Raw genomic sequence first — 57671 nt, 5'->3', positions numbered from 1 at the left:
CATGAAGGCGGCTGCGTTATTTGCAGGAACTGCGGGTATAGCAAGTGCGGGTAGGGACTTCTGATATTATATAATTGGTTAAAATATTATACATTAAATTAGTATTTTTTTGAGATCCAGGAATACCTGAATTAGAGGGTGTTTCTGGATTTTTTATATTGGTAAAGTGAAAGAAGAGTTAAATTAGTTTATATATCTAGCAACAATATTTACAATGCATACATTCAATGTAAATGTAGAAATATTTATAATTAGTGGTAAAAATGTTGAAAAAAGATAGTAGGTTTTCTAAAATGCGGGTTCCGAAGGTACATATCCAAAAAATCCATGCCAAGACTCTCATGTAGCATGGATTTTTGTGTCTGTTCAAATATAACCTCCATGTCAATCTAAAAGTAATCAGCAGTGTCACCTTTCAGTAGATGAAATTACTCCAGGGTATTTATCTTTACTTAGGATAAGTACATAGTAGAATCATCAATCATATAATATTTATGAGCATATATATTTAGCAGTATGCTCTGTCCATAATTTTCAGCGAGGTGAATTTAAAAAATGGATGAATTAATCGTAAACGGTGGTTTTGAAACAGGTTCATTTCCTCCCTGGCTTGTAGACAATGCAAGTATAACGTCTGTCTATAAATTCTCTGGTAACTTTGCAGCACAGCTCTTAAGCGGCATTTCTGTCATATATCAGATTATCGAAGGAGATTTCAGCCAAAGTAGTGAATTCTCCGCATTTTTAGGAAAAATCGGACCTCTCCCGAACCCACTCACGACAATCACAATAGCATATTTTGGTCCATCCTTTAATTTTCTTGGACTAGGGTTGGTAATAAGCATTCCACCAGGTACACTTCCAGATGCATCCTTAGGGAATTGGCAGGAGTTTACAGGTATAGTTGCACCAGCTCCCCCGGGAACAACAATGGCTATAGTGTCAATCAGCAAGCAAGCAGATCCTGGTACCGCTGATGTAGTAGCAGACGATGTCTCATTAACTACTGAAGGCCCAATTGGCCCTACTGCACCAACTGGCCCAACGGGGCCAACAGGAGCCACCGGCCCAACCGGCCCAACTGGACCGACTGGACCGACAGGAGCAACTGGACCGACTGGACCGACAGGAGCAACTGGACCGACAGGAGCAACTGGACCGACTGGACCGACAGGAGCAACTGGACCGACAGGAGCAACTGGACCAACGGGAGTAACTGGACCAACGGGAGCCACCGGCCCAACCGGACCGACAGGAGCAACGGGGCCAACAGGAGCCACCGGCCCAACCGGACCGACCGGAGCAACTGGACCGACCGGCCCAACCGGAGCAACTGGACCAACCGGACCGACAGGAGCCATCGGCCCAACCGGTCCGACAGGAGCCACCGGCCCAACCGGTCCGACAGGAGCCACCGGCCCAACCGGACCAACCGGAGCGACTGGACCAACGGGAGCCACCGGCCCAACCGGCCCAACTGGACCGACAGGAGCAACTGGACCAACGGGAGCAACCGGACCAAAGGGAGCCACCGGCCCAACCGGACCGACAGGAGCAACTGGACCGACAGGAGCCACCGGCCCAACCGGACCGACAGGAGCAACTGGACCGACCGGCCCAACCGGTCCAACTGGACCAATGGGAGCCACAGGCCCGGCAGGCCCCACAGGTGCAGGAGTTACGGGACCGACGGGTCCAACTGGCCCAACGGGAGCCACCGGCCCGGCAGGCCCGACAGGTGCAGGAGTTACGGGCCCGACAGGCCCAACTGGACCAACGGGAGCCACAGGCCCGGCAGGCCCGACAGGTGCAGGAGTTACGGGACCGACGGGTCCAACTGGCCCAACGGGAGCCACAGGCCCGGCAGGCCCGACAGGTGCAGGAGTTACGGGACCGACAGGCCCAACTGGACCAACGGGAGCCACAGGCCCGGCAGGCCCGACAGGTGCAGGAGTTACGGGACCGACAGGCCCAACTGGACCAACGGGAGCCACAGGCCCGGCAGGCCCGACAGGTGCAGGAGTTACGGGACCGACGGGTCCAACTGGCCCAACGGGAGCCACCGGCCCGGCAGGCCCCACAGGAGCGGGAGTTACCGGTCCAACCGGACCGACGGGACCAATAGGGCCAACCGGACCGACAGGTACAGTAGAGCCTAACCCGTTTGAGGTTTATGTTCAAGCAGGTGCAGTGGGTGGAAACGGCACACATGCGAATCCTTTTGGAACTATACAGCAAGGTTTGACAGCCGTATCTCCTACAGGAACTGTCCACATACTGGGAGGAACTTATACGATTACTTCTACAGTGACAGTTAATAAAGCAGGTGTGACATTAAAGGGATACCCAAATACGCTGATAGTGCTGCAAGCAGCAGTAATAGCTTTTCTCGTTACAGGAAGCGGTGTTACAATCGATGGATTAACTATTACCAGTAATGCTGCATATGCTGTTGAATTCATTCAACTTGCCGGAGCAAATCATAAGCTTGTTGATAATGTAATTTATGGACCGCCTCAAGCAGGACCATCTACCGATTGGGTAGTAAACCGTGGTTTTCTAACGCAATCGAATGTAACAAATCTGATCGTGGAAGAAAACATTTTATACTCTCTCAGGCAGCCTGCGTATTTAAATCCAAATTCCACAGGTCATATCATTAATAATATTGTTTACAACACCCGTGGATTTGTTGTTGACAGGGCGATCTTCGTTATTTCAGGTAATTCGTGGGGGAATCCGGAAAATGCAGTTGATATTGCATTGCTTGTCGGCACACCTACGGGGGCTCCTTACGACCCATTGACCGAATTAATAAACAGCAATAGTGTTGCTACAATCAGCGATCAAAGGTAACAGGTAAAAAATGCACAAGGAAGTGTCGCAAAATTGATATGCTCCCCGTCAAGTAGACAATTATATAAATAAAAATCTTTTCTGCCGGCAGGTGTAACCCGCTGGCAGTTTTTATGCGTGTGTAAATACATATCATTAATTAACAGTATAGTATGCAAAAAAGGAGCGTTACAGAATCAATCTGTAGACTCGCTATTCTTTTCACCCCACTCATACAAAGTAATTAAAACTGCGCGTAAAGACCTACCTTTTTCAAAAAGGCTGTATTCAACTTTTGGCGGAATTTGATTGTATTGTGTCCTGACAATCACTTTGTGATCCTCCAATTCTTTGAGCCGCATAGACAGCATTTTATGTGTAACCCCATTTAGACATTTTTTAAGTTCGCCATACCTCATGACCTTATTAATCGACAGCCAATATAAAATCAACAGCTTCCACTGTCCTCCGATAACCGATAGTGTATATTCAATAGGATTCAAATCATAAATATTCTTACAACTTTTTACTCTATCCAATGCCTCTTCTTCAACCATTTATTACTCTCCTTTTTGATAGTATGATACAAATAAGAGCATGCTTAATATAATATCTTATTTGTATTATACTATCTATACAATGAATTTATAAAGTATGTTGGAGGCATACAATAGAAAGACTATTTCAATCAACTGCTATCAGTTATAAAGAAGTAAAAAACAGGGTGCTTTTCCATTAGTGGTATGTATATGATACCGTGAGGATGGCTATGCATCCGCTGAGAGTAATGGGCATTAAAAGCAGATTGCTAAGGTCGGTGTAGTTTTATCATTCAAGAAGCTATCTATATTAGTGATGCTGGTCCGTTTGGAAAAACACAAATTGGCATTTGGGACCATGGACAAATAAGCGGGCTAAAGCAGATTATGAATTGTAACATTTCCGAGGAGCACTAGTTAATTATAATTGGTAGAATGACGCAACAGCAGGACGAGATACCTGACATTGCTTACACTGTAAAATGAGTGCATGTGTCAGAGATAACGAAAAATGCCACTGACGGCAGGAATATTTATAGGCAGTGCAATAATCAGCACCAACGAATTGTTTAAAAAGAATTAATTTTGGAGGAATCAAAGATGGATTATTTAAAAGCGATTGAAAAAAGAGTATCGACTCGCAATTATTTGGGTATTGGCATTGACAAAGAAAAGTTATCCGTACTTACAGACGAGATAGATGATGGCAACAAAAAATTTGGTCTTTCAATATCTTTTCTTGAAGACGGCAGTAATGCCTTCAATACATTTGGCAAAAGCTATGGTATGTTCAAGGGAGTACGTTCACTTATCGTCATGAAGGGGCCACAAAACGACATTCACTTAAAAGAGAAGTTAGGTTATGTGGGAGAAAAAGTTATTTTGAAGGCTACATCATTAGGATTAGGCACATGCTGGGTGGGCGGTTCATTTGAACGTCAAAACCCGATTTTTGCGGTTTCAGAAGGCGAAGAATTTGTTTGTGTAATCACTATAGGTATTGTAGCTGAGAAAAAATCTTTAATTGGAAACGTAATAAACAAAATAAAACGCCCAAAGGCTATAGAAGCATTCTATACTTCTGATAATGCCGTCCCTGATTGGTTTATTGCCGGGATAAACGCTGTGCAAAAAGCACCTTCTGCCAGGAATAGCCAAAAAGTACAGTTTTCATATAATGATTGCATTGTCAGAGCCAGTGTTCCTGATAGCTACCGCTTTGATTTAGTAGATTTGGGAATTGCTAAATTGCACTTTGAGCTTGCTGCTGGAGGTAGCTTTAGTTTAGGCAACAATAGCAAGTTTCAAAGATAATGCTGAGGAGTAATTGAGCTTTAGCGAGGCATAAAGTCCACATTCAGATATTGTATTAGTGAAAATGTTAAAAAATTGCAGAAAACAAGCAAATGTGCAGTTGAGCTACTTCACTTTCTTTATACAAAATGACAATAGGCACTGCATATTTTATAAACATAAATACAGGCATGTTAATTGTGGAATTATATAGGAGCAGGTATTGGGAAATGTTGTGCCGATTGATGTATTGGGCCTAAAGGGCTAAACGGAGACTTCCGCGTTGTTCTGCTTCCATTATTATTAAGTATTTGCTAAAATATAAAAGTATAGCGTCAAATCAAAAGCTATAAATTCTGTTTTATACGAGGTATTAATGAGAACTATACGTGTGCTTGCACCTATTATAAACGTACTGCCGGAAAGTATTATCCGATATATTGGCAGTAAGGCATCAGATTTTCTTCTTTATAAATATGCAAAGCTTGAGGTTACAGGAAATGAAATCCTGTCTGAGCGGATAGGCAAACCAACAATATTCATTTCAAATCACTTAAGCAATGTGGATGGCATTGTTCTCAACAAGATACTCAAGAAAAATAATGTCACCTTCATGGCCGGGGTAAAGCTGAATGCAAATCCTTTTACAGCGATTTTCCTTAAGATGGTAAAACACATTTCCATAAGTCCCAATTCGGCTGACAGAAATGCAATCAAAGAGGCTCTGGCGATACTGGGTAAGGGAGAATCAATTTTGATATTCCCAGAGGGGACCAGAAGCAGATCCGGTTCCATGATAAGGGGGAAAAAAGGGTTTCTGCTGTTGGCAAGGCTCTCCAAGGCGGATATTGTTCCAATAGGGCTTGAGGGAACAGAACTCCTGCTGCCGGTAAACCAGAATGACATGGGCAGGGAAAGTCCGCAACATGCAACGGTGAGTGTAAAAATAGGGCAGCCATTTCAACTGGCTAAAAAAGATAATACCCGTGAGAATTGGGATGAAGAATGTGTATTTACCGCAATGAGGAAAATTGCACAAATGCTGAAAGCCGAATACCAGGGCATATATAAAGTTGAGTGAATGGAATGGACGGGATTCATTTAATTATATCAATCACTTTTATGTTTAATATATTGTACATTTACAGAGCCCCTCAGTGCTGAACCTTTTCTTTTCGGGTTCAGCGTTGGGGGTTTTAATTTGAAACTTCTTATCAAAATAAGTCAAAATACTACAAAATATATTTAAAAGTGGTAAAATAATGTTGATATGGAATACTGTGAAAATAAATTTGTTTTCCAGGGTATATTTACTGGGATTACAAGGAAGAGGTAAATTATAGTGGATAACGGCGATTCAAAAATGGTTTTTAAATCAAAACTTGAAAAGGAAGATTATTTAAAGGCATGCAAAGTGATACTTAAGATGAAGAGGAAGGAAAGAAAGCTGTTGGTTTTTGTATTGGCCTATATATTGCTTTTTTTTGCAATTCTCATTGTAACATACCTGGGGTCAAGCGGGGGCAAGGTTGCTTCAGTTTCCCACCAGAGTTATGTATCAAATCCTGCACCTTGGTATATTGCTAATCTGCCGACTATTTCATTTGCAATTATTTTTGCAGTATTGGTAATCATATTTAAATATGCCAGGAATGCAAACAAACGTCATTATGAAAGCAATAAACTGATTCAGAATGAAATGGAATTTACTCTAGACAATTCAGGGATTGAATACAGGTCAGAGAGGGTCTATTCAAAGATAAATTGGGACGAAATTTTTAAAGTATACATATCAAAAGACTTTTTCTTTATCTTCATATCTGATAGAACAATGTGGGTTATACCAAAAAAATATATTGGGATAGATGAGTTGTCAAAAGTGGTTCATTATTTCACCACGTATGTTAATAAGAAGAAGGTCAGATTTGCAAACTACTGATTTTTAATAAAAAACTTATCAGGTGCAATATGCAGCCTGATGACAAGTAGTTTATTGGATTGCCGGCATTTAATCACTGTAGGTTAAAACAAATCTTCACCAAAAGGAGGAAAAGGATGATATCACTAGGAAACGCAATTATTCTTCTGGTTCTTGCACTTGTGCTGTTTTTGGCTGTTATTGCAATAATACGGGGATATAAAGGTATGAAGCAGAGCAAATGCTTTGATACCCAGGTGAAAAAAATAAAATTTGGCTATTGGCTGCTTTCAGCCGTACATATGTGGGTGGGCATTCTGATAACTCTGTGTTATTTGATTGCAGGAGTTTTAATTTTAATTAATATATAGGGGGTGGTCTGAGATGGCTTTTATATTTCTTCTGCCGTTTCTTGCAGCCATAATCGGCATAATTATTGCGTTCATGTGTTTTATAGGTATATGTCTGATAGTAATGGGAGGTACGGGTGCAGCCATGAATAAAATATACTTCAAGCAGATGAAAATAAGTAATGGTGCATCAAAACCTTTATTTAACATAGTCTCAATAATCTTAGGAATAATTTTTATATTATTCCCTTTAGGCTATGTTTTATATGGAATTATTTCTTCATTATAGAAATATATACATAAGCATACTCAGAGTAGAGTGCTTGCAAAACTTAATATTTTATTAAGATACAGGATATTTGCTTTATGGTAAAATATTATTAATATGGGAATTGAAGTAAGGTAATGTTGGCGGCTGATGCGGTTGTCCTGTATTACTTTGAGTAACCATATAAAAATTTGCAAACTGGAGGGTTTTAAATGTTAAACAAGGACAGACTTAAAGGCTTTTTTTCAGGATTAATATTTTCAGCAGTTTTAGGGGTATCTGCATTGGGAGTGACTGTGCTGGCAGCGCCTGTAGCAAAAAATATATCAGTTGTGTATGATAACATTAAAATTTATGTGGACGGGTCCCTTATAGAACTCAAGGACGGAAATGGTGAAACAATCCAGCCTTTTATTTCAAAGGGCGTCACATATATGCCTGTTGCGGCATTTAGCAGAGCATTGGGCAAAGACGTCAGTTGGGATGGGAATACAAAGAGTGTCTATATTAAACAGCCCGAAGTTGAGGCTAAAGAAGTTACGGTATCCAATGTCGATGAACTGTTTGCAGCACTTGGCACTAACAGTCATATCAAGCTGAAACCCGGCATATATAATATTTCTGATCTGAAGCAGGGATATAGTGATAGTAAGAATATCTTCTGGGAAGAAGTGTACGATGGAAATAAATTGGTTTTAAAAGAAATAAGCAATCTGACTATTGAGGGGCTGGGAGACAAGCCTGTAGAAATAGTAGTTGAACCAAGATATGCAGATGTGCTCACGTTTCTTGATTGCGAAAATGTAAATATAAAAAATGTCAAGGCCGGGCACACCATTGAGAAGGGTGCTTGCATCGGAGGTGTGTTCAATTTTGATTCTTCAAAAGACATAGCTGTTTCAAACAGTATTTTATATGGCTGCGGAACATATGGGATTATTGCGAATAATACTGAAAACTTAAAGCTTTCAGATTCAATTATTGAGGAGTGTACTGAAGGGGTCATGGCAATAAGCAAGTGCAAAAATTTTGAATTCAGCAACAGCATATTCAGAAAGTGTGAAAGCTATGGATTATTTGGAATCTATTCTTCCACAGCTATTGTTTTTGATAAATGTGAGATAGCTGAAAATACCGCATATACGAAAAACACCGATATGTTGTCGGTGAATTTATCCAGTGAGATAAAGTTTACTAATTGTAAATTTAAAGACAATAAGCTATTTAATTTAAACATTGAGTTTTTACCGGATATTGATTTTACGGGCACTACTTTCGAGTAGTACGGCCTGAATGGTATAAAGGCATGTCTTATCTCACATTATTCAAATAATCAACCCACAAGGAAGGGCTGGATTTCTGCCAGCCCTTCCTTGTGGGTACATCAAAAGAGGGACTATGCAAATATATTGTTTTGTGTGGCTTCCTCTGTCTTAAAACTGTAATTTGGTGTAAAAAGACATATTATTTCTTAATATATATCTTTTTAAGGACAGTTATATTCCCAGTATGGACTGGTATATTGAAGGGGTGATTCCAGAGTAAAGTTCCCTTTCCATATGCTGAAATTATTTAGCTGAAATTATTTAAATGACTTTTCGGGAAAAGCCTACGGAGGTGCTAATGAAGAGGAGCATATATACCTTGATTCTTATCATTTTTGTCCTGTCAGCTTGTTCAACAGAAAAAAATACAGGAAAGCTCCGTGAGGTACAAGGAAATACAATCGAAAGTAACAGCACCATACAACCCGGAAAAGATATTTCTATAAACAGTGCAGAACCAATGGAGAACAGTGGTGCAGCAATGAATGGGGCCCAAAGCCAGGCACAAAATAAACAGCAATACTCTTTAAAGCAATTGTCAAATTTGATCGGCAGGGATAAACAAAGTATCCTGGAGGAGTTGGGTGCAGATTATCAAAAAGTACAAATGGGTGTAACAGGGAAGGATTCGGGCTATTTCTTTGAAAATACAGGTTTGGCACTATATTTTAATGGTAATGGCAGACTTCAATATATTGAAATGGGTACTGGCTCAAAACATCTTGATTTCAGGACGGGGAATAATTTTGACTCCATAAGGAGGAACTTGTCCTGTGATGAGGTTGAAAGCTATGAAATAAGAGACGATGGTTATCTGCATGAAAACTATTATGATAGACCAAATCTTTATATGTTAACTTTTAAGAGTGGAGATTCTGTGGTTAAGTTCTTTTCTGAACAGATAACCGGAGAAAATTATAAAATACTGTTATACAGGCCGGCTGCCTTTGTTGATATAGCTGCAATTGTAAAATTACTGGGGTATGATTTCAGTAAAGTAGTGAATTTATATGGACAGGACTATTTAATAAGCGGTGAGTATGATGAGGCTTTCCCCTGGTGGAAACATTATGAGGCCTTGGGCTTATACTTCGGGAATTACAGTGACAGCGAAGATAACAGTAAATACATAGAAATTGACAAAAATGTTTTACTGAATAAAATAAAACCTGGAATGACATTTAATGAAATAATGAAGGTTATGGGCAAAACCAGGATTTTTGAAGAAGAACGGTATATGATGGAATATAGAAGATATGTAATCAAGTACGTATTTGACACATATTTCATAGAGGCATCCTCAGATGATAAAGAAGGAACAAATTCTCAGATTCAAATCGGTATGGAAAATCCAGAGCTTGAAGCCAGAATCTTCGACAATCTGGACTGGGAATTTTCAGGTAATGGGATATGGTTAATATATGACAATAAAAAGTATTTGGTTCGGGAGAGCGATATGACTATTTTTCCTGTATATTTGGAAAGTGAATATACCTGGCTCAATATTCCCAAAGATGCAATAGGAGCTTGCCGTCAATCCATAACCGGGCCGGGTGAGCTGGAAGCTTTTTATGTCAAAAAGGCAGATAATGAGCTGGTATTATATGAAAAGATATATGAAGAGGGTAAGGCAGACAATGAAATTCCTTTTAAAGAATATTTAAGAATTAAAATAGATTAAAGGCTAAATTGTTTCTATTTCAGAACGGCTTGAAATCGAATTTAGGGGTTAATATGTATATGAAAATGTATGCAAAGAAATTGCCAGTGCTTTTTATTATTGCAATGCTTTTATCAGCCTGCGTAAATGGCGGCCAAACTACAAGGGAGCAGGCGAGCATTAATGCAGCAGCATCAAGTACAGGTAATGCAGCAAGTACGGTTAGTAATTCCGTTGCTCAAAAGAGTGAAGAGGCCGGTGCGGGAGATTCCACCGCATTAAATACTGCAGGTGCTGAAAATAGTGAGAAAACAAAAACCGCTGAACTAAAAACTGCGTCAGAGGATGAACTTGCAGAGATTGAAGCTATTTACAGGAGCCTATACATAGGTGAGTTATTTGAGTCGGGATACATATACCTTGAGCCCTTTAGTACCAAGAGGGATGTATTCAATGAGAAAATCAACCTTGACAAATATCCCTTGTCTATCAAATTCTATTCTTTCTTAAGCGGATCTGATAGCTGTTTTGCTGCACAGTTTGATTCCATATTCAGCTATTATGTACCTGCCAGGGAAGAAAGCAGCAGTTACTTTTTGCAAGCCTTTTCAGAACCTGAGCAGCACGGGTTGCGCTATAAACTGCAGGCCAATACAGACGAAAGCCTGGTAGGCATTACACTGTCGGGATATGAAATTTCAAATAATACCATTTCAAATCAGGGGAGAAAGAGGCCATATTCCCCTGAAGAGCATAAAAAAGCATTGAGTCTTATAGAAAAGGATAAGGAAATACCCGGACCAGACCGGACATTGGATTTTATCAGTCTTGAAAATACAATTGCCGGAGCTGAACAAATATGTCTATTGGGTATTAAGGACACTCCATATGAAGTATTGTTTTCAAAGTATTTTGCCCATACCTCCGAGTATACCGCGAATGTATATGTGGCCGATTTCATAAAAGGCGGAGAAGTGGCAAAAACATATGAAAAATATAACTGGGACGGGCCCTATTGATGGAACAATACTCCCGCAGTGATAATAAACCACCTTTTTTGACAGAATTAAGCAGGGTTTGACTTTTTACCAGAATTAAGGTATATTTCATTATAATAGGCAATCTGATTTATGGGTTCGTCTAAATTTATTTATAATACTAGGAGAACTATATTATGAACAAATCAAGAAAATCACTGATAATGATTATCGCAGCAGTAGCGGTATTGTCAATGGGAATTGGTGCTGCAGGTACTGCCACAATAATCAAGGCAGAGCTCAACAAAACTGTTGCAATATCTGTAAACGGCAAGGCATTTCAGCCCACCAACAGCGCAGGCGCCAGACTGTATCCACTTACATATAACGGTGTCAACTATGTGCCTGTAAATGATTTTGCAAAAGTCCTGGGGGCAAGTGTGACCAGCAAAGGAACAGCCGTAACCGTAACAAGCGCTAAAACTGCTCCGGCAGGTTCAACCTCCACCACTTTAAATGGAAAAGTTGCAACTGTAGAGTACGATAAGAACAAACAGTCAACCTGGATTAAGTTTTCAAATATAAAGTTTTCAACCAAAACCTCCGGCAGTATGACATATTATCTGGTAGCCATGGATGTAACAAACAGGGCAACCACCACCATAGAAGTATCAACTGCAGGTGATGTGGGCTTGATGGACAAGAACGACAGGTCGCTTTCAACAGTGATAGGAATATCCGAATCCACCAGATGTACTTTAAAACCGGGCGAAACTGCAACTATTTATAAGGGCTTCTCCGCAACTTCACTTGATTCACTGGCGTATATAAGGTATTACCCTTTGTCGGCTCCCAAAGGCGACTCTGCAAAGGTGTATACAGTTGATTAAGAGGGATATGCCATATAAGTATGTATAATTAATTATACGGCAAGTGCAGGTATTCAAGTGTAGATGGCATGGATACTACAAGTAATAAGTATATTTACAAACAAATATAAAAACAAAAGAGGTTATTAGGCATAACCTCTTTTGTTTTGCTCAGATAGCCGCCGGCTATGTAAGTATCAATCAAAAAGGTATGTCAAGGTCACAAATAACAATATGAGTGAACTGGAAAAAGTAACAGCACTGCATAAATATGTAATGCGGCATACGATATTAAATGGCTGACCATGAATAGTTGATGATGAATAATTTCATTTCAACTTTATGGGGGGCAAGGGACCTGAATAATACCCGGAATAGTATATAATATAAAACCGTGAATCCAAGATAGGATTCACGGTTTTATGGGCCTTTAAAGAAACAATCAGTTTATTTTTACGTTACTTTTCTCCTGGGAATTTAGTTATAGCACCCAGTAAATACTGCTTCAACAGCGCAAAATCAATGGCATCAACTTCACCGCTTGCGTCCAGGTCAGCCAGTACAGGATTTTTAACAAGCTCTACTCCAAGCAGGTGTTTTTTCATAGCCATTAAATCCAGTGCATCTATTTCTCCATCGGAATTCAGGTCACCCAGTTTTCCCGATATTCCAGAATCAGCAACGAAGGTTGTGACACTCTGGGCGGGGAGTTGGGCTGTAAAGGAGCCTCCCGACACATTTACGGCTGTTCCGGCTGCAACATTCCGGCTGGAGTCCGATATCCATGTAGAGAATTTTGATGCTGAGCCATTTTGCAGGACAAAATTTTGAGTTACTGCGGTAGTTCCTTTGTTTATTGCGACAATAACCACTTTGTTGTCACCCTTATAGGCAGATATGTAAACATTCGTATTAGGATTCTTTGTTGCATCAACCCTTACATACCCGGGACGAACAAATTTTGAGAATTGAGACATCATAGCTCCGCGCTTGCTCATGGTACCGTCCTCTTTCATAGGGCCGTATTGCCTGCGGATAAACCACCACACGTATGCCTGGAAATCAGCCTCAACCATGGCGTTGTGCATATGCTGGGCAACGTCCAGGGCTTCAGGCCAGCGGTCTGCTGAGTTGGCCTCACTGTTTGGATAATATACCTCGGTCATCCACAGGTCTTTTCCGGCACCCTTTTGCTTAAAGAGCGGGTAGGGGAAATTGCTGACCTGGGTACCGTATAGATGAGCCCCCAGGATATCCAGATTTGCAAGGGCCTGAGCATCATTCAGTATGGGATCTGATATGTTTTTAAGATATTGGAAGGACTCCGGTGCAATTACTCTGCAGTTAATAGAGCCTGCGTTATTTTTCATGAAGGTGAGTATTTCCTGCGGTGTCCACCAGGTCCATTCATTTCCGTAATCGGGCTCATTTTGAACGGAAATGGCATACAGGTCCACGCCATTCTGCTTCATGAAGGAAACGAAATCATTCAGATGCTGTGCATACGCAGCGTACTTATCCGGTTTAACATGTCTTTGCCCGTTAACGGTCTGTACCATATCGGACGGAGGACTCCAGGGTGAAGCAAAAACTATTGCTCCATTCTTTATGGCTGCCTTGGCAGTATCCAACTCGTTGGCCCAGGTAGTTTTGTCCGGGTCTACATGAATTCTTAAGATAGAGAAACCCAGTTGCCCCTGCCCGTTACCAAAAGCCGTTTCTCTTTGAGCGGCTGTCAGGTCCGAACCTTGCCAGGCAGGATAGTTCATTCCTCCAAAGCCCCTGATTACCTGTTTTTCAGAGGACAGGTTCACTAATACATCATTTGCTGCCAGAACTTCAAACGCAGGTACGGTGAATATCATTGACATTACAACTAATAAAGCCAGCAAGGCTCTGATTTTCTTTTTAAAACATGAAATCATTTTTTCATCTCTCCTATAAATAGTATTCAGCCATAAAAGCGCGTTTTTCTGAGAACGCGCAATTTTGCGGCTGTTAAAAAACTTGTCATGCTGCTTTCTCAATGGAAACAGACGGATTTCATAATATGAAACTGCCTCTGGCTGGTGTTATTCCGGATAGCTTGTCAGGATAAACAGTGCCGTATATGGCTCATAAGAAGCCGCAAGCAGGATACCTTGTAAAAATGGGTATAAAGAATATAGTGCGAAAAAATGTAATTTTTAAAAACGGCTCAAGAGAGTCATATAATGATTTGAATAAATAAAACGCAATATGTTCCAGGGCACTGATTAATATTGTTCCTATTAAGCTGCATATGATTTCACCGATCTACCCGTAACCGGGTCTGTTGCGTTTTCAACAGAATAAAAATTTCGGCATACGTATAAAGTACATGTCACCAACCTGTAGTCAAGGTCAATTTTACATTTGACAGCCTAAAGCCCGCTAAAGCCGGAAAGCTTTACAGAATTCAGGTTGTCTGTTTTTGTACCGGTAGCACCTCCTTTTTAAAAAATCGGTAGAATAGCAGCAATTCAGCCCTATACTAATTATACGTCAAAGCATAAAAAATTTCCATTATTACCATTAATTTTTAATATACATAAAAGATTATCAAGAATAGACGGGTGCCGCCGCATGTTGAATATTCATTATCGGAAGATGGAAAAGGCCTGTTTGAAATATTTGAAGAGATAGCCAAATGGGGAATGGACTTGAAAAATAAAAGGAGCAGTGAACCGGTAGATTGCTGAAGTACCTCAGGTCAACTTTAATTTCAAAATATGCAATTATTTAGTAGGATTTGTCGGTATTATGTTATAATATAAATTAACTCGGCAAAAAAATGTTGGGAAGAACTATATTATTACATGGAGGGATAGCACTTGGTCAGCTTAGTTAAAAATGGTGTGTATTATTTAAATAGAGATACACTTGTTGAGATAACAGAAAGCGGAGCTTTTGAGATTTTAAAAGGAAACAGCAGGGCAGGAAACCTGCCTGTGGATGTGTCTTCCATCAAGCAGGAAGAGGCAAGGAAAAATACCATAGCGTATAAGATATTGATGGAGCACAATACGTCTGGGGATACCCAAAATTTAAAAATACGCTTTGATGCTTTGGCATCTCATGACATTACATATGTGGGGATAGTGCAAACAGCAAGGGCAAGCGGTTTGCAAGAGTTCCCCCTTCCCTATGTAATGACCAACTGTCACAACAGCCTGTGCGCAGTGGGAGGAACAATAAATGAAGACGACCATATATTCGGACTTTCTGCCGCTCAAAAATATGGTGGAATCTATGTTCCAGCCCATCAGGCAGTTATACACCAGTATATGAGGGAAATGATGGCAGCCTGCGGAAGTATGATTCTGGGTTCGGACAGCCACACCAGATACGGAGCCTTGGGTACAATGGCGGTGGGTGAAGGCGGACCGGAACTGGTAAAACAATTGCTCAGAAAAAGCTATGATGTAGCTTGTCCTGACGTAGTCGGAGTGTACCTGGAAGGCAAGCCTAAAAAGGGCGTTGGACCTCAGGATGTGGCTCTGGCAATTATCGGAGCAGTTTTCAAAAATGGATTTGTAAAGAACAAGGTCCTTGAATTTATCGGACCTGGCATACAAAACCTTTCCGTAGACTATAGAAACGGCATAGATGTTATGACAACAGAGACTACCTGTCTCAGCTCCATTTGGTCAACGGATTCCAAGGTTAAAGAGTATTTTGAGATTCACGGGCGGCCTGAAGGCTATTCAGAGCTGAAGCCTGGAGATATTGCATATTATGACGGCATGGCTATTGTGGACCTGGACAAGATAGAGCCTATGATAGCACTGCCCTTCCATCCCAGCAACGTATTTACGGTGGCTGAACTTAACAGCAATGCTCAGGACATATTGAGAGCAATTGAGGTTGAAGGCAGAAAGCAGATTGATAATCCCAAAATAGAGTTTTCTCTTGTGGACAAGGTCGTCAACGGCAGACTGAAGGTTGAACAGGGTATTGTTGCAGGCTGTGCAGGCGGAACTTTTGAGAACATATGTGAGGTTGCGGCCATGGTGGAAAACAGGTCCACAGGCAACGGAAGCTTTTCAATGTCGGTCTACCCTGCCAGTCAGCCGGTTTATTATGAGCTGGTTAAAAACGGGGCGGCGGCTAAAATGATGTCTGCAGGAATCGTTATAAAAACAGCTTTTTGTGGTCCGTGCTTCGGAGCTGGTGATACTCCTGCAAATGATACTATCAGTATCAGGCACGCTACCCGTAATTTCCCCTTTAGGGAAGGTGCCAAGCCAACAAACGGACAGATTACCTCTGTGGCTTTGATGGATGCCAGAACTATTGCCGCAACAGCAATAAACAATGGTATTCTGACTGCTGCAACAGAAGTGGAACCTGTCAGCCCGGATATGAAGTATACCTTTAACGGGCAGATATACAAAAATAGAGTTTACAGCGGTTTTGGAAAGCCCAGGCTGGACCAGGACGTTAAATTCGGCCCCAATATTGCAGATTGGCCTGAAATGAGCGGGCTTACTCAAAACCTCCTGCTGAAAGTAGCGTCGGTTATAAATGATCCCGTAACAACGACGGATGAGCTGATTCCATCGGGGGAAACCTCCTCCTTCCGCTCAAACCCCTATAAGCTGTCGGAATTTACTCTGTCAAGAAAAGACCCGGGATATGTACAGCGGGCAAAGGACGTGCAGGCATTGGAACAGGAGCGTAAGACCCATGTGGGTGATGCAACAGGCAGTAATGGATTGTCAGGAGACCTTGAAAAAGTGCTGGCAAGTCTGCCTGGTGCCGGTTCAAAAGATGTGGAGAATATTTTAAAATCAACGGGTATCGGAAGCGTTGTATGTTCTGTAAAGCCGGGAGACGGATCAGCGAGAGAGCAGGCGGCTTCCTGCCAGAAGGTGCTTGGAGGCTGGGCAAATATCGCAGTTGATTACGCGACAAAACGCTACAGAAGCAATTTGGTAAATTGGGGTATACTGCCCTTCACTATTGAGGATGAGAACGTGAGTTTTAAAACCGGAGATATGATTTTTATTCCTGACATCAAAAGCAAAATTGATGGCGGTGAAGAAATAATTCCTGCCCGACTTGTTCAGGAGGATGAAGTTAAGGAAATCAAGCTGTATTTGAAGAAGATGACGGCGGAAGAAAGAAAAATAATATCTGAAGGCTGCCTCATAAACTATTACAACATATAAAGCTGGTTGTTTCAGAGATTGGTTATTTTCAATCATATTAATGTCTATTCGGAAACTGCTCTGGTATGTGAAAAGAGAAAAAACATACCAGAGTGATTACTGCGCTTTAATCTGTTGATTGAATTAGGCAATAAGCCCCTGACGGGGCAACACATGCAGACTGGAAATTATTTATTATAATTACTGAGTAGTGGGAACTGGCTGTTCGGAGCAAGGATGACGGCCAGTCCGGTATGATGCACGATTAGTTAAAATTAAAAGAGATTATTCATGTGAATTTTAATATAGATATCAGGAATTTATTAGGAAAATAGAAAAATATAATGAGAGGAATAGGTAATAAACTTAGGTTTGTTACATTGTCTATAAAATGGTAAATATATATGAATTCATTCGTGAAATAAATCCGGGGATAGTAGGAAAATTTGAAAACAGGCATAAAGAAAAGTTTGATGTAATATTGTACGGAGCAGGTGAAGTAGGTAAGGACTTTTTGGACAGGTATGATTTATCGGATATAAATATTGTTTATTACTGTGACGATGACAGGGATAAATGGGGCAAGTGCTTAAACGGCACATTAATCATTTCTCCTGAAGAACTTTTAAACATCTCTTCCAATGTACCCGTATGTGTAACAATAAATGAGCCGGATGAGCCGGCTAGAAAACTGTTAAAAGCGGGAATAAAGAATTTGCTGCACAGATATTCCTTATATTACTTGCTAAACCTTGATAAGCTGCAAAAGGTTTATGATTTATTGTGCGACAGTAACTCAAAAAAAGTATTTCTTGGACTGATAGAATATGTGTATACTCAGAATCCGGAGATATTCGGCAGGATTACTACCTCGACAGAGCAATATTTTCTTGAGGATATATTCAGTTTTGATAATAACGAATGTATTATTGACGGAGGAGCCTATACAGGAGATACCATACAAAGCTATCTTGACATATGCAGAGGCAACTACGGCAAAATATACAGCTTTGAGCCGGATAAGGGGAATTTTGAGAAGCTTCGTGCCATGCTGCTGGAATTAGGCGACGCGGCAAAAGGAATTGAGATATACAACAAGGGTATATACAGCAGCAGCGGTGCTGTAGGGTTTTCCAACAACGACAGTTTTGACTCATGTATTGTGAAAACATCACCATGTATGATAGAGGTTATAGCAATAGACAATATATTCATGGACAACAGGATAACAATGATTAAACTGGACATAGAAGGGGCAGAAACCGATGCGATTCTGGGTGCTGAAAAGCTATTAAAAGCACAGAAGCCAAAATTGGCAATCTGCAATTATCATCTGCCCTCAGACCTGTGGACGGTTATCCTGCAAATTAATGAATTTGTACCTGAGTATAAGTTCTTTTTGAGGCACCATAATGTTCATTCCTGGTATGAATCGGTGCTGTATGCCAAATTATAGCAAAAATATACATAGGCCGTTATAAACCTTATGGTGTTGACAAAAATGCGAAATAAGTAATATAATTACTATGAAAAACTTAATTTGTGATTTTGTAAATCATGCAACTGGCGGAAAATATGAATAATCATATGGGGAGCATGATTGGTGAAAAATTATCGACCGCCTGGGTAGACTATATACCCGGGCGGTTTTTTATTTTTAAGGAGGGTTTTAAATATGTATGAATTGAAATACGGCTGTAATCCAAATCAAAGGCCTGCTGAAATCCGTTCTGCTTCGGGAAAGCTGCCCTTTAAAGTTTTGAATGGAAATCCGGGCTATATAAATTTTATGGATGCCCTTAACTCCTGGCAGCTTGTCAATGAACTGAAAAATGCTGTTAATATGCCTGCGGCTGCTTCCTTCAAGCATGTAAGTCCTGCAGGTGCGGCAATAGGCTTGCCCTTGAGCGAAGAACTGAGGAAGGCATATTTTGTTGAGGATTTTGACTTATCTCCCCTTGCAGCGGCATATGTGAGGGCGCGAGGTGCCGACAGAGTATCCTCATACGGCGATTGGGCCGCACTCAGCCACGCGGTCGACAAAGAGACGGCACTTGTTCTCAAAGGAGAAGTATCTGATGGTATCATAGCTCCCGGGTACACACAGGAAGCTTTTGAAATCCTCAGGCAAAAAAAGGGCGGTAAATATAACATTATTGAAATTGACCCATCCTATGAGCCTGGTGAGACAGAGACAAGGCAGATATTCGGAGTGGAATTTGTCCAAAAGCGCAATAATTACGTTCCCGGAGCACAGGACTTGAAAAATATTGTGACTGAGAACAAGGAACTGTCCGACAGTGCAATAAGGGATATGCTTCTTTCCATGATAACTCTCAAATATACCCAATCCAACTCAGTATGCTATGTATCAGGCGGACAGGTCATAGGCTGCGGTGCCGGACAGCAGTCCAGAATCCATTGTACCAGGCTTGCCGGGGACAAGGCTGATATCTGGTATCTGAAGCAGCATCCGAAAATATTGGGGCTTAAGTTTAAGAAAGGCGTGGGAAGACCGGAAAGGGATAATTCCATCGACCTGTTTATAAGAAATGATGTTACGGAGTATGAACTGAACATGTTGAAGGATGTTCTGGAAGAAGTGCCTGAAAGACTTACACAAAAGGACAAGGAAGAATGGCTTAAGGGTTTGAAGGACGTAACCTTGGGTTCTGATGCATTTTTCCCGTTCAGGGATAATATCGACAGGGCCTTCAGAAGCGGCGTGAAGTACATTGCCCAGGCTGGCGGGTCACTTAGGGACGACATAGTTATTACTGCCTGCAATGAATACAAGATGGTGATGGCAATGACCGGGGTCAGGCTGTTCCATCACTAAGCAAAAAAAGGATTACGAAACACCTGTGGCATCAAAAGAATACCAACCTCTGCAAGGTATGAATTCAGATGTCACAGACCACCAGAAAGGCTAAACACGCCATGCAATGGACAGTTGCCATATAAGCTGCCGCTGCATGGCTTTTTATTTTACTCTTCACTAATAATAATTTTTTGCAATATTTATAAAATTTTGGAAAATTTGTACGATTTTTGTTGTAAAATAACTTCCAAAGTTATACAATTATATTGAGATGACGTTGATTTTCATTCTTCACTTGACTATTTGCCACTGTTATTCCCTATAAATAATCCCCATGGATATTTAAAAAGCAAAATACGCCCAAAGGCAAAAGTTCCACTTCATGCCTGAAATGAAAGGAATGACTATACCTATGAAAACAGAATTTGATGAAGAGAAAAAAGCTTTAGTATTTTTAAAAGATGCTGACCAGGATGCGGTGCTTAAAATCTTAAAGGGAGGCATAACGGCTCTTCTTGAAACAATAAAAGCCCCTAAAATATTTAGCTGGGGATTTGGTGAGCTTTTCGATACTGTATTGGGTACTACCGACAGTACGCAGACTGTTCTGGCAAATATAGCGCAGAGTCTGGACTCAATAAATGATAAATTGGACAACCTGATAAAGCAAGTACTTGATCTGGGGTATGGTATGCAAATACAGGACTATATTGACTACACCCAAAAAATGTCCATAATAAACAGTACATTTCTAGCCGAACTCCAGGCGGTGGATGCTTTATCGGATGGGGATGATAAAGCCCAGAAACAGAAGAATCTGATTTCCGACATGAATTATGATGATTTTTACACCCAAGTGCTGGTGCTTGGCAAAAAATTGCTGGATACTTCCTCCATCACAGGCTCCAATCTGTTTACGACTTTTGACAAGCTGGCAGTAAATACATATAAATGGGAACATCAGGGCTATGAGCCAAGGGCCTTGTTCCGCAACGGGGCATTGGGGCTGTACCTGTCCCTTACAAGTTTTTGTGAGATTGCAATACAAGGTACAATTAAGGACATGGATTCAAGTCAGGTGACAGAAATTGCAAAGCTCCAGAATTTTCACAATAACCTGAAGGATCAGATTACTGATGTAAACAATATGGTGGCTGCCACTGACATTATTAAAAGGGGTGACGATGTACGCTACTATCAGGTGAGCGGTCACGAAAGGCTGATGTCTTCGGTGCCACAGCGCATGAGTGTGCCTCCCATAAACTATAACCAAATCGACTACAGGGACTTGACGTATTTTGTAGTTACAAGCAACGGACAGCCTGTACCCGAGCTGGAATGGTATCAGGCCGTCCGCAATGATTACGGCAATGGTCAGACTTTGTTTAATATTTTCTTCAGCCCTGATGAAGGCAACTTGTATAACACACCGGGTTTTTCAGAAACAGACTGGTATGTGGTTAAAGCACTGTACTGCCAGAATGAGGTGATGGAGTCCTTTGCTTCGGGTACCATTATTGCCAGTGACGGCACGGTAAACAGTGACTACAAGCTGGCTACCTCTGAGACAAATGGAGGTAGAATCCATTTTTGGAGAAACCCCGATACCAATCTTGTAGGTATTCAAACCGTAACCGGATAATTGTATATAAATCCAATCCAATAAGAGGTACCGGTTAATAATTTCATTATTAATTGAGTATATTGTGTATATGTGGCGAACCCCGGGCTCCTAACCTGTTTGTAAGGTTAGGAGCCCGGGGTTTTTACGGGTTTTTTACAGTTTGTAACTAAATAAAACAAACAAGAAAAAATTTCACAAATATAATTACAGTATATGTAAAAAGTGGTAAAATGAAGCTGGAATCTCGTGGCGGGATTTAGGGAAAATCAAATTATCTTGAATAATTTAAGGGGGTAAAACATGAAAAGGATAAGTATTATTCTGGTGCTTGCCATTCTTCTGACAGGCATTATTCCTCAAACGGTTGCGGCTGAGGAAACAAATTTCAACTATGTTGATGCTTTTGCCAAATCCATTCTTTTCTACGAAGCAAACTGGTGCGGTCCGGATGCCGGAAACAACAGGATCAAATGGCGTGGACCCTGCCATATTGAGGATGGGAAGGATGTTGGACTGGATTTGACCGGGGGCTTCCACGACTGCGGAGACCATGTCAAGTTCGGGTTGCCTCAATGTGCCTCGGCGTCCACACTTGCGTGGTCCTACTATGAATTTAAGGATGTTTTTATTGCCAAGGGACAGGACGAATATATGCTGAATATTCTGAAGCATTTTTGTGACTATTTTATAAAATGCTTCCCCAATAAGACTACTTTCTATTATCAGGTGGGAGACGGAGATGTAGACCATCAGTACTGGGGTCCGCCTGAACTTCAAACCTATGACAGGCCTGCATATTATGCCGCCACACCGTCAAATCCCGGTTCTGATGTTGCAGGAGATGCGGCGGCAGCACTGGCACTGATGTACCTGAACTATAAGGACAGGGATTCCGTATATGCTGACAAATGCCTGCAATATGCCAAGGATTTATATAATTTTGGCATGACCTACAGGGGAAACAGCAAAGGACAAAGCTACTACCTGCCCAGGGATTATCTGGATGAACTCATGTGGGGCTCAATATGGCTTTATGTTGCAACTAATGATCAGACATATATGAATAATGTGGAGAAACTGATGGTAGAGAAAAAAATCAGCGGAGACAACATGTTCAACGACAACTGGACACAGTGCTGGGATTATGTTTTGACAGGAGTATTTATCAAGCTTGCGACACTTTCAAATGATCCCAGGTATAAAATAATTGCCGAGGATCATCTGGATTACTGGCAGAACAGGCTGAAGTCTACTCCAGGAGGGCTGAGATATCTGGATAGCTGGGGTGTATGCAAATATCCGGCAGCGGAGAGTATGGTGCAGCTTGTATACTACAAGGAAACCGGGAACAAGAAATACCTTGATTTTGCCAAATCTCAGATTGATTACATACTGGGAAAAAATCCAAATAACATGTCATACATGGTAGGCTTTGGAGACAACTACCCGAAATACCCGCATCACAGGGCGGCAAGCGGTGTACTTGAAGGGCCTCCGGCAGACGAAAAGAAGGAATTGCCCGAAAGGCATATCCTGTACGGTGCACTTGTGGGCGGCGCAGATATGAAGGATGAGTATCATGATAATGTAAATGAATATGTATACTCTGAAACCGGATTGGACTATAATGCCGGACTTGTTGGGGCACTGGCGGGAATGTCCAAATACCTGGGAGGAAATCAGATGCCTGGGCCTACTCCCGGTATTGAAGGTGAACCTACAAACTATTATTCTGAAGCTAAAATATACAAAAAAAGTAACGAAGGCCTGACAATCGACCTTAATCTGTACAACATCGTCACATCACCTCCCAAATATGAAACCGGCTTATCCTGCAAGTATTTTATGGACCTGTCGGAATTTGCCGTAGCAGGCATCAATCCTTCAAAATTCACAACTAAAGTATATTACTCCCCGGCCAAAGCTGAAATATCTTCAATACAGCCCTGGGACAAGGACAAAAACATCTACTATGTTGAGGTGACCTTCCCCAACAGCCAGTTGTATGCAAGAACCTATGTCCAATTTGCAGTGTACAACTACGAGAGCAAGCTGTGGGATTCCTCCAATGATTTCTCGGCAGTGGGGCTTAATGATACCGCATATACAAAGCTGGAAAACATACCTATTTACAAAAGCGGTGTCAAGGTATACGGCAAAGATCCCTCAGGTGGAACAGAAATACTGTACGGAGATCTGAACGATGACAAGCAGGTGGACGCTATAGATTTTGCCCTGCTGAAAAAATATCTGCTTAGCTCGGATTCCAGCGGAATAAATATAAAAAATGCCGATGTGAATCAGGACGGAGATGTAAATGCTTTGGACTTTGCAAATCTGAGACTTTACTTGCTGGGTAAGGCAGTATTGCCTGTAGTCCAATAATTGCTCCTATATCTTGAATTTAAGAATTTTCGGGAGGTTTATGATGAGTAATAAACACAAATTTATAAAGAGCCTGTCACTTATTCTGACAGCCAGTGTTATTGCGGTACAGCTATTTACGGCGGGGGCGGCATATGCCGAAGCCCCTCCTGCCACATTCACACCGGCGGAAAATTGGGAAAGCTATAATTACTTCAACTTTGCAGAGGCGCTTCAAAAATCCCTGTATTTTTACGATGCCGAAAAGTGTGGTGCCGAAGCCGGATATGACAAAGGCGGAAGGCTGGAATGGAGGGGTTCCTGTCATGAGGGTGATGAAAAAATCCCTCTTTCCAATACCTCGCTTTCCAAAGCCTTTATTGATAAATACAGAGATATTCTGGACCCGGACGGGGACGGAACAATGGATTTGCACGGGGGCTTTCATGACGCAGGCGACCATGTCAGATTCGGACTTCCTCAGAGTTATACGGCAGGTACGCTGGGCTGGGGCTTTTACGAGTTCAGGGATGCCTACAAGGCAATTGGTGAAGAAGAGCACATGCTAGAAATATTAAGGTATTTTACAGATACATTTTTACGCTGCTCGTTTCTTGATAAGAATGGAAATATGATTGCATTCTGCTACATGGTTGGAGAAGGTGATGCAGACCATTGCTATTGGGGGCCGCCGGAGCTATACCCTGACAATATCCCAAGACCTGCCGACTTTGCTACCGCAGAAACGCCAGGCAGTGATGTTTGTGCCAGCACGGCAGCAACACTTTGCACCTCATATTTGATTTTTAAGGATTCCGATCCGCAGTATGCACAGAAGTGCCTGACCGTGGCAAAGGCCATGTATGACTTTGCAAAGAAATACAGAGGCCTTGCAAAAGGTGATGGCTATTATACCTCGGATTATGATGAAGACGAACTGGCCTGGGCTGCCGCATGGCTTTACCAGTGCACAGGAAATATGAACTATATTAAGGATATAGATTCGGTGGACGAAAAGGGAAATTATACCGGATACATGAAAAGGATAATACCTGAGACTTATAATACAAATACCTGGTACAATTCCTGGGTGCACTGCTGGGATGCCGTATGGGGAGGAACCTTCCTGAAGCTGAACGAGCTGTTGCCTGAAAATGAATTGTTTGATTTTATTGCCCGCTGGAATGTGGAGTATTTATCAGGTGGTATGGCAAAGCATAAGGACCCTAACGACAAAAACTATGCAAAGCCTTCTCCTGCCGGATATACCATGATAAATGGCTGGGGATCTGCCCGCTACAACACGGCTGCACAATTATCGGCACTGGTTTACATGAAAAACCATCCCGATAGGACCGATTTTGGAGCATGGGCCAAGAACCAGATGGAATACCTTATGGGACGGAACCCTATGGGATATTCCTACATAGTAGGCTATGGATACGAGCAGGGCCTGCCGTCTGTACAGCATCCTCACCACAGGGCAGCACACGGTTCAAAAACCAATAGTATGAATGATCCTGTGGAACACAGGCATATATTATGGGGAGCACTGGCTGGAGGACCTGATGTAACTGATTATCATATTGACTCTACCACTGAGTACGCCTACAATGAAGTAGCAGTTGACTATAACGCCGCCTTTGTAGGTGCCTGTGCCGGCTTGTACAAGTACTACGGTCAGGGTCAGAAACCGATAGCCAATTTCCCTCCCAAGGAGGCCAGAACTGACGACTACTATTGTGAGGCCAGAGTGGAACGGGAGACCAAAGACAGTACGCAGATTGTTCTGAGGGTGCATAACGAATCCAGTCAGCCCCCTCATTATGAAACAGGGCTTATGGTTAAATATTTCTTCAATATAAATGAGCTTTTGGAAAACGGACAGAGCATAGATGATGTCATATTTGCAATTGAGTATGACGAGCAGATTTCCATGCAGCAGGAACCTATAACCTACAGAGGGCCATTTAAATGGGATGATGCAGGAACCTATTATTACGAATTTGATTGGAGCGGCAGGAAAATATATGGGGACAGGGAACTGCAAATCTCCTTCAGAGCAAAGCAGGATTCAAATTATCTGACCCATTGGGATTCTTCCAATGACTATAGCAGAAAGAATGTTACAGGCACGTATGCAGTAACCAAGAATGTACCTGTATATTTGAACGGGGTATTGGTTTACGGAGAGGAAGCGCCAAAGCTTGAACCCCAGGATCCTCACGAAAATCCCGACACTTCACCTGCAGCTATAGGCGTAACCTATAAATGCGGTGCAATTGATCCCTCAAAAAATACAATAAGGGCTGCAATAAATATAAAGAATACCGGAAGCGTACCTGTTAATCTTTCTGACATAAAGGTCCGCTACTGGTTTACACGGGACGGCAACAGTGATAATTCATTCACCTGTGAGTATGCGGTTTGCGGAACTGATAAGGTTATGGGGAAAATCAACAGCATCAGCAATCCTGTTACAGGAGCCGACAGCTATTGTGAAATTTCATTTGCAGACAGCGCCGGCAAGCTTGCTCCGGGGGCCAGTACGGGAAATATGCCTTTCAGGATAGAAAGCACTGCCGCCTATGATCAGACAAATGACTATTCCTATAACTCCAAAATGGCAAGTGAATTTGGAGATAATAATAAAATTTCAGCTTATGTCAAGGGTGAGCTGAAATATGGAACCGAGCCTGTGACAACCGGTTATCTGGCAGGTGATGTTGACGGCAGCGGAACTATTGATGCCATTGACTATGCTCTTCTGAAAAGTTATATGCTTGGCGGTATACAATTGGATTCAGAGGCGCTTATCCGTGCAGATGCAAATAAAGACGGAGCGGTAAATGTAATTGACCTTGCGGTTATTAAAAAGTATCTTCTTGAACAATAGCAGCTCCGCATCTGAAGACGGTTTTATTTAAAAGGCCTATGTCCCATATGACCTTAGGCTCTGAAATATGTTGGAAATCCAGATTGTCTTATTAATTAAGATTTTCTGGATTTTTTTTGTTCAGGAAGTCTTGGCTGTTTTATATAATTGAGCATCCTCTCTGAAAATTCGACCAAATATAAATAAAAATTACAAATTATTATGGTTATTCTTTGAGAAAATAATTATAATCTTAATAACAGATACTTATCATATGCTGATAAATGAGATAAACCGAAGGAGGATATTTAATTGAAGACATTTACAGATAGGAAAAATACTGAAAATGATGCAGCCCAGGGGTTGCCGGAGGATGGTGCAAAAATTCCGATTGTGCTGTCAGGTGAAGCCGCTTCCATTTATATAGATCCTCAGGCAAAGGATTATGCCGGATTAAAGAGGGTGGCGGATTCCCTGGCAGAGGATATAAAATTGATTACAGGCATAATCCCGGCAGTAGTAACAGAAGCCGGCGCGCTTAGGGGCACAGTGATAATTGCAGGATCTGCCGGAAATAACTCTCTGATAAGTCAACTGGTTCAAAAGGGTGAGCTGTCTGTTTCGGAGATAGAAAACAAATGGGAATGCTACAAGATACAGGTGGTTGACAGGCCTCTGCCAGAAGTGGATAAGGCAATTGTAATTGTCGGAAGTGACAAGAGGGGAACTATTTACGGTATATATCATATTTCAGAATTAATGGGAGTCAGTCCCTGGGTCTATTGGGGAGATGCGCTGCCGGACAGGCGGAAGGAGCTGCTTTTCTCAGAAAATCAGCTAGGGATCATATCAAGGGAACCGACCGTAAAATACAGGGGTTTTTTTCTGAACGATGAGTGGCCATCTCTTGGAACATGGGTTACAGGAACCTTTGGAGATTTTAATGAAGAATTTTATGATAAGGTGTTCCAGCTTATATTGAGATTAAAGGGTAATTTCATGTGGCCTGCCATGTGGAGCGCAGTTTTCAGCGAGAACGGAAAGAGCAGTTCCATAGCCAATGCAAGGCTTGCCCATGAATATGGCATTGTTATGGGCACATCCCACCATGAGCCCATGTTCCGGGCTGGTGAAGAGTGGAAGAAAATAAACCGGCAGTATGGGAACAATGAGGCATGGGATTTTTCAACCAACGAAGAGGCCATAACCAGGTTCTGGGAAGACGGCTTAATGCGGAATAAGGAGTTTGAAAGCCTGATTACAATCGGTATGAGAGGTGAACAGGACTCTGCTCTGAAGGGGTCGGAAAAGAAGAATATAGAGCTGCTGAAAAAAATCATAAAAACACAAAAGGACCTTCTGAAAAAGCATGGACTGGAGAGGGCACCCCAGGTACTCACAATATATAAGGAGGTGGAAAAATACTGGTATGGCTCAGAAACCGCCGAAGGACTCAGATATTGGGACGTACTGGACGATGTAACTATCATGCTGGCGGATGACAACTTTGCAAATGTCCGGACCCTGCCTGCCGAAAATGAGCGCAGCCGCAAGGCTGGCTGGGGTATGTACTACCATTTCGATTATCACGGCGGACCCCGCTCATATGAATGGATTAACACCACTCCTCTTGAAAAGGTATGGGAGCAAATGTCCATGACATTTGATTACGGAGTAAGAGATATATGGATTGTAAACATAGGAGATTTGAAGCCCATGGAATTTCCGGTATCTTATTTTATGGATCTGGCCTATGATTTTGATACCTGGGGGAAAAACGGCCGGAATAAAACCAGAGAATATACTGAAATGTGGGTTTCAAGGCAGTTTGGAAAAGGTTTGGAAGACAGGGTGTCAAACGGTATAGCAGATGTATTGTCGGATTATACAAAAATGAATGGCAGCAGAAAGCCCGAGGTAACCTATCAGGATACTTATAGCTGCATAAATTATAACGAGGCACAGAGGGTTTTGGAAAAGGCAGCGGACCTGGAAAACAGGGCAAGCCAATATAAAAAGCTGGTTCCTGAAACTTCCGGGGACGCCTATTATCAGTTGGTTAATTATCCTGCGGCGGCATCTGCAAATATAGTGAAAATGCAGATTTATGCAGGTCTGAATAATTTGTATCACAAGCGCAGGAGCGTGCTGGCAAACCATTTTGCCGATTTGGTGCAGGAATGCATAGATGCGGACGGCAATATGCAAAAGCATTACAATGAAGTCATGTCCGGCGGCAAGTGGAAGGGCATCATGAGTTCGCCGCATATAGGCTATACCCAGTGGAGTCCTGAGGGATGGAAGTACCCGGCAGTCAAAAGAATCACACCGAAAAAGCGAAGCCGTATGATTGTTGACGTTGAGGGCAGCGAGCCTGGCTATACTTCGGATTGCTGTGAATTGCCGGTATTTACGAACCTGCTGAAAGAGCGCCGTTCTTTTACAATCAGCAATGGTGGAAGTGGGGAGTTCGAATACAGCGTTGAAGCTGATGCCGATTGGATTATAGTTGACAAAATGACTGGAAGAGTCGGGTTAGGGCAGACAATAGCCGTAACCGTTGACTGGGGTAGAGTTTCCGCCTCTGCACAGGGCTTAATAACTGTTTGTGGTGCGGGGAAAACCGTACAGGTCAAGGTTGTGGCTGAAGTCACAGACACTGAAGGCTTGCAGCACATGACATTTGTTGAGGCACAGGGCGTAGTTTCCATTGAAGCGGAGCATACAGCGGACAGGGGTGAAAAATCCGGCGTGGAATGGAAGGTAATTGAAAATTACGGGCGTACCTTGTCAGCAGTTAAGATGTTCCCCACAACTGTGTCTTTTGAGTCGCCGGAGGCTGCTCCATATTTGGAATATAAAATAAAAGTCAACAGGGATTCGGAATATATATTAACAACCTATACAGCTCCCACTAATAATTTGTATGAAAAAAGCAGATTGAGGTATGCGGTTGCTTTTGACGGGGGAGCTGCTACAGTGGCAGATGCTCTGCCTCCGGAATTTATTGCAGGCAGTTATGAAAATGATATCTGGTGCGATGCCGTGCTGGACAATATTCATATAACCAGTACCAACCACAAATTGGCCAGGGGAGTACACACCCTCCGCTTTTATGGCTTGGATGCGGGTTTGGTTCTGCAAAAGCTGGTTTTATCCCGGGAGGAGCTTCCAAAATCATACTTTGGGCCGTGTGAGAGCTTCTATGTGGGGCGAACCGTTTAACCAAATAAGAACATTAAAAAACCAACCTTCTGAACTTGTATTTTTAAGCAGAAGGTTGGTTTCTTATATAAAATGCAAGTTTTCTTGTTATAATGACTCAGGTTTCAGAGATTATCCTGCCGATGTCGTCCAGGTCATAGCCACCCAGACCCTGCAATTCCAGTTTGAATTCCTCTGAACGGAGTATGGAAAAAATGGCATCTGCAGCAGGAGTATTTATATCTTCCTTTTTAAGAATCATATCATACTGTTCTTTCTGAATGGGTATAAAGTCTATGCCCTGCACCTGCAAACAGGCTTTTTCATTGCCTATGCCACAATCAGCCTCACCGCGGGCAACGCTGCTGGCTACCGCAATATGGGACTGGTACTCCTTGTAATAACCTTTTATGCTTCTTCCGGATATGCCCATTTTGCGCAAATGCTCATCCAGCAGTATTCTGGTTCCGCTGCCCTTTTCACGGTTAACAATGGTTATATCCGGGCGTCTCAGATCACGCCAATCCCTTATTTCCCGGGGATTGCCCTTGGATACGTAAAAACCCTGCATTCTGCCTGCCAGACGGATAATAACAGCCGGGGTACCCGGAAGCATCCTTTCGATGTAGGAGACATTATACTCTCCTGTTTTGCTATCCCACATATGTGCTGTTGCCGCCTGGACCTCTCCCTGATACAATGCATATACGGCATTATAGCTTCCCTCATATGAGCGGAGGGCGCGGATTCCGGCAGGATGCTTGTTGAGATAGCGGCATAAGATATCCAGAATGACATCCTGGCCGGATATGATAAAGGTGTTATTAGAAGAAAAGTACTGTTCTTCGTATGCCGCAGGAACCGTACTTTTTACAGCATCCGCAAGACCGGCCTCCTGGACTGGAATCTTGGTTTTGTTTTTATACTTTTCCACATCCGACAAATCCACTCTCAGCTTTTTTCCAACCCTATAGGAATTTAATTCCCTTCGCTTCATTAGATCATAAACAGTGCTTTTGGAAATCTTTAATATATCTGCAACTTCCTGAGGAGTTAAAGGCCTGTTATCCATAGCGTTTTTACTTGCCTTTCATCTAAGGTTTTATATGATTATAGCATATTTTGTTTTTTAAAAATATATAAATTGTATATTGCAGATTATTTGTATGTATTTAGTCACAGCATTGGTTGCAGTTGGAGCAATCCGCACAGTCCCTGTGCCCGGACCTGGCAAATTCGTCTATTGAGAAGTCATATTCATCTATGTCATATGTGATTTCATTATTAAAGCTGACTTTTCCATTTTCAAAGCTTATTTTCAGCGGCTTGAAAAAATTGAAGCCTGTAAGGGGCACATATACCTTGTGGTAACCGCTGGCTGAACTGACGGTTACTTTCTCCCTGGAGGTAATTATTGATTTTATTGTTCCGGCTTTACAGAAAATTAATGAATTCTTATTTCCTGATATGCCTGAGGCCGTGGTGTCGTAAGCCGTTAAAAATCCTATGGGCGTTTCCAGAAGGACAGGTACTGCAGGTTCAAAGGAGCTTATGGCACCTCCCGGGTAAAAGGTTATTCCTGTTTTTATAAATTGTTCACCGGCAGGGGTCTTAAGTGTTATTCTTTGGCCTGGCCAGAAGGTGAGGTCGCTGATTTCTCCGTTTTCATAAAAGCCTATGGAAATTATCTTGGCTTTTATGCTCTGGCCGGCTAATGGAATGGAGAGTTCTTCTGCCAGGGAGTATTCGTCTGTTTCCTCCCAATAACCTGAAATCTGACCGTTCAGGGGGAAGACTCTTTTTAGACTGCCGCTTTCATAAAAAATAATAAGCTCAGCAGGAATAGAACCTATGGGAGTAGCTATGGCGGTTTGTTCATTCAAAGCTACCCTGCTGATTACTCCTGATTCAAAAAAGCTTACAGAATAGGTGTGCTTTTTTCGGATGCCTGCGTGCTCGTATTGGGGTATCAAAGCTCCCGGACCGGAATTTACAAGTACCGGCCTGTTTAAAATACAATGCTGTAATCGGCCGTCAGGATATGTTTCATAAAAGGGTAAAGTACTTCTGTCAATATTGTTTAAATCTGTAAACATGGGGTATACCTCCTTTAAAACCTTCAATAGCGGTTATTTGGGGCAAATAGTCACCTTGATGTCACCGCTGGCAGCCTTATCCGCAGAATAAATCAGACCCAGGTTTTCAAGCTCGTTATTAAACCATTTGGGGAGGTGGTCACAAATCAATTCCAACTGTTTAAAATTCCTTTCAGATATAAATGGCAGCAGAATTTTTTTTGAAGTCAGATGAGGATTCTGGTTTAAAGCAGCCTTTAAATCGAGAAAATACCGTCCTTCTTCATCTGACTTTTCCGGAGTCTTTCCGGTGACCGCTTCTGCCTTTGCCTGTGCGGCGGCAGCAAGTTCTTTGCTCTCCAGCTCATATATGGAATCCAGAAACTGTTCGGGTTTTCCGTCAACTTCATATATACTGAAGCGATAGGCCTCCAAAATACTGAACAACTGTCCGTTTACCTCCCTTGCTATGAAAATCCTGCAATCGCTTAGTTCGCTTATCATATGGGTTATTTTTTTCCGAAACTCCGGCAGCGTACGGCAATCTGCCAGAGTAAATTCAATATCCCTTGCAGCGTGCCAGGACGCATCTTGGGAATTGTGGGAATAAACTCTGATCCTGCCCTCCTCTGATAATGAGCATGTGGCATCCTGCTTGTTTAGATAGACAGCAAATGATTTCATATTAATCCTCCTTAAAATGTTAGTAATTGATGTTTCTATTCCGGCTTAAAAATATATCTTGATGCATAGTTGATACAAAATGGACAAAATATTTCCGGATTAAATAAAAATGTATTAAAGTATAGAGAAAGTACTGACGGTTATAAATATGTTATTTTAAGTTTACAACTTTTGAATGCAAGTTCATATTATTAATTATGCATAAAAACATGAAAAAAGAGTCGCAAAAAGTTAGTAATAATTTATAAAAAAACTTTAAAACCTGCACTAATTGCCAGTTATGGGATTTGAACAGCTTAATGAATTATGAAGGATTAGTCAAATAATTATTGCAAAAGTGTTGACATCTTATTCTAATTTGTTTATAATTGTGTCAAACAATACAAAATGAATAAAACATTTTAAATAATTCCAGATAGAATAGTTTTGTATTAAAAAACATACCAGCACTGAAGTTAAATCTTGTATTCACATGAGAGCCAATGGTGCCAATCAAGAAAATTCTTGTTTTATATGACGGCTATACAAAGTTCAAGTATGGCAACAATGCTGTATTATGTCATATAAAATCCATTTCAAAGACGCAATGCAAAAAAACTTATTGTGGCGGAGCCTTGTCAGGCCGTATTGCAGCCACCGTAGATCAAAAACTCCTAATCCCACAGTGAAGTGAAAAAGTGAAGTGAAGAGCAATCACTATTGAATCAATTAAGTTTATCAATTGAAAACAAAAAAATAATAATCCTGAAGTGAGATTTTACTACACAGTCAATCAAGCAATGTGGTTTGGTTTGATTTGTTATACCTTGATTGACCAGGTAGTTTAATTATAAATGCACTGTATTTTCAATACGTGCGGTAAATAAATATAAAAAAATTGGGTTTTATAAGGGGGCGTAGCTATGAGAAAAATAGCATTTTACGGAAAAGGTGGGATAGGAAAATCCACCACACAGCAGAACACGGCTGCTGCAATGGCACATTTCTATGACAAGAAGGTTTTCATACATGGATGTGACCCGAAGGCTGACTCTACAAGATTGATTCTTGGGGGAAAACCACAGGAGACACTGATGGATACCTTGAGAGAAGAGGGTGAAGACGCTATAACCATCGAAAAGGTTGTAAAAACCGGCTTTAAAGGAATCAGGTGTGTCGAGTCGGGTGGACCCGAACCTGGTGTAGGCTGTGCCGGAAGAGGTGTTATTACAGCAATTAACTTAATGGAAGAATTGGGTGCTTATACACCTGAACTGGATTTTACATTCTTTGATGTTTTGGGTGACGTTGTTTGTGGAGGGTTTGCAATGCCTATCCGTGACGGTAAGGCAGAAGAGGTATATATTGTAGCTTCTGGAGAAATGATGGCGATTTATGCCGCAAACAATATCTGCAGAGGTCTTCTGAAATATGCAAATCAAAGCGGTGTCAGGCTTGGCGGTATAATATGCAACAGCCGCAAGGTTGATAATGAAGTTGAACTTATGGAAGAATTTACATCTGCAATCGGAACTAAAATGATTCATTTTGTGCCGAGAGACAATATTGTTCAAAAAGCTGAGTTCAATAAGAAGACCGTAGTAGAATATGATGATCAGGAAAATCAGGCAAAGGAATATGGCGAACTGGCAAGAAAAATCATTGAAAATGATTCGTTTGTAATCCCCAAGCCGCTCAGCATGGATCAGCTTGAAGCAATGGTAGTAAGATACGGTCTTATGGATTAGAGAAGGGGGTCTTAAAATATGCCGTTACAATTATTTAAATGCGACGAAGTTATTCCCGAACGTAAAAAGCATTGTTATATCAAGATGCCCGGAGAAGACATATCTGATTATTTGCCAAGTTCCAACGTAGAGACCATACCGGGCACCTTGTCTGAAAGAGGCTGCAGCTATTGCGGAGCAAAGCTGGTTATCGGCGGTGTTCTCAAGGACACCATTCAGATGATACATGGACCTGTAGGCTGTGCATACGATACCTGGCACACAAAAAGATATACCAGTGACAATGACAATTTTCAATTAAAATATGTCTGGTCCTCCGATTTGAAGGAAGGCCATATAGTATTCGGCGGCGAGAAACAGCTTAAAAAGAGTATAGTCGAAGCTTTCGCCGAGATGCCTCATATAAAAAGAATGTATATTTATACCACCTGCGGAACAGCTTTGATTGGTGATGATCCAAAGGCGGTGGCAAGAGATGTGGAAAAAGAATTGGGCGATGTTGACATATTTGTAGTTGAATGTCCGGGTTTCGCAGGCGTCAGCCAGTCAAAAGGCCATCATGTGCTGAATATTGCCTGGATGAACGAAAAGGTAGGAACTGTAGAACCTGAGATTACAAGTGATTACACAATTAATTTTATAGGTGATTACAATATTCAGGGTGATACCTTTGTTCTTGAGAAATATTTCAAGAGACTGGGCATTCAAATCGTGGGCCATTTTACAGGCAACGCAACCTATGATCAGTGCCGTTCCATGCACAGAGCAAAGCTTAGCGTGGTGAATTGTTCCAGATCGGCAGGCTACATTGCAAACGAGCTTAAAAAGAAATATGGAATCCCTCGTCTGGATATTGATACCTGGGGCTTTGACTACACTATGGCTGGTTTGAGAAAGGTAGGCATCTTCTTTGGAATTGAAGACAAGGTAGAAGAACTTGTTGCCGAAGAAATGGCCAAGTACAAACCCAAGATTGAATGGTACAAGGAAAGGCTGCAGGGCAAGAAAATGGCTATCTGGACAGGCGGACCCAGACTGTGGCACTGGACCAAGGCGGTAGAGGACGACCTGGGTATGGAGGTTGTAGCCATGTCTTCCAAGTTCGGACATCAGGAGGACTTTGAAAAGGTAATATCCAGAGGTCGTGAAGGTACTATTTATATAGATGACGGAAATGAGCTTGAATTCTTTGAAGTTTTGGACATGGTTAAGCCGGATGTTATTTTCACCGGGCCCAGAGTAGGTGAGCTTGTTAAAAAACTTCACATTCCATATATAAACGGTCATGCATATCATAACGGGCCATACATGGGCTTTGAGGGCTTTGCCAATATGGCCAGGGATATGTATAATGCCACTAATTCTCCACTTATGAAACTGGCCGCCAATGATATTAGAGTCGGCTGATTATTGATTAATCGAAAGGATGGATGATTTATGTTAATGATAAGGGCAATTATCAGACCTGAAAGAGTAGCTGAGGTACTTACCGAATTACTGGAATCGGGTTTTCCGGCAGTTACAAAAATGGATGTTATGGGACGTGGAAGACAAAGGGGAATTCAGTTCGGGGACATGTACTATGATGAAATACCCAAGGAAATGCTGCTGATGGTTGTAAAGGATGAGGATAAAGAGGATGTCATTGAAATATTGCTGAGAAAATCCAGAACAGGTACAAAAGGAGCCTTCGGTGACGGTAAGATTTTCATTAGCCCTGTACTGGAGGCCTATACCGTAAGTTCCGGACTAGATCAACTGTAAGGAGGCAAGTTTATGAAGGAAATTTTAGCTATCATAAGAATGGATATGATAAATCAGACAAAAGAAGCTTTGCTTACAAGGGGAATATCCGGCTTGAACTGCAGAAAAGTCATGGGCCGAGGCAAAAAGAAAGTTAATTTTACAGTGGTTGACAATAAAGTTTCCCCGAAGGTAGTTGAGGCAGTATCCGAGGAACACAGATTAATCCCGAAACGCATGTTGTCGGTGATTGTCAATGATTCGGATGCTCAAATGGTTATAGATACCATAATAAAGGTCAACAAAAAGGGTAATCCGGGCGACGGTAAAATATTTGTGCTTCCCGTCGAGGAAGTAATAAGGGTCAGCACAGGTGAACGCGGCGGTGCGGCAGTATAACCGATTATTCGGAATTGACGATGAAGGGGTGAGTTTTAATGGCAGATAAAGTGGCGGAATTGTATAAATTTTTTCAGCAGAGATATTTATGGCAGTTTTATTCCCGTGCATGGGACAGAGATGAAAACATAAACGGAATACTTGACAAATTGCCTGTCATATTTTCGGGAGGACAGCCGGAAGTAGCGGATACATTGAAGGACAGAGCCTTTTACGCTGAAGCCAGGATTGTAGCAATGGAGGTAACAGAGAGATATCCATGGGTTAAGGATATGGATGTGTCACAGCTTAAATCAACTATTGATGCAGTAAAGGAAAAGATTATTGACGTTACGATAACAAAGTCTCAAAATGGTGAGCTCAACATTCAAAATTATTAAAAACAAATTGATTGAACAAAGAGGTGATAAATATGACTTGTATGGTTAAGCAGAAGGACAGGACAGGTATAATCAACCCCATGTATAACTGTCAGCCGGCTGGTGCACAGTATGCCTGCATCGGAATAACTGATTGTATTCCTCTGGTTCACGGAGGTCAGGGCTGTAGCATGTTCGTAAGACTGCTGTTTGCACAGCATTTTAAAGAAAACTTCGATATAGCCTCGTCCTCCATACATGAAAGCGCCGCGGTTTTTGGCGGACTTGTAAGAGCTGAGGATGCAGTTGATACAATGCTGAAAAGATATCCTGATTTAAAAGTAATACCGATTATAACAACCTGCTCCACAGAAATAATCGGAGATGACATAGACGGCTTGGTTGGAAAAATGAGAAGAAGTATCAAGAAGAATTTTCCCGACAGGGAAGTTCACCTGATACCTGTTCACACTCCAAGTTTTAAAGGAAGCCATGTCAGTGGTTATAACGAAGCTATGACGGCATTGGTAACAACACTGGCAAAAAAAGGCAAGCCAAACGGAAAGCTGAATTTAATTACCGGTTGGGTAAATCCGGGAGATGTAACCGAATTTAAGTATATTTTAAAAGAAATGGGCGTGGAGGCAAACGTGCTCATGGATACTGAAAGCTTTGATTCGCCTACTATGCCGGGGAAGGATGCATTTTCTTTTGGAAGCACTACTGTTGAAGACATAATAGATTCTGCAAATGCGGTTGGAACCATTGCCCTTAACAGATATGAAGGAGCTGCGGCTGCCGAATATCTGAGGGATGAGTTGGAAGTTCCCGCTGTAATAGGGCCCACACCCATAGGAATTTCAAATACCGATAAGTTTATCAAAAACATAAGCCTGATGACCGGAAAAGCAGTTCCTGATTCTCTGGCAATTGAAAGAGGAAAGGCCATAGATGCTTTGGCTGATCTTGCACATATGTTCTTTGCAGATAAAAGGGTTGCCATATTTGGAAATCCCGATCTGGTGATTGCATTGGCGGAATTTTGCCTTGAGGTGGAATTGAAGCCCGTATTACTCCTGTTGGGCGATGACAATAAAGCCTATCAGAAGGACCCCAGATTGAAGCAGCTTGAAAAAAACATAGATTTTGATATGGAAGTTATCTGGAATGCCGATCTATGGGTGCTTGAAAAGAAGATAAAGGACAAGGAAATAGAGGTAGACCTCATAATGGGGCATTCAAAGGGCCGCTATGTGGCAATTGACAACAAGATACCCATGGTGAGAGTAGGATTCCCCACCTTTGACAGGGCAGGCATATACAGACAACCCGTAGTAGGATACAGAGGTGCGGTATATCTTGGTGAAACCATTGCAAACACCTTGTTTGCAGACATGGAGTTTAAGAAGGACAGAGAATGGATATTAAATACCTGGTGATGGATTAGCCGGAAAAACAAGCAGCACCAAAATTCTTGATGGGCGAGGAGTGATAATTGTGGCAGGTAAAATAGATGAAAATATAGTTTTTTACGGGCACTTAAGTGAATTGTATCAGCTGGCAAAAGAGGGGAAGATAAAAACCGGGTTACAAGGAAGTCATACTCGCCCTTGCAAGTTTTGGACCGCCACAAAAATATTGAGCGGCATACGCAATTCTATTGTAATAACACATGGGCCAAGCGGCTGCGCCTATGGGGTAAAAAAGGCCTATAAGCTCACCAACAGCAGAAACAGCGGATCACCCTATGAGCCGGTGATAAGCACAAATATGGATGAAGAAAAGGTTATCCACGGAGGAGAGGGCGAGCTGAAGGGTGCTATTCTGGAGGTGGACAGCAAATACAGGCCGGATATTATTTTTATAGCTGCCAGTTGTGCTACCGGAATTATAGGAGACAATATTGATGCAATAGTGGACGGTCTCAGGAGTAAGGTTTCTGCCAGACTTATGACTCTTCATTGCGAAGGCTTCGCAGGAGAGTACAGAAGCGGATTTGACCTGGTATTCAAGCAAATAACAAAACTGATGGATGCCCCTACCGCAGAACTTAAAAAACAGTTGGAAAGATCCGTGAATATCGTAGGGGGAAAGATGGGGCCTGAGAGGACGGAAGTGGATACGGATGTCAAGGAACTGGTCAGGCTTCTGGAACAAATGGGAGTTGGAGTAAACTCCATAATCGCCGGCAACTGTTCTCTGGAAGAATTGAAAAGAGCTCCGTCTGTTGCGGTAAATTGTACCCTGTGCCTGGATATAGGCTATGCAATAGGCACTGAAATGCTGAACGAATTTGGAACTCCCCTCAACTCCACTATTTTGCCCTATGGCATAAGTGCCACTGAAAAATGGATCAAAGGAGCGTCGAAGTATCTGGGTATGGAGAATGAAGCCGAAGCTTTAATTCAAAAGGAATACTCCCACATTAAAGAGGAATTTGAAGAGGCCAGAAAAAAGCTGGTTGATAAAATAGCCATTATTGAAGGGCATGATGCCATAAAATGTCTTTCAATAGCACATATGCTGGAACGTGATTTTGGAATGCGGGCAGTAATCTATAATTTCCACCCGTGGAATACCGGGGCAAGGGAAACCAGCATAGACTACCTGCTGGAAACGGGGCTTGATCCGGAGATATTGATAACGAAGGGGACCTTGGCCTTTGGTAAATATGAATCCATGAAGCAGACAGAAGAGGAATTGCTGGATTTTATTGGTGGGTTTGATAAGGATTCTGTTGTGTATTTCGGGTCATCATTAAGCTTCCCAAGCATTCCGGTGGTTGATCTGAATGCCATTATGAACAGGCCCAGATTCGGGTACAGAGGTGCTTTGAAGGTTGCAAAGTGTATCAATACCGCTCTGGAATATTCATTCAGAAAAAGAAGTGCTTTGTTTAAAAAGATAGTTTTCCCTGAAAAGTCCGGTTTGGCATCAGCCGGTTCCATGACCAGCAAGCTGGGAAGTGAGCTCCCTGATTGTACAGTATATGCCGAGAGGAGACGGGGCAAATGTATGATGAATTGAAATTTGAAAACTGCAGCCACAGTAAGGACCCGGTGCTTGGCTGCGCACTTGAAGGAGTGGCCAGTGTTATAGCGGGTATAAATGATGTGAGCATAGTTATCCATTCTCCTCAAGGCTGTGCAGCTACAGTGGCTAATGCATTTGACAACCATGAGATAGATTTTACAAAGCGAAAGATAGGGTGTACCCGCCTTTTTGAGACCGACATTATAATGGGTGCCTCCGAGAAGCTGGAAAATCTTATAAGGGAAGCGGATAAATCCTTTGGAAGAAGCGTGATGTTTGTAGTTGGAACTTGTGCGGCAGACATAATCGGTGAAGATATTGAGGGCTTATGCAAAAACCTTCAGCCTGAAATCAATGCCAGACTGATACCTGTGGTGGCAGGAGGGTTCAGGGGTAATGTATATGACGGTATAAATCTTGGTTTGAAAGCAATTACGCCTTTTATTAAAACCTCCGGAGGAGGTGCGGAGGATTGTGTCAATTTATTGATTCCCCAGGCAAATATTAATCCTACCTGGATGGGGGATCTGGACCATATCAAGAACCTGCTTGAGCAGCTTGATATCAGAGTTCAGACGGTTTTACCCCACAATATGGGCCTCGAGGAGCTGGGAAGCTTTGCCGATGCAAAGGCAAATATACTTTTAAGCGGTGATGCGGGACAGGATTTTGCAAAAAGAATGCAGGAAAAGCAGGGAATACCCCTCATTATGGGAGATATCCCGCAGCCTGTGGGACTAAAGAATACTGCCAGATGGATAAGGTCAGTTGCCACATATTTTGATAAGGAAGAAAAAGCTGAGGAAATTATCAGGGCCGGGGAAGAAAAAGTGGCCGATATTCTCAGAAGAAGAGCATTGATGATAATTCCAAGGTACCGCAATCTGAGGATAGCAGTCTGTGCCGATGCTACCTATGGAGTAGCTCTTGTGAGGATGCTGTTTGAGGAGCTGGAAATGATACCTGAACTTATACTTATCAGGTCAAGCAATACCAGGGCGGCAAAAATATTGGAGCGCGAAATCGAGAGCATGGGCATATCCCCTAAAGTTGCTTTTGGAGTAGATGGCTATCAAATTAAAAAGGCGCTTGAAGAAAGCAGGGTGGATGCAGTGCTGGGGTCGTCCTGGGAAAAATATATGGCTGAGGAAGCAGGCATTAAAATTGCTTTTGACCTGTTTGCGCCAACCAACAGGGATATTTATCTTGATAAGGCTTATATGGGATATGAAGGTATGCTTAATATGCTTGAAATAATCGGAAACGATTGGGAGCGGGCATTCCGTTCGAAGGAAATAAACTGGGAGCAATATGCGTAACAGGACTTATTGCTGAAGGGGGCTAACTATGCAGTGCATGTGTGATAAAAAACATGAAAATACAAATTTACCTGAAGAGCTGAGGGAAATGACTTTAAAGCATCCCTGCTATTCATTTGAGGGCCACAATAAATATGCCAGAATGCATCTGCCTGTGGCGCCGGCTTGTAATATCAGTTGTAATTATTGCAACAGAAGATATGACTGTGTAAATGAAAGCCGCCCGGGGGTGACAAGTGAAATATTGAAGCCTGAAATGGCAAGGGATAAGTTTAAAAAGGTGAAAGAGGATATTCCTGAGTTGACCGTTGTGGGTATTGCGGGGCCGGGAGACGCACTGGCAAACTGGCCGGAGGTTAAGGAGACAATTGCCTTGATTCAAAAGGAGTGGTCGGATGTGGTCTTTTGTATTTCAACAAATGGCTTGATGCTTCCTGATTACGCACCTGAAATAATTGAAATGGGAATAAAGCATGTTACCGTTACGGTAAATGCCCTGGATGCTGCCATAGGCGCTCAGATTTATCACCATATAGTTTATGGAGGGGAATATTATACCGGAGAAGCGGCAGCGGAGATACTTATAAAAAATCAACTGGAGGGCATAAAATATCTTGCTGAGCATGGAGTACTGGTCAAGGTCAATATTGTAATGATTAAGGACATTAACTCCAGTCATATATTTGAAGTGGTCAGAAAAGTAAAAAGACTGGGAGCCTTCATAACAAATATAATGCCTTTGATTCCTGCGAAGGGAAGCGCCTTTGAGAATCTTCCCCAGACAAGCATGAAGGATATAAATGCCATAAGAACCCTGTGCGGTAAGGAAATCAACCAGATGACCCACTGCCGGCAATGCAGGGCCGATGCCATCGGACTTTTGAAAGAGGATCAGTCCTACAAATACAGAACTGCCAGCAGGGAACCTGATGAAAAAGCTGTTGGAACCATTGTACTTAAAAAATACAGAGTTGCTGTGACCTCCAAATATAAAAAGCTTGTGGATTTGCATTATGGCCATGCAGAGGAGTTTCACATATATGATGTGGATGGATATGAAACAGTATTTGTTGAAACCAGAAAAGTGGAAAAATACTGTACCGGCCCGGAATGCGACAATGCTGAAGAGAGAAAGGAAGCTGCCCTAAGGGTAATTCAGGACTGTGATGTGGTTCTGACTATGAGAATAGGGTTTGATGCACAGAAGAGGCTTTCTGACAGAGGTTTTTTAATAGTTGAATCCTGTGAAAGCGTGGAAGAAGGTTTGTTAAGCGTAATACGCAGTATTGGTGTAAAAAAGGCCATATGAGCTGTGGATTGAAATTTTTCCCGAAGGAAGGTGGTTTTATGATTTCCGAATTTGTATTCATTGATAAAACTCTGGCTTATGCGTTGAAAAATGAAAAAATAGACCTGCCGGATTATATGTTGCTGATGAAAAAGATAACAGCCATGACAAAGATGTATTTTGATATACATATCAATTTTCTTCGGAAATATTCAGGGGGTAATAGCCTGAATATGGATTTCGGCAGTATCAGAGCATGGGTGGATTGTCAGGAAGAACAGGTGCTTGCCGCATATGAAATGGGGATTTCGTGGATCAAGATCAATATAAATAATGCTGTTTCTGATAATGCTGTAAATGAACTGATGAAGGTACTGACCCTGGCGGCCGGTTTTAAAATGAAAATAACCTTGGGATGCATGGACATCACAGAAAATATAGAAGAGTTTCAGAACGAAAAACTGTTAAATATCCTGAACAGTTTTAAAATAAGCGGACTTATTGTGCATGACGGTGAAAGCCGCCTTGACCCTATTTCTACTTATATGAAACTGCTGGAAATAAAAAAGGCCGTACCGGTAAAGCTGGAATATGGCGGCAAAAACGGTCTTGGACTTGCAACGGGCAATACCCTGGGAGCCGTTAAAAGCGGAATTGGTACAATGTCTGTTTCTATCGGCGGTATCGGCGGGTTCCCGGCCTATGAAGAAGTTGCCATGGGAATCAGCAGGCTGCTTAAAATACCCGTAGACATACCTCGAAACATAGCTGTTTGCTGCAAGGAGCTTCTGGAATATATACGGATTGAGATTCCAAAAACCAAGCCTATCATTGGAGCCAATATATTTGCTCATGAATCAGGCATACATGTTGATGGAATATACAAGCGCAGTGAGCTGTATGAGCCCTTTGCACCGGAAGAGGTAGGCCTTTCGAGAAAAATTGTCATAGGAAAACACTCCGGGAAAGCCGCTATTGAGCATAAAATTCAGGAGCTGAATATTAATGTTAAGCCCTACTGCATAAAAACTTTGCTGGAAAAGGTGAGAAGCCTGGCAATCAAGCAGAAAACAGCCGTTGGAGATGAGCAATTGCTCAGGCTGATAGAGGAGGTGGCAGTCTGCAATGGTTAGAATTATTGACACAACACTGAGGGATGGGGAACAGACTGCCGGTCTGGTGTTTTCACCTCATGAGAAGGTGGAGATTGCCAGGACTCTTGACAAGGCCGGAGTTTTTGGAATAGAAGCCGGGATACCTGCTATGGGAACTGAAGAGCAGGAGACTATGAAAACCATTCTGGGGCAGGGCTTGAAGGCACAAATAATTGCGTGGAACAGAGCGGATTTAAAGGATATATTGCAGGCCATCAATTGTGGTTTTTCCTGCATTCACATTTCCGTACCTGTTTCGGATCTCCATATCCAATACAAGCTGAAAAAGAGCAGGGAATGGGTTCTGGACAGGCTGAAGGATTCCCTGCAATATGCAAAAAGCTTTGGATGCAGGGTGTTTGTGGGGGCGGAGGATGCTTCCCGCTCAGATGAGGAATTTTTTCTGAAGGTTGCAGAGACGGCTGCGGCGCTTGGCGCTGAAAGAATCCGTTATGCAGACACTGTGGGGTGTCTGGAGCCCTTTGGCATATTTGATACCATGAAGAGGCTGACAAAAAGGTGCAGCCTTCCCATTGAGGTTCACTTGCACAATGATTTCGGATTGGCTGCGGCAAACACCATATCTGCCGTAAGAGCAGGTATAGAGCTGGCAAGCGTCACTGTGGGCGGTATAGGAGAGAGAGCTGGAAACGCGCCTTTTGAAGGTGTTGTCGAGATATTGGAAAGCCTGTATGGAATGGATACCGGCATCAGAACAGATGTCCTGGAGGAGCTGGTGGGAATGGTAAATGGAGCTTGCAGCCTATCGGAAGCCAGTTGAAAAGATACATGAAATGGTTGAAATTTGGTGTGACTGGATTGGGGTAAGAATTATGGAAAAAACGGGTATCGTTAGAAAGTGTGATATGCTGAATTATCTGATAATAATGGACTTGGCCAAAGCAGAAGATTTTAAGGCCATGTACAGTATACTGGGAGTCAAATCCAGAAAAAAGGTCATTGCCGATATCCTGTACGAGGATCTGGTAAATAACGGGACTATGGTAATGATTGAGGACAGGGAATTATATTCAAAAATATATAGCTTTGACAGGCACAAGGACTGTAAGTTCAATGATACCTTTAGTGCCGGAATAGATGAAATTGATTTTTCCATAATGCTGGAAAAGGATCTATGGAGCTATATATATGGCGAGTATTTTCTGAATTGCCGTTTGACAACAGAAACAATAGGTTTCGGCTTGATAAAGGTTTAGGTGCAGCGGGTGGAAGGAGGGATGCGGTTGGATTACAGGATGGATACTGAAAAAATAACTCTTTTCGAATATAAGGAATTGTTAAAAAAGCAAAACCTGCTTGCGGGACGGAGGCTTATAAAAAATAATATTGACGAGAGATTCCAAAGTATGGCTCAGGCAGGAATAAATAATGTCAAGGATTTAAATGAAAAATTGAGGAATGAGCCGCTTATTGAAGAGCTTTCCGGCAAATCCGGAATTCCTGTGGAATACCTTATGATATTAAAACGGGAGATAGCAAATATAGAGCCGAAACCGGTGCTTATAGCGGATTTTCCATATATATCGCCGCCTACCTTTAAGAAACTGGGAGAAAGCTGCATTCAAACCTCTGAAGATTATTTCAGGATATCCGAAGGCTGCTCCAATCCGGGGGCTGTAAATGCCAGTACGGGTATTTCTCTGGAGGATGCTGAAGAATTGTGCGTATTGTGCGATTTGATAAGAATAAACGGTGTGGGGCCGGTATTCTCCAGAATTTTATATGAAGCGGGTTTTACCAGTGTTGAAGAAATTGCAAACTCTTCTGCCGGTCATATTTACAATAAGACCCGGGAAATAAATAAAATCAACGCCTTTACAAGAGCTATTCCCGAAATAAGTGAAATACAGCTTTGTATTGATTTTGCAAAGCTGTTGCTCAAAAATTAAACTGCTGTCTCATAATATTATATAAAGATCCGGCAGTAAAATGCCGGATCACCATTTTTTTTATTGTGGAGGTCAAGGTTGAAAGAAAACCACTTTCAAACCTTTGAATTTATGTCCGCAGAGCGGACAGGGGGGGATAAAAAATGAAAGTACGATTGGACTATGTTACAAATAGCAGCTCGGTCAGCTATATAATAACCATGAATGCGGATATGGCCGAATTTGGAAAAAAGAGAAATCACAACTACACTGGAGATACAAAAAAGCAGCGGATTTTTGAAACTCTTTCAAAGGACCTTGTGAGTTCGGGCGAAATCCGGCAGTTCGGTGATAATGAGATTATCATGAAGCAATACGATTTTTCCAAAAAACCTGACTGTAAATACGACTATTCCTTTGAGGTTCCTATAAATGAAGTAGATTTTTCTAAAATGAGTGACGAGGTTCTCTGGGCATATATTTATGGGGAATACTTTGTAAATTCCCGATTGCCTGCCGAATTCAAAGGGTTGGGACTGGTGCAGGTACCGAGGGATAAGAATAAGCTGGCAGAAAAAATACATTCCCTGGGGTGTGATGACTGTGAGAGAAAAGGGACTGAGAAGTGTCATGGGAACAAGGCTGAATAGCTTTGCAAAAAAACTGGTTTTGTATAGATTAAGAGGTGAATATGTATGATTGTCAGAAGACATAGTACGGGTTACAATTTTTTGGGTGACACAGGTACCGGACTCACACTGAGGTGGGCCGATGGGGTGGGCGAAAATCCTGTATATGCACCATGGCCGGAATTGGCCGACATTTCCATAAGCAATCACTGCTCCAAGGGGTGTGATTTTTGCTACAGGGATAGCAAAGAGGATAACTCCTTCATGACCATCGGGCAGTATGAAAAAGTTCTTGCAGGTCTTCAGCACGAACGCTGGGGGACGGTTTTTCAGGTGGCTTTGGGAGGGGGAGAGCCTCTGGAACATCCTGATTTCAAAAAAATAATTCAAGCCACCTGTGACAGGGGCATTGTAGCTAATTTTACTACAAACGGAGAAAGGCTGAACGAGGATATTGTTGGCTTTCTCCGGGGGAAGATAGGAGCATTGGCCATATCCGCAGCTCGTATTGACCAGATAGATACCGGTATTTTGCGCCTTTTGGCCGGGAATGAGATAAGAACAAACCTGCATTTTATTCTGGATAACAGGTCCATAGCCCAAGGTATTGATATGCTGCGGGGAAAATACAATGATATCCTGAAACATGTGAACAGCGTCATTTTCCTGACCTATAAGCCAAAGGGCAGAGCACAGGCAGATAAATGCCTCGAACTGGACAGCAACCTGAGAATGTTCCTGAACCTGGTGAATAAGAACAAGTGCTCCTGCTCGGTTGGCTTTGACGCTTGCTTTGTTCCTTTGCTCATGAAGCACACCGAAGTCAACGTTGATTGCATCGATTCCTGCGAATGCGGCTTTTTTTCTGTGTATATAGACGAAAATATGAATGTGAAGCCCTGCTCCTTTGCCAGTGACGACAGCTATTCCTTTAACCTGAATGACTGCGATTTCAAAGTTATCTGGGGCAAAAAGTATGATAAATACAGAAAGGAAGTACTGAAAAATCGCTGTAACAGCAGCGATTGCGCAAACAAGAGCCAGTGCAGAGGCAAGTGTGTATATTTCGAGGATTTGCAGTTTTGTTATGTTAACTGATTTTATAAAAAAATAACTCGCACCCTTTCGGGTGCCGAGTTATTTTTTTATAAAATCACGTTTCTGCAATAATTTTACCGCAATCTGTCAAATCATAGCCGTTGATACCATGCATTTCCATTTTAAAATCCTCGGATTTCATGATATCCAGAATTGCCTGGTAAATGGGCTGGTCTATGTGGGCTTTCTTTATGACCACATCGTAGTATTCCTTATGTGCAGGTATGAAATCAATCTGACGTATCTTCAAAAACGGAAGTTCCAGACCTACAGCCATGTCTGCATGTCCTTTGGCTATGGCGCTTGTGAGGCCCATAGGCGAATTCGACTCATTTTCATACCCCTTTATTTTACTGATGGAAATGCCCAGCTTTTTCAGGTATTCATCCAGAAGTATTCGCGAACCGCTGCCTGGCTCCCGGTTAATGATGCTGATATTTTTCCTGCCCAGATCTTCGAACCCTGAAATCTTCCTGGGATTTCCCTTCAGGACATAAATGCCCTGCATCCGGGCGGCCAGACGTATGATTACCGACGGAATACCCGGGAGCATTCTCTCCACATAGGGGATGTTATAGTCCCCGGTCTTGCCATCCCATATGTGAGCTGCGGCTACATTTGCGTCTCCGCGGTATAATGAATAAAGGGCATTGTAGCTGCTCTCATAGGATCTGAGGGCCGGAACTCCTCTTGGGTGCCTTCCCAGATGGCGGCAAAGGATATCCAGCAAGGAGTCTTGTCCGCAAATGGTAAAGGACTCACGGCGGTCATCCCTGTTTGAATCCAGCTCTGCTGCGGCTGCTCTTTCGGGCTGTGCCTGCTCAGGGTTTCCGCTCTTTTTAGTCTTGATGCTTTTGCTTTTGTTTTTGTATTCTTCAACATCAAGCATGTCAACCCTGACCTTGTTTCCAACTCTATATCCGTTCAGATCTTTTCTCTTGATTAATTCATATACAGTGCATTTTGATATTTTTAAAATCTCTGCAACTTCCTGGGGTGTTAAGGATTTATTCTCCAAGTCATCCACCTTCCTAACTGAAAAGTTTATATAATGTTATAAAACTAATAGAAAACTAACAAAAACAAATGAATTTAAATAAATTATAACATGCAATATGCACTTGTTCAATATGCATCAAATATATAAAAACAACAAATAATCAATTATGAGCCTGAATAAAATTGTTACGTATCAATAAAAAATGAAGGATTGGAATAAAAATATTGCAAAATGCTTGACAGTTAAAATGCTGGTGCTATAATAAAACCATACAAAACCAAACGAATCATAAAGAATTCTTGCGATTTAAATCTGTTATGTAAGAAATGCGTGGCAAACCATATGCTCTACCAACCTCTGCCCTGTTCTCTGATCAGTTCACCGTCGAATTGAAAACTTCATACCGGCAACTGCTTGCCCGGCCGGAATTCAAAGTATAACTGCTCTGTAAAAGCCTTAAGCAGGGTTTACTTATTTTTTCAAATTAAAAATTATAAAAATTAAGTTTATTATAAGGAGACTTACACAGATGCCCGGTAATAGCCGGGCTTAAGGGGGGGAGTAAGATGGAGGCGGTGGAAGACAAGCCGGAACCTGTAAAAAAACAATATGCTTCTATAAATAAAATGGACAGGAACAGGGTTATACTTTTCAGCATGTTCATTCTGCTAATAGCAGCAATTTTTATATCCTTCATAATCGGAAGGTACAGAATACCAGTACCGCAATTGCTGGAAATCCTTAAGGGGAAGCTTCTGGGCATGCCTCAAACCTGGCCGGCTGCCGTTGAAACGGTGATTTTTAAAGTCAGAATACCAAGAATATGCGCGGATTTAATGGTAGGAGCAGCTCTTGCCACCTCCGGAGCTACCTATCAGGGATTGTTTAAAAATCCCATGGTATCTCCGGACATTCTGGGGGCTTCGGCCGGAGCAGGCTTTGGGGCAGCTATTGCCATACTGCTGTCCTTCAATCTGGTAGGAGTACAGCTTTCCTCATTTGTTTTCGGCCTTGGTGCGGTAATACTCACTTACATGGTTGGCTCCATCATAGGCCGCAGCAGTAACGCTATTCTGATACTTGTCCTTACGGGTATGGTAGTTTCAACCATGTTTTCGTCCTTCACATCAATTACAAAATATTTGGCGGATACCGACAACAAGCTTCCTGCAATCACCTTCTGGCTTATGGGCGGCCTTTCCTCGGTAAGCACGACAGATATAAAGGTTTTACTTGTTCCCTTTTGCCTTGGCATTATTCCCCTGTTTCTTTTAAGATGGAGATTGAATGTACTGTCCTTTGGAGAAGAGGAAGCCCAGGCCCTGGGAATTGATACAAAAACCACCCGCAAAATAATAATTGTGTGTGCTACCCTGTTGACCGCATCTGCCGTATCGGTCAGCGGGATGATTGGCTGGATAGGACTTGTGATACCCCACATAGCCAGGCTGCTGGTGGGGCCCAACTATAAGGAACTTCTGCCCGCATCCTTTCTGGCCGGAGGCATATTTCTCATAATTGTGGACAATGTGGCCCGGAGTGCCTTTACCATTGAAATTCCTTTGGGAATTCTGACCTCACTGATAGGAGCACCATTTTTCATGTACCTGTTAATTAAAGGAAGAAGGTCTTGGATATGAAACTTGAAATAAAAAATGCCGTTTGCGGCTATGGGAACAGAACGGTTGTAAAGGATATATCGGTCAGTGTAAGGTCGGGCGAAATACTATGCCTGCTGGGACCCAACGGTGTGGGGAAAACCACGCTCTTCAAGACTATTCTGGGATTTTTGAAACTGCAGGGCGGCAGCATAATCCTGAACGGCGAAAATGTCACAAGTTGGACCAGAAAGAAACTGGCCACAGCGTTGGGATATGTGCCCCAGGCCCATATCCCGCCTTTCCCCTTCAAGGTTCTGGATGTGGTTGTCATGGGCAGGACAGCGCACCTGTTAAGTTTTTCCTCACCCTCCCGCAAGGACCTTGCTATTGCTGAAAATGCCCTGGAGACTCTTGGGGTGGGATATCTTAAAAACAGGATATACACTGAAATCAGCGGAGGAGAGAGGCAAATGGTGCTGATAGCCAGAGCTTTGACCCAGCAGCCGGATATTCTCATAATGGATGAACCAACCTCAAATCTGGATTTTGGCAACCAGGTACGCGTATTGCAGCAAATAAAAGCCCTGGTGGAAAAAGGAATAGGGGTTATAATGACATCTCATTTTCCAGACCATGCTTTTATTTGCTCCGGTAAGGTGGTATTGATGCAAAAAAACCATAAATTTATTGCGGGGCTTTCAGAAGAGGTAGTAACTGAAGGCAACTTACAGGACACCTACGGTGTAGATGTTAAAATTGTAAGCAGCCCGGGCAGAGCAGGTGAAACAATAAAATCCTGTATCCCTGTACTTGCGGGGGTCTGATGGCAGCATAGGGCAGCAGCGGACTTTTGAAGCATATTTGAATTTTATTTTAAACATTCGGGGTGAAAAAATATGAAAAATCATAAAAATGACAGAAGTAACAAGAAGATTAAGAATACTTTAAAGCAAGCAATCAGTTGTGCAAGCTGTATGGGAATAGTGCTGGCCTTGTTGATTTCAGGCGGCTGCGGGACTGTGCAATCAGGTAAGGAGGCGGTGCAGCCGGAACTTTCGGGTTCATCCTCAGCAGTTGCGGAAAACATGGATCCCCTGGGCAGGTATGAACCTGAAATAACGGTTTCAATGGTTCATCAGAACGGGGATCAGACTGTGAAATTCAAAAATGGAGATACCTTTGAAAACAATGTGTTTACCAGGGCCTATAAAGAAATGCTGGGCATAAACGTAAAATATTTATGGGTGGCATCAGGGGATGACGAGGCTCAGAAGACAAATCTGATGATTGCTTCGGGCTCACTGCCTGATATATTCATGCTGGACAGTCTTTCACAATATGAACAACTGGTCAAGGCTGATAAAATCCAGGATTTGACGGACACCTTTGAGAAATATGCCACAGCTTACACAAAATCAATATACTCCGGCGAATTTGCAAGAGAGCTGGAAGCTGTGAAACGGGGCGGAAAGTTATATACAATACCATGGTTCAATGATTACAATGCCATAATTTCCATGATCTGGATCCGTTCAGACTGGCTGAATAATCTCAACCTTCAGATTCCGAAAACAGGGGAGGAACTGTTTAAGGTAGCAGAAGCTTTTACCTTTAACGATCCCGACAAAAACGGAAAAAACGACACCTATGGAATACCCATGGATAATTCGGGAATAGAATCGGCCTTCTGGAACGTATTCCACAGCTATCCCGGCATCTGGACAAAGGATTCCGCCGGGAAACTGTCTTATGGGATGTATGGTTCAAAGGAGCAGGCAGATGCAACAAAGGCTGCTTTGCTAAAGCTTCAGGAGTTTTATAAGAAGGGTGTGATCCGCAAGGACTTTACTACGATTGAAGATGCCCAGTTGTCGGAGGACATAATTTCAGGCAAATGCGGGGTTTTATTCGGAACAGCCAGCAGACCATACTTCCAATTGCAGGACAACACAAAGACAGATGCAAAGGCAGATTGGATTCCTCTGGCAATACCGTCCCTGAACGGAACAAAGCAGACAATATCGGCCAGCCCGCTGAACCAGTACGGCTTTTATGTAGTAAGAAAGGGCTATGAACATCCGGAAGCCCTTGTGAAGCTGCTCAATCTTTATAATAAGCTGGAAAATGACCCAAGCACGGTAACTCAGGAGTATCTGGACGTTTACGGCAGTTTCTTTAAGGCTGCACCTGTGAGACTGTATGAACCCCATACTTTCTTCAATGACTATAATTCACTTAAAAGTGCAATTGAGAGCGGTGATACCGCAAAGCTCACCATTATCCAGAAACAGTATTATGAAAATATAAAAGCATTCTCTGATGCTGGAGACAAGACCTTTACAAACAGGGGAAACAAAACAGGCTGGGCGGATTTCAAGTACTATGGGCCTGGGGGTGCGGCGGCTGTTGCCGAAACTTATAACAAAAACGGATTATATGTTTATGATGAGTACTTTGGTCCTCCCACCAAATCCTTTATAAGCAAACAGCCGTTGATTGATAAAAAGTGGAATCAAATTATGATGGATATAATAACAGGAGCAGATACAGCGGAGTTTGACAGCTTTGTGGAAAGCTACGGGGCTATGGGAGGAGATGCCATAGCAGGTGAAGTTAATGAATGGTTTGAGTTGAATCAAAAATCCAACTGATTCATATCTGATTAAAAGAGAACCGCAGGGGTGAGGAAAATGTTTGCAGAAAAATTCAAAAGACAGTTGCCATTGCATATAATGCTGCTTCCGGCTGTGATTCTTGTGATTGTATACAATTACGGCCCCATGTTCGGGCTGGTAATGGCTTTTCAGAATTTCAACCCTGCGGAGGGCTTTCTGAAATCGGAGTGGGTTGGACTGGGTAATTTCAGTTACCTGATGAAAGTTGGTGACATTCATCAGGTATTATGGAATACCGTATATATTTCAGTAATGAAAATAGCAGCAGAGACTCTTGCGGCCATTGTGCTGGCGCTGCTTTTGAATGAGCTGCGGCACAGGGCCTATAAGAGAGTGGTGCAGACGGTCATTTATTTTCCCCATTTCCTTTCCTGGATAATACTTGGAGGCATATTCAGAGAACTTCTGGCATATGACGGAATAGTTAACAATGTGCTGGGGCATGTGGGGGTTAGTCCGGTTATCTTTCTTGGAGACAATAAGGTTTTTCCTTTTGTTCTGGTAGCCACCCATGTCTGGCAGCAGGCGGGTTTCGGCATAATCGTGTATCTGGCCGCCATCTCAGGAATAAACCCTCAGTTATATGAAGCTGCCGTTATGGATGGAGCGGGAAGACTGGCCCAAATCCGGCACATCACTTTGCCTGGAATTAAAAGCATAATAATTCTCATGGCCACCCTAAGCCTTGGCAGCATTCTTGATGCCGGTTTCGGACAGGTGTATGCCCTGTACGGACCGGCGGTGTACAAGAGCGGAGATGTTATTGATACCTGGGTATACAGGATGGGTTTGCTTGATGCGCAATATTCCATTGCGACGGCGGTGGATATGTTCAAATCCGTTGTCAGTTTCGTATTGGTATCGATTTCATACTTTATGGCCTATAAGTTTTCAGATTACCATATTTTTTAGGATGTGAGCCAGATGGTTGAAGAAAAAAGCACCGGAAGAAAAATTTTTATATGGCTGAATGTGCTGTTTCTGTCTGCCTTCGCACTTTTGTGCATAGTACCGCTGGTACATGTGCTGGCGCTGTCTTTTAGCAGCAGTGCGGCAGCAGGCTCCGGAAGGGTCAGGCTTTTGCCCGTGGAATTCACTTTAAAGGCGTATGAATTTGCCATGGATAACGTGCACTTCTGGAATTCCTTCAGGGTATCCATAGAAAGGGTTTTAATAGGTTTGCCGGTGGAGCTGGGCTTAACCTTGATTACCGCATACCCGCTGTCAAGACAAAACAAGGACTTTAAACAAAGAACCATATATGTATGGTTTCTTTTCATCTCCATTCTTTTCAGCGGAGGAACCATTTCAACCTATATGGTAGTAAAATCCACCGGACTTATTGATACGATTGCAGCGCTGATAGTTCCGGGTGCGGTGAATGTATTCAACATCATATTGATGATAAACTTTTTCAGAAATCTTCCCAGAGAACTGGAAGAAGCTGCATTTATTGACGGGGCAGGACATTTCAGAATACTGTTTGGCATAATTGCACCGGTGTCCATGCCTTCCATAGCCACAATCGCCGTCTTTATCCTGGTAAAGCATTGGAATTCCTGGTTTGACGGGATGATATACATGAATAATGTATCTAACTTTCCATTGCAGTCTTATCTGCAATCCCTGGTAATACAAAGGGATACCAATCTTCTGATGACCAGGGAGGAAGCCGAGCTGCTGGCGCTTATATCCGAGAGAACCACAAAATCGGCACAGGTTTTTATAGCAATATTGCCAATATTTGCAGTATATCCCTTCCTGCAGAGGTACTTTGTTTCAGGAATGGTAATAGGGAGTGTAAAGGAGTAGATCATAAGGAGTAAATCATATGGATGATAATTTAAGAGAATATTACAAGGCACTTTATTTTACCGATTTCAATTCCTCCCCCCATGACTACGGATACAGCGGCAAGCTTTCCGGTGCAATGTATGCAATAGGCGAGATTAAAGATGCCGTTCCCATTATTCATGGTTCTGCGGGTTGCGGCTTTCACTATAAATATGTGTGCAGGAGAGGGTATCTGCCCGCTTATAACGCACAGTGCACCGAACTGGAGGAGGAAGATATAATATTTGGAGGAGAGGAAAAACTCAGAGCTGCTATAATTAAAACGGTTGAAAAGTATTCACCCTCCATGATTGCCGTAATCCCGGCAACTTCAGTGGACATGACTTATGCTGAGGTTGATTCTGTTATAAAAAGTCTCAGCAATACAATGAGTTGCAAAATAATAGCCGTTAATTCCGAAAAATTTTCTCATGTGGATAAACGCAACAGGGGCAGAGCCATAGAAGACAGCATTAAAAACTGGGATGGCTCCTGCCGTAAAAATACTTTTGAATTCAGCAAGGGCTGCGGTTTTTCCGAAGCGATGACCGCCATAGTTGAGAACCTGATGACCGGGCAGGAGCCCAGGGAGAAATCGGTGAACATATGCGGTTTTGCATGGGGAGCAGGAGGGAGCGCTATTGTTGACGGCATGGCCAGAGAACTTAAGGCTTTGGACATTGAGGTAAATGCCTTTATCCCAAACTGTACCACACAGGAATTGATTACCGCTCCCAGGGCAGCTTTGAACATAGTTACAAGAAGGATACCCTGGGCCCGGAGAATGAAGGAATTATACGGCACCGAGTATTTTCAGGCGGGCACCTTTGAGAACTACAGAGGAATAAGCGGCATAGAAAGGCTTTACCTTGAAATATCCCTGGCCTTGGGAATTGGAAAACCGGCCTCTCAAAGCCTTGTAAACAGGAAAAATCAGATTTACAGGGAGCTGGGAGAGGTGAGGGAGTATTTTGATAAATTTACATTTGCACTTGTATCCTCAGACTATAGAGGCCTTCCATACTATATTGAAGAATATGAAAGGGAATATGGCATCCGCCTGAAATATGTCTGTGTCAGAATGAAAGAAGAGGATATGGTCTTTGACGGCATTTCAAAAGAGACAAAGGAACTGCTTATGAAGAATATAAGGCTGGCATTGCTGAATTCCGGCAGTAAAGCCCAACTGCTGCAGGAGACAACTGAGGAAGAACTGCTGGCGGTGTCAGGCGCGGTTGATTTTGTACTGGGGGACCAGATACCGGACTTCCCTGTGCATGCTCACAAATTTTTAAGAGGTACAGGAAAAGTTATTCCCATGGATATGGCAGGCTACGGAAATATGATAAAAGGTTTTGCATCAATAATCCGGAAGAAATCGGGGCCGGACTGGCAAAACAGGGATGAAGCCTTTTGCCTGCCGGAGTATTATTCCGGGGTTGAAAACCTGAACCTGAAGGGTTCCAGAAAAATGTGGGAAGAGCTGTGGCTGCAAAGGAGGTATGGAACATGAGTTTATGCAAGAGCTGCAAGCTGTTTGGCGCCTACCGCGCCGCCGTGAGTATAACGGATTCGGCGGTGCTCATACATTCCACCATTGGCTGCAATTGGGGGACCTCCACTTTTCACAATACTTCAAAGCTTATGGACATAAGGCAGTGTTCAAGTGTCATTTATGAGGAAGATATAGTCTATGGAGGGCGAAGGACGCTGGAAAAAGCACTGAGAGAGGTTTGTGACAACTACGACAGCTCTGTGGTTTTTGTCCTTACCGGCTGTGTGGCAGAAATAATGGAAGATGACATAGAAGGCATTATCAGAGATACAAATTGCAATAAGGATATAAAGATTATCAAGTCAGCAGGCTTTAAGGGCGATATGCTGTCAGGCATGGAGGATGCCATGAGGCTTTTGGCTGACAATATGAAACCCGCAGCCCCAAAGAAAAACTCAATAAATTTAATCGGGCTGTTTTCAGATGATTTCAAAATTGATGCTGACTTGAAGGCTGTGAGGAAATTGCTGGGCAGGCAGATACAAATCAATTGCGTAATGCCGTATGACAGCTATGAAAAGATACAGGAAGCACCTGGGGCATGCCTGAATGTTGTATTTTCCGGCTTTGAACCGGTTGGAGCCTATATGCAGGAGAGGTTTGGAACGCCGTACATTGTGGCAGAATATCCCTATGGGATTGGAAACAGCAAAAAATTCTGCAAGGCCATATATGATGCTTTGAATATAAAAAGTCATTTCAGTTTGGATGCCCTGGAAAGGATAACTCTTGAAAGGCTGGAGCATGCCTTCGACTATGTTAAAAAGTTTTATGGAATGCCTGCTGCCGTGGTTGGTGACGGAGTCAGGGCAGCTTCATTGAAAGCTTTCCTTGAGAGTGAGCTCGGTCTTAATGTGGAGGTTTTTCTGAACAGCTTTCATGATACAAAAAACAGGGATTTTGACAAAGAAATAGAGCTCTCAAATTCAATCATGATTTTCGGTTCTTCCTTTGAAAGGGGATGGGCCGACAGGTATAACATTCCATTGATACGCTATACTTATCCGGTTTTCGATTCAATCAGCATCGGAAATAAAAATTACGCAGGATTCAGCGGAGTAATAAATCTTGTGGAAGACATGGTCAATTCCATAATGACCATGGAATACAGAAGGAGCGGAATGTACGGTTAAGGTGATTAATTTTGGCAGTACAGCACACAGACCCCGGCAGATTTTCTGTCACAGGGCTGTGTGTCTGACCCGTAGCAATAGCAACTCAGTTATTTTATTCTACAGCTATCATAACCGAAGTGGATTTAATGACGGCTTTTGCCTTTACTCCCGCCGCCAGGCCAAGTTCTTTGACTGCAGACCTTGAAATGGTTGAAGATATTAGACTGCCGGCATTTGTTTTTAAAGTTACAATTGCGTTTACCGCACCGTCCTCCACCTTTAGGATTTCTCCGTCAAGCTGGTTTCTGGCGCTGATTTTTAAATCGCCCACACCTGTCATAACTTCGGTGGACTTAATAACAGCTATGGCTTCCCTGCCTCCCGCAAGCTCAAGTTCCTTAA

48 protein-coding genes and 1 riboswitch (2 of these 49 cut by a window edge) are annotated in these 57671 nt (G+C 42.4%); of the genes, 41 read left to right on the top strand and 7 right to left on the bottom strand.

Features of this window, described 5'->3' with window-relative positions; genetic code table 11:
• Positions 1-54: the 3' end of a vitamin B12-dependent ribonucleotide reductase gene (locus tag CLHUN_RS13810; RefSeq protein WP_080065221.1), read on the top strand. 2331 nt of this gene lie to the left of the window's left edge; the window shows 54 of its 2385 coding nt (coding positions 2332-2385); its start codon lies beyond the left edge, outside the window; the stop codon is at positions 52-54.
• 501 nt (positions 55-555) lie between these two features.
• A complete protein-coding gene (locus CLHUN_RS13805; protein ID WP_080065220.1) occupies positions 556-2856 on the top strand; it encodes an NTTRR-F1 domain in 2301 nt (766 codons plus the stop codon).
• Positions 2857-3032: 176 nt separating this feature from the next.
• On the opposite strand, the gene CLHUN_RS13800 is transcribed toward CLHUN_RS13805, so the two are convergent.
• Positions 3033-3392, bottom strand: coding sequence for a winged helix-turn-helix transcriptional regulator (locus CLHUN_RS13800; RefSeq protein ID WP_080065219.1), 360 nt, complete (start codon positions 3390-3392; stop codon positions 3033-3035).
• Between the two features lie 582 nt (positions 3393-3974).
• Here CLHUN_RS13800 and CLHUN_RS13795 point away from each other — a divergent pair.
• From CLHUN_RS13795 to CLHUN_RS13755, 9 genes are all read left to right on the top strand, one after another.
• On the top strand, positions 3975-4688 hold the full coding sequence (locus CLHUN_RS13795) for a nitroreductase family protein (RefSeq protein WP_080065218.1): 714 nt from the start codon (positions 3975-3977) through the stop codon (positions 4686-4688).
• A 355-nt stretch (positions 4689-5043) separates the two neighbouring features.
• On the top strand, positions 5044-5748 hold the full coding sequence (locus tag CLHUN_RS13790) for a lysophospholipid acyltransferase family protein (protein WP_242656519.1): 705 nt from the start codon (positions 5044-5046) through the stop codon (positions 5746-5748).
• 261 nt (positions 5749-6009) lie between these two features.
• Complete coding sequence (locus tag CLHUN_RS13785; protein WP_080065217.1) at positions 6010-6606, top strand: YcxB family protein; 597 nt, start codon at positions 6010-6012, stop codon at positions 6604-6606.
• Between the two features lie 116 nt (positions 6607-6722).
• A complete protein-coding gene (locus tag CLHUN_RS13780; protein WP_080065216.1) occupies positions 6723-6956 on the top strand; it encodes a hypothetical protein in 234 nt (77 codons plus the stop codon).
• A 13-nt stretch (positions 6957-6969) separates the two neighbouring features.
• A complete protein-coding gene (locus CLHUN_RS13775; RefSeq protein WP_080065215.1) occupies positions 6970-7224 on the top strand; it encodes a hypothetical protein in 255 nt (84 codons plus the stop codon).
• A 191-nt stretch (positions 7225-7415) separates the two neighbouring features.
• Entirely contained in the window at positions 7416-8486 is a 1071-nt protein-coding gene (locus CLHUN_RS13770) for a right-handed parallel beta-helix repeat-containing protein (RefSeq protein ID WP_080065214.1), read from the top strand.
• Between the two features lie 340 nt (positions 8487-8826).
• Positions 8827-10209, top strand: a complete 1383-nt coding sequence (locus CLHUN_RS13765; protein ID WP_080065213.1) for a hypothetical protein — start codon at positions 8827-8829, stop codon at positions 10207-10209.
• 53 nt (positions 10210-10262) lie between these two features.
• The gene (locus CLHUN_RS13760) at positions 10263-11207 is read left to right on the top strand and encodes a hypothetical protein (RefSeq protein WP_080065212.1); all 945 of its coding nucleotides are present in this window, start codon (positions 10263-10265) and stop codon (positions 11205-11207) included.
• 155 nt (positions 11208-11362) lie between these two features.
• Complete coding sequence (locus tag CLHUN_RS13755) at positions 11363-12055, top strand: hypothetical protein (protein WP_080065211.1); 693 nt, start codon at positions 11363-11365, stop codon at positions 12053-12055.
• A gap of 437 nt (positions 12056-12492) precedes the next feature.
• Here the strand turns inward: CLHUN_RS13755 and xynC are convergent, their stop codons facing one another.
• Positions 12493-13959, bottom strand: coding sequence for a glucuronoarabinoxylan endo-1,4-beta-xylanase XynC (xynC, locus tag CLHUN_RS13750; RefSeq protein ID WP_080065210.1), 1467 nt, complete (start codon positions 13957-13959; stop codon positions 12493-12495).
• A gap of 669 nt (positions 13960-14628) precedes the next feature.
• Here xynC and CLHUN_RS22920 point away from each other — a divergent pair.
• The 8 genes from CLHUN_RS22920 (at position 14629) to CLHUN_RS13710 (ending at position 30114) form a co-directional block, all read left to right on the top strand.
• Complete coding sequence (locus CLHUN_RS22920; RefSeq protein WP_165755757.1) at positions 14629-14754, top strand: winged helix-turn-helix transcriptional regulator; 126 nt, start codon at positions 14629-14631, stop codon at positions 14752-14754.
• Between the two features lie 132 nt (positions 14755-14886).
• Positions 14887-17226 carry a hydratase gene (locus CLHUN_RS13740; RefSeq protein ID WP_080065208.1) on the top strand — a complete coding sequence of 780 codons (2340 nt, stop codon included), beginning with the start codon at positions 14887-14889 and terminating at the stop codon, positions 17224-17226.
• A 370-nt stretch (positions 17227-17596) separates the two neighbouring features.
• Entirely contained in the window at positions 17597-18661 is a 1065-nt protein-coding gene (locus tag CLHUN_RS13735; RefSeq protein WP_080065207.1) for an FkbM family methyltransferase, read from the top strand.
• A gap of 93 nt (positions 18662-18754) precedes the next feature.
• Positions 18755-18840, top strand: a riboswitch (ZMP/ZTP riboswitch).
• A gap of 40 nt (positions 18841-18880) precedes the next feature.
• Complete coding sequence (locus tag CLHUN_RS13730; RefSeq protein WP_080065206.1) at positions 18881-20044, top strand: phosphoribosylaminoimidazolecarboxamide formyltransferase; 1164 nt, start codon at positions 18881-18883, stop codon at positions 20042-20044.
• A 394-nt stretch (positions 20045-20438) separates the two neighbouring features.
• The gene (locus CLHUN_RS13725) at positions 20439-21668 is read left to right on the top strand and encodes a hypothetical protein (RefSeq protein ID WP_133051114.1); all 1230 of its coding nucleotides are present in this window, start codon (positions 20439-20441) and stop codon (positions 21666-21668) included.
• Between the two features lie 282 nt (positions 21669-21950).
• Positions 21951-24035 (top strand): glycoside hydrolase family 9 protein, encoded by a 2085-nt coding sequence (locus CLHUN_RS13720; RefSeq protein ID WP_080065204.1) that lies wholly within the window; start codon positions 21951-21953, stop codon positions 24033-24035.
• 40 nt (positions 24036-24075) lie between these two features.
• The gene (locus CLHUN_RS13715) at positions 24076-26910 is read left to right on the top strand and encodes a glycoside hydrolase family 9 protein (RefSeq protein ID WP_117387059.1); all 2835 of its coding nucleotides are present in this window, start codon (positions 24076-24078) and stop codon (positions 26908-26910) included.
• Between the two features lie 291 nt (positions 26911-27201).
• Positions 27202-30114 (top strand): glycosyl hydrolase 115 family protein, encoded by a 2913-nt coding sequence (locus CLHUN_RS13710; protein ID WP_242656518.1) that lies wholly within the window; start codon positions 27202-27204, stop codon positions 30112-30114.
• Positions 30115-30211: 97 nt separating this feature from the next.
• Here the strand turns inward: CLHUN_RS13710 and CLHUN_RS13705 are convergent, their stop codons facing one another.
• The 3 genes from CLHUN_RS13705 to anfO all read right to left on the bottom strand — a co-directional run bounded on the left by CLHUN_RS13705 (position 30212) and on the right by anfO (position 32852).
• Positions 30212-31165, bottom strand: coding sequence for a helix-turn-helix transcriptional regulator (locus tag CLHUN_RS13705; protein ID WP_080065202.1), 954 nt, complete (start codon positions 31163-31165; stop codon positions 30212-30214).
• Positions 31166-31265: 100 nt separating this feature from the next.
• Positions 31266-32189, bottom strand: coding sequence for a hypothetical protein (locus CLHUN_RS13700; RefSeq protein WP_080065201.1), 924 nt, complete (start codon positions 32187-32189; stop codon positions 31266-31268).
• A gap of 33 nt (positions 32190-32222) precedes the next feature.
• A complete protein-coding gene (gene anfO, locus CLHUN_RS13695; RefSeq protein ID WP_080065200.1) occupies positions 32223-32852 on the bottom strand; it encodes a Fe-only nitrogenase accessory protein AnfO in 630 nt (209 codons plus the stop codon).
• Positions 32853-33754: 902 nt separating this feature from the next.
• Between anfO and nifH the strand changes: the two genes are divergently transcribed.
• The 15 genes from nifH to CLHUN_RS13620 all read left to right on the top strand — a co-directional run bounded on the left by nifH (position 33755) and on the right by CLHUN_RS13620 (position 47490).
• The gene (gene nifH / locus CLHUN_RS13690; protein ID WP_080065199.1) at positions 33755-34579 is read left to right on the top strand and encodes a nitrogenase iron protein; all 825 of its coding nucleotides are present in this window, start codon (positions 33755-33757) and stop codon (positions 34577-34579) included.
• An 18-nt stretch (positions 34580-34597) separates the two neighbouring features.
• On the top strand, positions 34598-35986 hold the full coding sequence (vnfD, locus tag CLHUN_RS13685; RefSeq protein ID WP_080065198.1) for a nitrogenase vanadium-iron protein, alpha chain: 1389 nt from the start codon (positions 34598-34600) through the stop codon (positions 35984-35986).
• A gap of 30 nt (positions 35987-36016) precedes the next feature.
• Positions 36017-36343 (top strand): P-II family nitrogen regulator, encoded by a 327-nt coding sequence (locus tag CLHUN_RS13680; protein WP_080065197.1) that lies wholly within the window; start codon positions 36017-36019, stop codon positions 36341-36343.
• A gap of 12 nt (positions 36344-36355) precedes the next feature.
• Positions 36356-36721: a P-II family nitrogen regulator gene (locus tag CLHUN_RS13675; protein ID WP_080065196.1), complete on the top strand. Its 366-nt coding sequence runs from the start codon at positions 36356-36358 to the stop codon at positions 36719-36721.
• 38 nt (positions 36722-36759) lie between these two features.
• Positions 36760-37101 carry a Fe-only/vanadium nitrogenase subunit delta gene (locus tag CLHUN_RS13670; protein WP_080065195.1) on the top strand — a complete coding sequence of 114 codons (342 nt, stop codon included), beginning with the start codon at positions 36760-36762 and terminating at the stop codon, positions 37099-37101.
• 32 nt (positions 37102-37133) lie between these two features.
• Positions 37134-38519: a nitrogenase component 1 gene (locus CLHUN_RS13665; protein ID WP_080065194.1), complete on the top strand. Its 1386-nt coding sequence runs from the start codon at positions 37134-37136 to the stop codon at positions 38517-38519.
• 58 nt (positions 38520-38577) lie between these two features.
• Positions 38578-40107 carry a nitrogenase component 1 gene (locus CLHUN_RS13660; RefSeq protein WP_080065193.1) on the top strand — a complete coding sequence of 510 codons (1530 nt, stop codon included), beginning with the start codon at positions 38578-38580 and terminating at the stop codon, positions 40105-40107.
• Complete coding sequence (locus tag CLHUN_RS13655; protein ID WP_080065192.1) at positions 40092-41432, top strand: nitrogenase component 1; 1341 nt, start codon at positions 40092-40094, stop codon at positions 41430-41432. Before CLHUN_RS13660 ends, CLHUN_RS13655 begins: the two co-directional genes overlap by 16 nt.
• A 28-nt stretch (positions 41433-41460) precedes the next feature.
• On the top strand, positions 41461-42741 hold the full coding sequence (gene nifB, locus CLHUN_RS13650; RefSeq protein WP_080065191.1) for a nitrogenase cofactor biosynthesis protein NifB: 1281 nt from the start codon (positions 41461-41463) through the stop codon (positions 42739-42741).
• 38 nt (positions 42742-42779) lie between these two features.
• On the top strand, positions 42780-43853 hold the full coding sequence (locus CLHUN_RS13645) for a homocitrate synthase/isopropylmalate synthase family protein (protein ID WP_165755756.1): 1074 nt from the start codon (positions 42780-42782) through the stop codon (positions 43851-43853).
• Positions 43846-44655 carry a beta/alpha barrel domain-containing protein gene (locus CLHUN_RS13640; protein ID WP_080065189.1) on the top strand — a complete coding sequence of 270 codons (810 nt, stop codon included), beginning with the start codon at positions 43846-43848 and terminating at the stop codon, positions 44653-44655. The genes CLHUN_RS13645 and CLHUN_RS13640 overlap by 8 nt, the downstream gene beginning before the upstream one ends.
• A gap of 52 nt (positions 44656-44707) precedes the next feature.
• On the top strand, positions 44708-45091 hold the full coding sequence (locus CLHUN_RS13635) for a hypothetical protein (RefSeq protein ID WP_133051113.1): 384 nt from the start codon (positions 44708-44710) through the stop codon (positions 45089-45091).
• 27 nt (positions 45092-45118) lie between these two features.
• Positions 45119-45784 carry a DUF4332 domain-containing protein gene (locus CLHUN_RS13630; protein WP_165755755.1) on the top strand — a complete coding sequence of 222 codons (666 nt, stop codon included), beginning with the start codon at positions 45119-45121 and terminating at the stop codon, positions 45782-45784.
• Positions 45785-45927: 143 nt separating this feature from the next.
• On the top strand, positions 45928-46413 hold the full coding sequence (locus CLHUN_RS13625) for a hypothetical protein (protein WP_080065186.1): 486 nt from the start codon (positions 45928-45930) through the stop codon (positions 46411-46413).
• Positions 46414-46458: 45 nt separating this feature from the next.
• Positions 46459-47490, top strand: a complete 1032-nt coding sequence (locus CLHUN_RS13620) for a radical SAM/SPASM domain-containing protein (RefSeq protein ID WP_080065185.1) — start codon at positions 46459-46461, stop codon at positions 47488-47490.
• A 55-nt stretch (positions 47491-47545) separates the two neighbouring features.
• Here the strand turns inward: CLHUN_RS13620 and CLHUN_RS13615 are convergent, their stop codons facing one another.
• On the bottom strand, positions 47546-48517 hold the full coding sequence (locus CLHUN_RS13615; RefSeq protein WP_340148340.1) for a substrate-binding domain-containing protein: 972 nt from the start codon (positions 48515-48517) through the stop codon (positions 47546-47548).
• A 629-nt stretch (positions 48518-49146) separates the two neighbouring features.
• Between CLHUN_RS13615 and CLHUN_RS13610 the strand changes: the two genes are divergently transcribed.
• The 7 genes from CLHUN_RS13610 to CLHUN_RS13580 all read left to right on the top strand — a co-directional run bounded on the left by CLHUN_RS13610 (position 49147) and on the right by CLHUN_RS13580 (position 57287).
• The gene (locus CLHUN_RS13610; RefSeq protein WP_422785064.1) at positions 49147-50130 is read left to right on the top strand and encodes a FecCD family ABC transporter permease; all 984 of its coding nucleotides are present in this window, start codon (positions 49147-49149) and stop codon (positions 50128-50130) included.
• A complete protein-coding gene (locus tag CLHUN_RS13605; RefSeq protein ID WP_080065182.1) occupies positions 50127-50915 on the top strand; it encodes an ABC transporter ATP-binding protein in 789 nt (262 codons plus the stop codon). The genes CLHUN_RS13610 and CLHUN_RS13605 overlap by 4 nt, the downstream gene beginning before the upstream one ends.
• A 72-nt stretch (positions 50916-50987) precedes the next feature.
• Positions 50988-52742: a type 2 periplasmic-binding domain-containing protein gene (locus CLHUN_RS13600; RefSeq protein WP_080065181.1), complete on the top strand. Its 1755-nt coding sequence runs from the start codon at positions 50988-50990 to the stop codon at positions 52740-52742.
• 39 nt (positions 52743-52781) lie between these two features.
• Complete coding sequence (locus CLHUN_RS13595) at positions 52782-53678, top strand: ABC transporter permease (RefSeq protein ID WP_080065180.1); 897 nt, start codon at positions 52782-52784, stop codon at positions 53676-53678.
• A gap of 12 nt (positions 53679-53690) precedes the next feature.
• On the top strand, positions 53691-54578 hold the full coding sequence (locus CLHUN_RS13590; RefSeq protein WP_080065179.1) for a carbohydrate ABC transporter permease: 888 nt from the start codon (positions 53691-53693) through the stop codon (positions 54576-54578).
• Positions 54579-54597: 19 nt separating this feature from the next.
• Positions 54598-56112 (top strand): nitrogenase component 1, encoded by a 1515-nt coding sequence (locus CLHUN_RS13585; RefSeq protein WP_080065178.1) that lies wholly within the window; start codon positions 54598-54600, stop codon positions 56110-56112.
• Positions 56109-57287 (top strand): nitrogenase component 1, encoded by a 1179-nt coding sequence (locus tag CLHUN_RS13580; RefSeq protein ID WP_080065177.1) that lies wholly within the window; start codon positions 56109-56111, stop codon positions 57285-57287. The genes CLHUN_RS13585 and CLHUN_RS13580 overlap by 4 nt, the downstream gene beginning before the upstream one ends.
• Positions 57288-57381: 94 nt before the next feature.
• Here CLHUN_RS13580 and CLHUN_RS13575 read toward each other — a convergent pair whose 3' ends face one another.
• A protein-coding gene (locus tag CLHUN_RS13575; RefSeq protein ID WP_080065176.1) for a TOBE domain-containing protein crosses the window boundary here: on the bottom strand, positions 57382-57671 show its 3' portion. It continues 130 nt past the right edge of the window; 290 of the gene's 420 nt are visible here — the last part of the coding sequence; the start codon falls outside the window, past its right edge; the stop codon is at positions 57382-57384.

It is taken from the genome of Ruminiclostridium hungatei (assembly GCF_002051585.1).
GTDB classification, from domain to species: Bacteria; Bacillota; Clostridia; order Acetivibrionales; family DSM-1351; genus Ruminiclostridium; species Ruminiclostridium hungatei.
The sequence above is the reverse complement of the archived record's forward strand: the minus strand, read 5'-3'. Positions and strand labels throughout refer to the sequence as shown.

Excerpts from the sequence above, each read along its gene's own strand:
- CLHUN_RS13805 (WP_080065220.1), top strand. The coding sequence starts at position 556 with ATGGATGAATTAATCGTAAACGGTGGTTTTGAAACAGGTTCATTTCCT.
- CLHUN_RS13800 (WP_080065219.1), bottom strand. The coding sequence starts at position 3,392 with ATGGTTGAAGAAGAGGCATTGGATAGAGTAAAAAGTTGTAAGAATATT.
- CLHUN_RS13795 (WP_080065218.1), top strand. The coding sequence starts at position 3,975 with ATGGATTATTTAAAAGCGATTGAAAAAAGAGTATCGACTCGCAATTAT.
- CLHUN_RS13790 (WP_242656519.1), top strand. The coding sequence starts at position 5,044 with ATGAGAACTATACGTGTGCTTGCACCTATTATAAACGTACTGCCGGAA.
- CLHUN_RS13780 (WP_080065216.1), top strand. The coding sequence starts at position 6,723 with ATGATATCACTAGGAAACGCAATTATTCTTCTGGTTCTTGCACTTGTG.
- CLHUN_RS13775 (WP_080065215.1), top strand. The coding sequence starts at position 6,970 with ATGGCTTTTATATTTCTTCTGCCGTTTCTTGCAGCCATAATCGGCATA.
- CLHUN_RS13770 (WP_080065214.1), top strand. The coding sequence starts at position 7,416 with ATGTTAAACAAGGACAGACTTAAAGGCTTTTTTTCAGGATTAATATTT.
- CLHUN_RS13765 (WP_080065213.1), top strand. The coding sequence starts at position 8,827 with ATGAAGAGGAGCATATATACCTTGATTCTTATCATTTTTGTCCTGTCA.
- CLHUN_RS13760 (WP_080065212.1), top strand. The coding sequence starts at position 10,263 with ATGTATATGAAAATGTATGCAAAGAAATTGCCAGTGCTTTTTATTATT.
- CLHUN_RS13755 (WP_080065211.1), top strand. The coding sequence starts at position 11,363 with ATGAACAAATCAAGAAAATCACTGATAATGATTATCGCAGCAGTAGCG.
- xynC (WP_080065210.1), bottom strand. The coding sequence starts at position 13,959 with ATGATTTCATGTTTTAAAAAGAAAATCAGAGCCTTGCTGGCTTTATTA.
- CLHUN_RS13735 (WP_080065207.1), top strand. The coding sequence starts at position 17,597 with ATGGTAAATATATATGAATTCATTCGTGAAATAAATCCGGGGATAGTA.
- CLHUN_RS13730 (WP_080065206.1), top strand. The coding sequence starts at position 18,881 with ATGTATGAATTGAAATACGGCTGTAATCCAAATCAAAGGCCTGCTGAA.
- CLHUN_RS13725 (WP_133051114.1), top strand. The coding sequence starts at position 20,439 with ATGAAAACAGAATTTGATGAAGAGAAAAAAGCTTTAGTATTTTTAAAA.
- CLHUN_RS13720 (WP_080065204.1), top strand. The coding sequence starts at position 21,951 with ATGAAAAGGATAAGTATTATTCTGGTGCTTGCCATTCTTCTGACAGGC.
- CLHUN_RS13715 (WP_117387059.1), top strand. The coding sequence starts at position 24,076 with ATGATGAGTAATAAACACAAATTTATAAAGAGCCTGTCACTTATTCTG.
- CLHUN_RS13705 (WP_080065202.1), bottom strand. The coding sequence starts at position 31,165 with ATGGATAACAGGCCTTTAACTCCTCAGGAAGTTGCAGATATATTAAAG.
- CLHUN_RS13700 (WP_080065201.1), bottom strand. The coding sequence starts at position 32,189 with ATGTTTACAGATTTAAACAATATTGACAGAAGTACTTTACCCTTTTAT.
- anfO (WP_080065200.1), bottom strand. The coding sequence starts at position 32,852 with ATGAAATCATTTGCTGTCTATCTAAACAAGCAGGATGCCACATGCTCA.
- nifH (WP_080065199.1), top strand. The coding sequence starts at position 33,755 with ATGAGAAAAATAGCATTTTACGGAAAAGGTGGGATAGGAAAATCCACC.
- vnfD (WP_080065198.1), top strand. The coding sequence starts at position 34,598 with ATGCCGTTACAATTATTTAAATGCGACGAAGTTATTCCCGAACGTAAA.
- CLHUN_RS13680 (WP_080065197.1), top strand. The coding sequence starts at position 36,017 with ATGTTAATGATAAGGGCAATTATCAGACCTGAAAGAGTAGCTGAGGTA.
- CLHUN_RS13675 (WP_080065196.1), top strand. The coding sequence starts at position 36,356 with ATGAAGGAAATTTTAGCTATCATAAGAATGGATATGATAAATCAGACA.
- CLHUN_RS13670 (WP_080065195.1), top strand. The coding sequence starts at position 36,760 with ATGGCAGATAAAGTGGCGGAATTGTATAAATTTTTTCAGCAGAGATAT.
- CLHUN_RS13665 (WP_080065194.1), top strand. The coding sequence starts at position 37,134 with ATGACTTGTATGGTTAAGCAGAAGGACAGGACAGGTATAATCAACCCC.
- CLHUN_RS13655 (WP_080065192.1), top strand. The coding sequence starts at position 40,092 with ATGTATGATGAATTGAAATTTGAAAACTGCAGCCACAGTAAGGACCCG.
- nifB (WP_080065191.1), top strand. The coding sequence starts at position 41,461 with ATGCAGTGCATGTGTGATAAAAAACATGAAAATACAAATTTACCTGAA.
- CLHUN_RS13645 (WP_165755756.1), top strand. The coding sequence starts at position 42,780 with ATGATTTCCGAATTTGTATTCATTGATAAAACTCTGGCTTATGCGTTG.
- CLHUN_RS13640 (WP_080065189.1), top strand. The coding sequence starts at position 43,846 with ATGGTTAGAATTATTGACACAACACTGAGGGATGGGGAACAGACTGCC.
- CLHUN_RS13635 (WP_133051113.1), top strand. The coding sequence starts at position 44,708 with ATGGAAAAAACGGGTATCGTTAGAAAGTGTGATATGCTGAATTATCTG.
- CLHUN_RS13625 (WP_080065186.1), top strand. The coding sequence starts at position 45,928 with ATGAAAGTACGATTGGACTATGTTACAAATAGCAGCTCGGTCAGCTAT.
- CLHUN_RS13620 (WP_080065185.1), top strand. The coding sequence starts at position 46,459 with ATGATTGTCAGAAGACATAGTACGGGTTACAATTTTTTGGGTGACACA.
- CLHUN_RS13610 (WP_422785064.1), top strand. The coding sequence starts at position 49,147 with ATGTTCATTCTGCTAATAGCAGCAATTTTTATATCCTTCATAATCGGA.
- CLHUN_RS13605 (WP_080065182.1), top strand. The coding sequence starts at position 50,127 with ATGAAACTTGAAATAAAAAATGCCGTTTGCGGCTATGGGAACAGAACG.
- CLHUN_RS13600 (WP_080065181.1), top strand. The coding sequence starts at position 50,988 with ATGAAAAATCATAAAAATGACAGAAGTAACAAGAAGATTAAGAATACT.
- CLHUN_RS13595 (WP_080065180.1), top strand. The coding sequence starts at position 52,782 with ATGTTTGCAGAAAAATTCAAAAGACAGTTGCCATTGCATATAATGCTG.
- CLHUN_RS13590 (WP_080065179.1), top strand. The coding sequence starts at position 53,691 with ATGGTTGAAGAAAAAAGCACCGGAAGAAAAATTTTTATATGGCTGAAT.
- CLHUN_RS13585 (WP_080065178.1), top strand. The coding sequence starts at position 54,598 with ATGGATGATAATTTAAGAGAATATTACAAGGCACTTTATTTTACCGAT.
- CLHUN_RS13580 (WP_080065177.1), top strand. The coding sequence starts at position 56,109 with ATGAGTTTATGCAAGAGCTGCAAGCTGTTTGGCGCCTACCGCGCCGCC.